The sequence below is a fragment of the Lignipirellula cremea genome, from assembly GCF_056501455.1.
On sequence record NZ_CM151415.1, the window covers coordinates 465,001 to 522,671 of the forward strand.

Genomic DNA, 57,671 nt, shown 5'->3' on the forward strand with positions numbered 1-57,671 from the left:
GTCGAGCCGCTGAAGGATCTCGTCGGTCTGCAGTACCTGGAACTTTCCGGCAACCAGGTCGAGAACGTCGAACCGCTCGCGGGCCTCGTCAACCTGCGGTCGCTCTACCTGTCGAAGAACGCGATCGCGGACGTGAAGCCGCTCGCCGGTCTGACCAAGCTCTGGTCGCTCTATCTCGACGGCAACCGCGTCACCGACATCGCTCCGCTGGCCCCGCTGACCAAACTGTCGACGCTGGCCCTGCGGGAGAACGAAGTCAGCGACCTTTCGGCGCTGAAGGACTTCACCGAGCTGCGGTTCCTGTTCCTGGAAAAGTCGAAGGTCTCGAACCTCGCCCCGCTGGTCGAAGCGTGCGAGAAGGACGCCGCCGGGCCGAAGCGATTCGCCCCCTACCTGAAGGTCTACCTCGCCGGCGCTCCGCTGTCGGACGAAGCCAAGACCCAGCAGATCGAGAAGCTCAAGGCCGCCGGCGTTCGGGTGTTCGTCGAATAGGCGAAGCGCCGATTCGTAGGTCAGGCCGTGCCTGACCTACTGGTTCGTCTAGCGTCCGACGTCGCTCATGTGTGCCATGCCCACGTCGCGCAGCAGCGTGGGCATGTTAGGTTCGGGCGGCCCTTTGCATGCCCACCGTGCCTTCGGCGATGTGGGCATGGCACACAGAAGAGTCGAAACCTGACGTCGAACGAGACCGTCCACTACAGGTCTCGAACTCGCCGGCGGGTCGAGATGGCGTTCGAAGGACCGTTTGCCGCGCGGTCAGATCGACCGCGTCCGCCAATCGCGTTCTCCGACGCTGCGGGTTTTCTTGCTGTCGACGAGCCAGCGTCCGGACTTTTTCGCAAGCACGTAGAGATACTCGTTCCCGTTCACGCTGAAGTTCCGCGTCGTCACTTCGGCCCGGGCAGGTCTGGGAACCTTCGATTCGATCAGGCGCTCCTGATCCGGATCGTATTCGGGCGGCGCCTGGTAGCTGCCGTTTCTTCCGTAGGCTCGTTCCTTGACGGTGCAGAAGCGGGCGTAAGCGTCGGACATCAACTTCAGTCGGGTCGGGTGATCGGCGACGCGATGCGCTTCGGTCTCGAAGCGATGCATGGCGATGATCAGTCCCCGAACGACGGACTCGGGACTGCCGAAGTCGACGTCGTCCCCGGTCTCGCCGACGTTCGGCCAGGGCAGGACGTCCACGGCAGGCAAAGCGTTGTCCGACGACACGGCCAGGGCTTCGAGAGCCTCGACGATCTCCATGCGGCGCGCGGATCTCGCCAGGGCGACGGCCGTTCGACCGTCATTCATGGCGGCAAGCGGATCGGCGCCCGCAGCGATCAACCGTTGCACGATCGGCAGGGAGACTCGTGCCGCACACAACAGCGGCGTCCAGCCGAACAGGTCGGATCGAACGCCGACATCGGCGCCGGCTCCGTGCAAGCGCTCGACCAGTTCGAGATTGCCCCCGGAGCAGGCCCACATCAGGGCCGAATAACCCGTCGCGGAGTCGCAGTGGTTTACATGTGCCCCCGCCGCGATGAGCGCCTCGGCGGCCTCGACTTGTCCGTTGACGACCGCTTCGATCAGCGGATGCCGCCCCGTCGCTTTGTGGACGTAGTTGACGTCGTCGCCGGCAGCCAGTCGCTCTGCGATCTTCGTCAGATTGCCGCGAGCGGCGGCGTCCATGAGTTGTCGCGACAAGGAACCGGCCCCTCGATGAGTTCGCTCCCCCGATCCGCCTCCGTTTACGGAGCCAGCGCTGAGGTTAGCGTTCTCTCATGCGTCCGGCCACCGGATCAATCAGTCGCCGGCGCTCGTCGAGATCGATCGGCGGGCAGGTCGCCGATTCTATGAATTAGGCCGCTGGCCGGCGGGCGCCGCTCCCACGCCGGGCGGTCGCGTGGGCGTGTACAGGCAGCAGTCGACGGGGCAGACGTCGTGGCTGGCGGGGAAGCGACCGAGCGCGGGGCGCTCCGCGGACTCGGCCATCCGCTCCTGGACGAGTTCCGTGATCATCCGCACGAAGCGGGGATGCGTGCCGACGGTCGGCGTGCGGAACATGGCGATGCCGGCCGCGTCGCAGAAGTCCTTCGCCTCGCAGTCGAGGTCGTACAGCACCTCCATATGATCAGAGATGAAGCCGACGGGGCAGACGATCGTCTCCTTCGCGCCCGAGTCGCGGACTTCTTCCAGCGCCTTGAGAATGTCCGGTTCGAGCCAGGGCTGCGTCGGCGGGCCGGAGCGGCTCTGGTAGACCAGCCGCCAGTTCGCCAGGCCCAAGCGCTCGGCCAGGATGCGACACGTTTCGAGCAACTGGTCTTCGTACCGGCAGCCCGTCGCCATCGACAGCGGAATGCTGTGGGCCGTGAACAGGACCGGCACGTCCGCGGGCGACGTCTGACGGAGCTGCGACAGCGATTCGTGCAGGCGAGACTCCATCGCTTCGATGAAGCCCGGGTGGTTGAAGAACGCCCTCAGCTTGAAGACGGCGGGAGCGCTCTCCCCCACTTCATCCCGCGCGGCGATCAGGTTCTCGCGATACTGCCGGCATCCGGAGTACGAACTGTACGCGGACGTGAAGAAGGCCATCGCCCGGCGAACGCCGTCAGCCCGCATCTGGGTCAGCGTTTCGGCGAAATAAGGCGACCAGTTGCGGTTGCCCCAGTAGACCGGCAGATCGATGCCGTTCTGCCGCAGATCCTGTTCGACGGCAGCCAGCAGCGCCCGGTTTTGGGCGTTGATGGGGCTCACGCCGTCGAAGTGGTAATAGTGCTCCGCCACAGCGAGCATCCGCTCGCGGGGGACGTTCTTGCCGCGGAGGACGTTTTCGAGGAACGGGAGGACGTCCTCGCGCTTCTCGGGACCGCCGAACGAAACGAGCAGGAAGGCGTCGTACTTTTCCACGGCAGCCAGTTCCAAAGCGGCGTCGGCAGGAGCAGAGCCGACGAGCGAGCGAAGAAAACGTCTGCCGCGGAGTGAGCCGCTGACAGCATCGGCGATCAGAAACGCCGGCGCCGCGTCGATCGACGTCGGCGACTTGCTCGACCGGAAAGAGATTCGCGGAATTAACCGCGAAGTGACCCCAGCGGGATTCGAACCCGCGTCGCCGCCGTGAAAGGGCGGTGTCCTAGGCCTCTAGACGATGGGGCCGCAAGGCAAGTATTTAAGGTCGAGAACGGTTCGCGGTCAACCCCGTCGAACCGCTCTTCGGGCAAAGACCGCATCGCGAACGCGGAGGTTCACGCCCTGAGGCGACGATCGGGGCGGGCGAGAGCCCGTGGAATGCGACGACGCCCCTCGTCCCGCGAATGGATCACGAACCTGAGGCGCGGCAGGAGAGAACGCCGAGACAGGCCGGGCGGGGATCCCGGCCGACAAATTGCCGAGCCTCCGTTCGCCGAGGCTCTGGCGGTCGTCGAACGCTGACGCTCTAGCGGTCGAACGACGGGGCCGAAGTCGACCCGTCCGCGGATTCGGGATCCGATTCGGAGCGCTTGATCGCTTCGTAGACTTCCCGCCGGTGGACAGGGACTTCCTTCGGCGCTTCCACGCCGAGGCGGACCTTGTCTCCGCGGATCTCGACAACGACGATCGTGATGTCGTTGTTGATGACGATGCTTTCGTTCTTCTTCCTCGACAGCACCAGCATGTCCTAGTTCCTTTCCTAGTCCGCCGTTTCCGCCCGATTTCGTAATCCGGGTTCGCTTGAATCAGGTCGCTTTTTCAGGCTGATCTCGAAAACCCTGGTCGCGAAAGCAGGGGAGGCGCATCCTATCGTCGCGGATCGGACGCTTGCAGGACTACCGCGTCATGCAGGCGCCGGCGCCACATTTTTCGTCCCGGCGCTTTACACGCACCGGGAGGTTGTCTACAAAGTATTCACATGTTGGGGTGGGTGCGCACGGGGTCCGCGAAGGACCGAGTCGCTCCGCTTACTCTACGCCGTAATTCTCGCTAGTCAAGCGAGTTTCGGATTCTGCCCCCCCGCTTGGCGGTGTTCGTTCGACTTCTCGTCCGGTAGACGACGAATCGCGACGACAGCTCTTCCCGCCGCCTGACTGTCCGCCTGACGCCAGGGACAGTTTCTCCGCAGAACGATCCGTCTTTCTGCCTGCGCCAGCGCTCGGGCGCTGCCGTCGGTTAAACCGGCAGCCGTTCGACCTCCGACGGCGGCGAACGCCGTCGACCGCGAAGCCCTGCCGAGCGCTTGCGTTGCATCGCCCCGGACCTGCTGGCATTCAGCATCGCGGGAGGTCGGATTAGGAAGAGTTCCGATGGGGGGCGGTCGCGCACGGACCGGTAGCGCGGTCGAAAAATGTTCGGCTAGAGCGAGCGACGCTCGTCGGTATAATCGGCGTCGACGGTCCGGGGAGAGCGGTGATGGGCGAATGGTTGCGGAACATCTACGTCGCGGCGACGACCGTCGCCGACGGTCTGTACCGCACGCTGGCGCTCTGGTTCGCCACGTATCGCAGGGGTCGCCGGACCTTCGCCGAAACGTTCGCCTACCCCGAAAAGCCGGCAGAAGTCGCGGTCCGCTACCGCGGGTTCCATCGCTTCGATCTCTCGACCTGCATCGGGTGCGATCAGTGTGCGAGAGCCTGCCCGGTCGATTGCATCTACATCGACAAGCAGAAGGGCGTCCAGGGAAAGGGCTTCGCGGTCACCTCGTTCGCGATCGATTACTCGAAGTGCATGTTCTGCGCTTTATGCGTCGAGCCCTGCCCGGTCGATTGCATTTTTATGGGCTCGACCCTCGACATCAGTTCCTACAGCCGGGACGGGTCGATCGTCGATTTCGCGAAGCTGCCGGTGGAGGCGGCGTGGGGTCAGGCGACGCTGAACCCGACGCTGATCGACCGGTCCAAGGGGGTCACGCGGCCCGCCCATCCCGGTCCGTACGGGCTTCCGCTTCCCGTCCAGGCGAAGGTCGACGGCGCTACGCCCTCGCCGCCCGCGTAATTCGAACTTCTCGCTGATTCATCTCCCTGACGCGCTCCGCTCGATTCCATCCGATTTCGCCCTCGACAGCCGAAGCCGATGACTGAACGACTCGAAAAGCCGGTCCGGAATTTCTCGCCCGCCGAGGCCAACGCGCTCCTGCCGCTGGTCCGACCGATCGCGGAAGCGTGGCAGCGACTGGCATGTTCGGCGGCCTACCGGGCGGAGCTTCTCCGCTCGCTGCCGACTTGCGAAGGCGAGAACGGGCCCCAAACCGTCCATGGCGCCGAGCGCGCCGCGGCGATGGAGGCGGTCGACGCGGCGATCAGCCAGGTCGACGAGCTGCGGCTGGAACTCGTCGGAATGGGCCTCGCTCCGCAGGATCCGCTGTGCGGACACCTGCTCTTCCCAAGCGCCGATCGCGTCAGCGGCGCCTACCTGAGCTGGATGCCCGCGGACAAGTTCGTGGCGAACGTCATGGACAAGTTCGAAGGTCCGGCGGCGCGTCGTCCGCTCGCCGATTCGGTCGTGAAGTCGCTCGATCGGGCCTCGCTTTCGCCGCCGCCCGCGTCCTCCCGGCGGGCCGAAGGCGCCTGCTGATCGCGTCGGCGAGTCGACAGAGGGAGGCAGGTCGCGGCATAATCGTCGTCGCAGCCCTGTCCGTCGGCGGCGCTGCCGTTCCGAATCGCGCGGCGATCGGGCGTCGCCCCTGCCCTGCTGACCGATGCTCCAGATCGCCGCCTACTTCGCCCTGTTCCTCTCCGTCGGGGCGATCTTCGTCTTCGCCAACCTGCTGATCGGCAGGCTGGTGCGGCCCCACAATCCGCACCGGGAGAAGACCGAGGTCTACGAGTGCGGCGAGCCGACGATCGGATCGAGCTATCTGCAGTTCGATCTGCGGTTCTACGTCGTCGCGCTGCTGTTCATCATCTTCGACGTCGAAGTCGCCTTCTTCTTTCCCTGGGCCGTCGTCGCAGGCAAGGCGAACCTGCTTCGCGACGAGAGCGTGCCGATCGCCGTCGTCGCTCGCGATCCGTCGCAAGTCGCCGATCAGGGCGAGATCTCGCTGACGCCGCCGGCTGCCGGGTTGCTGCGGGAGATCGGACTGCGCGACCTCTCCCTCCCTACTTCGGATCCGTCGGCGGAGAGCGCCGCTCAGGTCGCGGCTGTCGAATCGCAGGTGCGCGAAGGCGCCGCATCGCTCGCCTGGATCGCCGCAGCGGACATCGCCATTTTCTTCGCCGTGCTCGCGGTCGGATTCGCGTACGTCTGGAAGCGGGGCGATCTGGATTGGGTTCGCGCCGCGCCGCGGCGAATCGGAGCGTCGACGTCGGACGTTCTCGGAAAGCGAGCGCTCGACGCGGACGAACCTCAGCCGATCGCAGCACGCGTCGGCGACTTCGCGGGCAAGATGTGACGCGTTCGCTGCGAACGGCCCGGCGGCGTTCGATGTAGGGTGGGTCATTGACCCACCATGGTCCGGCCATTTTCCAGCGGCCTGTCCCTTCGGCCGGGACTGTCGCTAGGATTGCCTGAGTCGAACGAAGGTGGGTCAATGACCCACCCTACGAAGGACCTTCCTGAACGCCGCGTAGCCGCCATGACTCCCCTCCCCTTCCCCGCGATCGCCTCGCACGTCGCCGGTCGCTTCGGCGAGACGGTTCGACCCGTCGCCGAGGGAGCCGTCGATCCCTGGCTGGAGTTCGACGCGGACAGGCTGCACGAGGTCTGCCGGTTTCTGCGGGACGAGCCGGCGCTCCGGTTCGACTTCCTCAACTGCATCACGGTCGTCGATAACCTTCCCTCGGCGGCGAAGGCCTTCAAGCCGAAGTTCGAGCCCCACCTGCGGCTCGTCTATCACCTGTCGAGCGTCGGCCACAAACATCGCCTGACGCTTAAGACGACGATCCCGCGGTGGGCGGACGACGTCCCGGGCGACGCGAACGAAGGTCCCCTGCCCCGGATCGATTCAGTCGCCGATCTCTGGCCGACGGCGAACTGGCACGAGCGCGAACTGTACGATCTCTGCGGCGTGGAGTTCGTCGGCCACCCCGACCTCCGCCGGATCCTCTGCCCCGAAGACTGGCTCGGCCACCCGCTCAGGAAAGACTATGAAATGCCGCTGGAGTATCACGGCATGCGAGGTCGGTGACGCATGTCCGACCTGACCGATCGACGTCTCGACCGCCCCTCGGACGATCAGCGGATCGTCGAGTTCGACGTCCGCACGGACGAGATGCTCGTCAACATGGGGCCGCAGCATCCCAGCACGCACGGCGTGCTCCGACTGGTCCTGCGCACCGACGGCGAGGTCGTCTCCGCCGTCGAGCCGCACATCGGCTACCTCCATCGCTGCGCGGAGAAGATCGGCGAGAACCTGACCCCCCGGCAGTACATCCCCTACACCGATCGGATGGACTACCTCGCCGGGATGAACATGAATCTCGGCTGGTCGCTCTGCGTGGAGAAGCTGCTCGGCTTGCAGCTTTCCGAGAAGGCGAAGCATCTCCGCGTCGCGATCGTCGAACTGGGCCGCATCGCCAGCCACCTGCTGGGCATGGGCGCCTACGGCATGGACCTGGGGTCGTTCAGCCCCTTCTTCTGGGCGTTTCGCGAACGCGAGAAGATCCTGACCCTGTTCGAGGAGGCCTGCGGCGCGCGACTGACCTACAGCTATCTCACCCCGGGCGGAGCGACGGCGGATCTTCCCCGCGGCTGGACCGACCGGGCGCTCGCCTTCCTCGACCAGTTCGAGCCGCAGATCCCCGACTACCACTCGCTGCTCACGACGAATCACATCTTCGTGAAGCGAACGTGCGGGATCGGCGTGCTGCCCGCGGCGACGGCGATCGGCTACGGATGCTCGGGACCCGTCCTGCGCGGCAGCGGCGTCGACCTCGATCTGCGTCGCGACGGCGACCCGCTCTACGTCGGTTACTACCAGGACTACGAGTGGGAAGTGATCGTCCAGAAAGGGGGCAGCTACCCCCGCGATCAGGCCTATCCCGCGGTGCCGCCCGAGGCCGTGCTGGGCGACTGCTGGCATCGTTTCTACGTGCGGATGCTGGAGGTCGTGCAGTCGGTCAAGCTAGTCCGTCAGGCGCTCGCGAAGTACCGCGTCGCGTCAGGCGACTGGGGCATCCCGATCAAGCTCAGCCAGCGCCTGCCCGTCGGCGACTGCTACCTCGAGACCGAAGCTCCCCGGGGCCAGATGGGCTTCTACGTCGTCAGCGAAGGGGGCACCATTCCCTGGAAAGTCCGTGCCCGCAGCGGCTGCTTCTCGAACCTCTCCGCGTTTCACGAGATGGTTTCGCACACCCTGCTCGCGGATATCCCGGCGGTGGTGGGGAGTCTGGACTTCATGATGGGGGAGATCGATCGATAGTGTGCTCCTATCAGGGCGGACGGTAAGGAGTATCTGCTAACTGCATGACTCCCCGGCCAGCCGCTCTAGAAGTCGATCAAACTTTGAAGGAAATAGAGCTCGTAGCCGGATCGCCGAAGCCGGCTAGGAGACCCAAACCACGCATCACCGAATGACCGCCGGCGATCGCTCGTCAGATCGACTTAGGAGGGAGGGCATCTGTCAGCGACCTATACTCCGATAAATGTTCCTGAGCTGCGTTGTCAATGCGAATCATGCATCTGTGCAACTTTCCGGCCGGATCGGTGTAGTCGAAGCCTTTGCTGAACGACACGACCGCCATGTCTGTCTGTAAGTACCGGTCATGCGTGATCTCGCTGGAGTCTTGTTTGAAGTAGAGCGTCACTTTCAGTCGGGATGCAGCAGCCAGCTTGCCAACGAGGCCGGTTACGATTCGCTGATGAACAACGCTCAGCGGATCATGGGTCCGGGAGGCGCATGTGTATAACTCGACGGCGAGCTTGTTACGAGGAAGACTAGACGAAGATGTCCAGAGGTTTAGAATCCTCCCTATGCCGTCCTTAAACCCGCCCAGCGAAGACCCTTTTCCTATCTGTTTGTCGTAGAATCGCAGGCGAGTCGAGTGTCTTACTGCGCGACGAATGTGCTGATCGAATTCATCCGCAGCCATCTTATCGATCGGCGGCAGCCTGTCATTGAGCTGATGTCGTCGGTCTTCAAACGCACTGCTGGTATATGTGTCTAATGCAACTGCCTGGGGCGCAACGTCTGCATTCGACTGCACCATAGCGAACGATGCGGCGTCGACGATAAGGGCATCAGATTGCGAGCTAGCTAGGACTTTAACGGATGTGTCGAGTAGAGAGAGGTGAGCCGGGCATGTGCAGGCCGACCCTTCGAGGGAAACCACGCGACGCCTCCCTGCCTTTTGAAGCTCGGCGAGCCGAACCTGCAATTGCTGTCCCTGTTTCGTGCTGAGCCTGCTAATCCGATCATTTAGCTCTCGGAGAAGTCGTAGGTTAGGATCAACGACCAGTAGTCCGTTGACATCGAGGCCACGGAGGAGCATCTCGGCCTGCTCTCTATAGCCTCCTTTTGCGAAGTGAACTGCATCAAAGGCCTCTGGCTGGACAACAACCGACATTAGCACCGCAGTTACCTTCTGAGTTCACGGAGTCGTTCGGGAAAGAAGCCGCCGGGGAAATCTTCGACGAAGTCGCCTTCATCGTCCAAAGGCAGAGGCTTCAATATGGCTCCACCCTCGCCCCTTCGGACGTGAAGAATCGAGATTTCGTGTGGGTGAAGTCGCTTTTCTCTTACGTGTTTTTGCAGGCGTAGTATTAAGTGTTCGCTGTGCGTTTCAATGATGAATTGATTATTGTACGGTGCGCGTATCGCCTCGAGGAAAAGATCGCCGATGTCGGCCTGGAGGCGTGGGTGTATGTGGACCTCGGGCTGTTCGATCGAAATGATCTGAGATGTTGCAGCCAGGCTTTGTACGACGAGCGGCAGCAGTTGGCTAATGCCAAAGCCGACGTCTGAGAGGCCTACTTCAACCGGAGGCTTGCGTTTGCGGTCCTCGAGGCGAAATTCAAAGAGATCCGCCGACTCATTGCCCAGCGGTCGAATCTTGATTCCGTAGCCTATGTCGAGTCGCTCGAGCCACTTGTTGGCATTACTCAGGAGGTCGGGCTGCCTGAAGAGGAGGTCTGGAAGCAGGTGGCCTTGGTATCCCACGTCCTGCGGCGCAGTCCCGGTATACAAATACCACCGAGAGGGCGGCTTTCGGAATGGACCAAGGGGAAACAGCGACCTCAATGCCTGCTCCAGCATCCGTCCGACAATGACGGACACCTGACCTACGTCCGCCGTCCACTCCCGCCGGCTGCTCGGGCGCTCTAGAGAGCGGTTGAGGAGCACATCGAGTCCAGGCTCGTCATCTCCGTATGCAGACAAAACCGGAATGAACCCGTCCAATGCGACGGTGCTGCCGATCTGATTCTGCGCCATCCATTCCACAAACATTTCGTATGAAAAGTCGTTCGACAAGAAGCCGATTGAGTCGTCGATCTTCTTGAAAAGCCGGTCTCTGCTGGTAGCGGGTTCCTCTTCGTCGAACAACCCGCGCGGATGGCTTTCGCTGCCGCGGAAGACGGTTTGCCTCGCTTCGTTTAGTTTAGCAACGAACAGACGGCGTTGGTCGTGAGTCCACGTAAAGGCTTCTAGCCAAAAATCCGGTTCGTTGTGAATTGCGACACATTTCGCGCTTCGAAGATTAGCGTTCCGGCGTCGCTCTGCGCGAAGACCAACCGGGGCGAACCGCCGAAACTCGGCCCGCATGTCGCACTTCTCGAATTCTGCGATGCAACTGTGCGAGTCCTCACCACATAATTTGAATCCATCGAGCGAAATCGGCGCCTTCGGAGATCGCCGTGAGAATGAGAATTCTAGCCCTAGTACCGTCGATGATCGTAGGAAACGACCGCCATAATACGCCTCCCGGCGGCTATTAGCGGCATCCATGTCAACGCGGATCGATAAGGTCCTGTCGTGGTCGTGATCGAAGACCATGTCTTGGTAGCCGCCCAGGTCCGCGAATCCGTTCTCGGTGCGAGGTAGTAGCAATGCTTCAACGTCTCGGCTCTCTCGGGTCTGCTTGAGAAGACTGAGAGACTGAAGGATGGTGCTCTTGCCCGCGGAGTTCTGTCCGAATATTAATGTGATGGGCGCTAACGGAACGATTGTGCGATGTCCGAATGCTTTGAAGTTCTCGATCTGCATTGAGCGGAGCATGATGATTGCCTTCGATGTCTGCTTCGGCCACCGCCGTGGAGTAGGTCGCCTTCGCCATGAGTGTACTTGAGTGACTGGGTGGCAGAAAGATTAGGACCTGATGGCCAACTCGACGGAGCGAATTCGCGTGAGCAAGGGGATGGAGAACGTCGTCGAACCGGGGCCGATGCGAAATACGGTCAGGACGCAGGGCGGCAAGGTTCTGAAGATGCCGGAGGACTGGGCGTTGCTGCCGCCCGGCGACGCGACGTTCACGCGCCGGGTGAAGGCGGGGGGCGCCCATTACGTCGTGCAGGTGAAGAAGGGTCGCCGGGTGCTCGCCCGCGGCGTCTGGGCGCCGAAGGCGATCATCGAAGGCGTCCAGGCCGAACTCGAAGCCGAGCGCTCGACCGAGGCCTACGCCAAACGCAAGGCCGCCGACGCGAACCGCCGGGAGAAGGTTCAGACGGCGTACGTCGAGGACTTCGCCGCCGCGGTCAAGTCGTACCTGCGGTTTCACCCGTCGCATGAAGCGCTCGCCGAGCGTATGGCTCATGCGGTCTCCGTGCACGCGACGCCGATCGGCAGCGGAACCGTGGCGCGGACGAAGCGGATCCCGATCAAGCGACGGGCCGAGGCCGCCGTGCTCGCCTGGATGCGGCATCGGACGACCGACTACGACACGATCCGCGTTCCCCGCGTGAAGGGAAAGCGGCGGGAGATCCGGCAGATCCTCGCCCAGCGATCGAAAGCGCTTCTGGCGCTCTATCGCAGCGGCGAAGACCCGGGCGACGATTGCCCCCTCGCCGCGGCTCTCGATCCGGCATCCTTGGCGCTCGCTGCGGCGTCCGCCGTGCCGGATCCGGCGCCGGCAGCAGCGTCGCCGAGGAAGCGCAGGACGGCCGCGTCGCCGAAGAAGCCTGCAGGCCGCGCTCAATCGCCGGCGGAATCGGCTTCGGCGCCGCCTGCTTCCTCGCCGTCGGGCCGCGCCGCAGCGCCCGACACGAAGCGGCAGCCGGAGACGTAGACCCCCGATTCCAGGGAGCGGCACCAGACGATTCGCAGCGGCAGGCGGGCGCCGGTAGCGAACTGGACCGACCCGCGGTCACCGGGGAGAAGCTTCTCGCCGTGCACGAAGCGAAGTCCGCCGCGCGAAAGATCGCGGAGCAGGATCGTCTGCGAAGGAACTTCCTCGTCGAGCGCGTCGGGACGCCGTTCGATTTGCAGATGGCCCTCCGCCGCGGCTGCGAAACGGGGATGACGACGCGAATCATCCCATGAGGGTCCGCCGCCTCGCGTTCGCCGGAGCAGTTCCTCGCTCAGCGGAGGCAAGGGAATGTGTCGGGCTGGCGGCGTCAGCATCTCGGTCGTCGCGGGCGGGGCCGGCGCTTCGGTCGTCACGTGAGGTCCGTCCCTTTTCTCGCGACAGCTCCCCCGAAAGATAGCCCGCTACTTAGATCGTCCACAGCGGATTCACTTACAGGGTTTTTCCCGGCGTCGTCGGTCTGTCCGTTCTATAGCGGTCGATCGGGCGGCGTGGCCAATCAAGAACGGGCTGGGATAACGGCGTTCAGGGCCGACTCGACCGCTCTGGGCGCTGCCCCAGTGATCGCCTGAGAGCGTTATCTGACTCCGAAAAAACGACGCATTCTTGCCGAATACGGCTTCGGAAGAACGAATTCGGCAATTTGTACGCAGAATCGTGATCCGCTGAGTACGCCCGCCTTCGCTCGCGCATTTTCCTTGAAGCGAGTGATTTCCCTCGGCATAATTAGCGGGCGAACGATCGGCGACTTGCCGCCTCGCCCGTGGGAGGCGGGCATTGTCGATCCGTTACGACTTCGAAGAGAGCGTCGGGTACTGGACGGGACTGGCGTCGCAAGCGTTTCAGCGAGCGATCAATGAGGAACTGGCGCCCCACGGCGTGACGTTTCGCCAGGCCCAGGTGCTGGCCTGGCTCCAACTTCACCCGCAACTCTCCCAGACGGATCTCGCCGCGCGAATGATGATCGAGCCGCCGACGCTGGTCGGCATCCTCGATCGGATGGAGCGCGACGGGTGGATCGCACGGATCGGCTGTGCGGGCGACCGCCGGAAGAAGCTGGTCCGGGCGCTTCCCGCCGCGGACACGGTGTGGGGAACGGTGGCCGGGATCAGTCGTCGCGTTCGTGCGCGGGCGACGGCGGGCATGTCTCCGGCAGAGGTCGACCAGTTCAAGGCGCTCCTCCGGAAGATGCAAAGCAACCTGGGAGACGCCCCGTTGTTCCAGATGGATGCAGGAACGATCGATACGGAAAAGAGCGACACGGATAACGTCGCGGACGACGACGTCTGCAGCGGCGGCGTTCGGACGATTCAGACCGCAGAGAGCGCGGCTCCATGACGATTGAAGGAAATCTTCTGCCACGGACCGGACGACGCGCATCGAGGCGCTCGACCTGGGCGTGGACCCTCCTTTCGGCGGCAGCAGGTCTCGCCTGCGTGTCTGCCGAGCTGCCCGCCCAGCCCCCCTCGCCCGGAAGGGTTGCGACTCCCGCGGCTCCGCCTCCCGCCCTGGTCGACGTCGAGCAGATCGTCTCCCGGGAACTCGCCGAGGGGCAGACGTTCGTCGGGACGGCGACTCCGTTCAAGAAGGCCACCGTCGGCAGCGCCGTCGCGGGTCGCGTAAACGAGGTCTTCGTCGAGGTCGGCGATCGCGTGGAGGAGATGCAGCCGCTGGCCCAGCTTCTTATCGAGACGATCTCTCTGGAACGCGATTCGGCGAAGGCGGAATTGCAACTTCGTCAGCAACTGCTGGCCGAACTTCAGAACGGGTCGCTTCCCGAAGAGATCGAGCAGGCGCGTTCCGCCATGGAAGCCGCTCAGGCGCGGGTCGATTTCGTGCAGGCCCGTCAGACTCGCTTTCAACAACTGCAGGGGACGCGGTCGGTTACGGCAGGCGAGCTGGAAGAGACGCTCACGACGCTTCAGGAGGCGCAGGCGGCGTTCCGGCAGGCCAAGGCGACGTTCGACCTGGTCGAGCAGGGTCCGCGTCAGGAGAAGATCGCCCAGGCTCAGGCATCCGTCGCGGTGCAGCAGGCCCTGGTCGATCGCCTGGGGGACATGCTCAAGAAGCACACGATGATTTCGCGGTTCAGCGGCTACGTCACGGCCAAGCACACCGAGATCGGCCAGTGGGTCAATCAGGGCGATCCGATCGCGGATGTCGTCGCTCTCGACCTGGTCGAGATCCAGGCGTTCGTGCTCGAAACCTACGTCCCCCACGTGCGGATCGGACAGACGGCCCGCGTCGAGGTTCCCGCGCTTCCCGGCAAGACGTTCCTGGGCGAAGTGGTCGCCGTCTCCGCCCAGGCGGATCCGCAGTCCCGCACGTTCGAAGTCCGCGTGCGAGTGCCGAACGAGTTCGACCGCGAACTGCCGATGATCAAGGCCGGCATGATGGCCCGCGTGGTGTTGCCGACCGGCCCGACGACGGACGCCCTGCTCGTGCCGAAGGATGCCGTCACCCTGGGCGGCTCTCAGCCGATCGTCTGGACCGTCGATCCGTCGACGGTGGAAACCTACGAACAAGACGGGATCAGTTTCCGCCGCGGAACGGCCCTCCCGACGCCGGTTCGTCTCGGCGCCGCCGACGGCGACTGGATCCAGGCCCTGGGGCCCGTCGAGCCCGGACATTACGTCGTCTCCCGAGGGAACGAGCGGATCGTCAATCGCGGCGGTCAAGGCGCCGCGGTGACCTGGCCGGTCGCTTCGGAAGCCCCGGTCGCGACGCCCGCCGTCAATATCGCCCCGGAACCGGCCGCCGCGAAGCTTCCTCGAGTTGAAGGCGAGCGGGGGACGTAAGTCGCCCGCGTTCCGATCGCGGCGACGAGCCGCTTTCGCCATGGCGCGACGGGTCGATATCGCTCGATTCTTCGCGGCGCTCGATCGACAGACTCGGAGGGGCCCATGTCCTCCGCTCGCCCGAACCACGGGGCTTCCGCCCTTCGCTCCCTGGTTCGCGATCTACTGCCTCCCCCCCGCCCGCCTGACTCATGAACCTCATCCGCGCTTTCGTCGAAAGCCCCATCAAGGTCGCGGTCGGCGTGCTGCTGGTCTCGTTGTTCGGCATCGTGGCGCTGCTGCGGATGCCGATGCAGTTGACCCCGGAGGTCGAGCGGCCGACCCTGACGATCGAAACCCGCTGGCCGGGCGCGAGCCCGCAGGAGATCGAGCAGGAGATCGTCCTCGAGCAGGAAGAGCAGCTCAAGAGCGTCGAGGGCATCGTGAAGATGTCCTCCGAGAGCAACGACTCGATGAGCCGCATCATCCTGGAGTTCCTCGTCGGAACGAACATGGAGGAGGCGCTGCTGAAGGTCAACAGCCGACTCGCCCAGGTGCGGGAGTATCCCGAAGACGCCGATCAGCCGATCATCAGCACGTCCAACGCGAACGACCGCCCGATCGCCCGGTTCATGCTCGCGGCGCGACGCCCGGACGACGACCGGCTGGTCGAACTGCAGCGGGCCCACGCGAGCGACGCCCCGTTCGTCGCGAGTCTGCAGCAGATTCGCGAAACGGAGAATCCGGGCCTGGCGATGCTGCGGCTCAAGGAACTGACGTCGACCCGCCCCGAAGCGGCAGCGCTCCTGCCGCCCGAGGATCTGGACGTCACGAAGATGCGACGCTTCGTGGAAGACGAGATCGAAGCCCGCTTCGAGCGCGTCTCGGGCGTGTCGCAGGCCGAAGTGAACGGCGGCCTGGAGGACGAACTGCAGGTCGTCGTCGATCCCGAACGGCTCGCCGCGCGAAGTCTCACCGTCGATGACGTCGCGATGGTGCTGCGCGGTCAGAACCAGGATACGTCCGCGGGCGACTATTACGAAGGAAAGCGGCGCTACGTCGTCCGGACGCTGGGGCAGTTCCGCTCGATCGAGCAGGTCGAGTCGCAGTTGCTCGCCGTCCAGGGGGGAGCGCCGGTCTACGTTCGCGACGTGGCCGAGGTGCGACTGGGCTACAAGAAGCCCGAAGGGGTCGTGCGGCGCTACGGCACGGCCAGCGTCGGCGTCAACGCGCTTCGCGAGACGGGCGCGAACGTGCTCGACGTCATGCAGGGTCTGAAACAGACGCAGGCGGAATTGAACGCGGGCATTCTCGCCGATCGCGGGCTGGAACTCGTCCAGACGTACGACGAGACGGAATACATCGAATCGTCGATCGATCTGGTGCAGGAGAACATCGTCATCGGCGGAGCGCTGACGATGATCGTGCTGCTGCTGTTTCTGCATCTCGGCATCCGCACGATGCTGGCGATTCCGCTGATCCTGGGCACTGCGCTCGCCGCGTCGTACGTTTCGCCCTGGTTCTTCGCCGTGACGCTCGCGATCGTCGTGGGCGTCGGGTTCTGGTACGCCCGCGGCGCCCTCGTCGTGGGGCTGGCCATTCCGATCTCGATCGTCGGTACGTTTCTGGTCATGCAGGCGCTCGGGCGTTCGCTGAACGTGATCAGTCTCGCCGGGCTGGCGTTCGCAGTCGGCATGCTGGTCGACAATGCGGTCGTCGTGCTGGAGAACATCTATCGCCGCTACGACGAACTGGGCGAAGACCCGCTCACCGCCTCGATTCGCGGGACGGGCGAGGTCTGGGGCGCCGTGCTTTCGTCCACCCTCACGACGGTCGCCGTCTTCCTGCCGATCGTCTTCATCCAAGAGGAGGCGGGACAGCTCTTCCGCGATATCGCGATCGCCATCTCGGCGGCGGTGACGCTCTCGATGATCGTGGCGATCGTCGTCATCCCCCCCGCCGCCGCCAGGCTCTTCAAAGAGACCGAAGCGCCGGGCGAAGGAGCGACGAACGGCTCCGCGGCGCGATCCAGCGCGCGGGCGCCGAAGTCGATGCTCAACCTGCAATCGTTCGTCGAACGAATTGCCGGAGCGATGGTCGGCGCGGTCGTCAGCTTCACCGGCTGGGTGCAGCAGGGCGTCATCCGCCGGATTGCGACCGCCGCCGCGCTCGTCGCCGCCTGCGTCGCGATCACGTTCGCGCTCTGGCCGAAGGTGGAGTATCTTCCGACCGGCAATCGCAACCTGATCATCGGCATCCTGATGCCGCCGCCGGGCTACAACGTCGACCAGCTCATGGCCATGGGCGAACAGGTCGAAAGCGATCTCAAGCCCTACTGGGACGTCGATCCGGGCAGCCCCGAGGCCGAGGCGCTCGATTACCCGACGATCTCGGACTTCTTCTTCATCGCCCGCGGTCGGCAGGTCTTCATGGGTCTGAAGACCCACGATCCGATGGAGGCCGCGAAGCTCATTCCGCTGGTCAGGAAGGTCGGCTCCCGTTTCCCCGGAACGTTCGTCGTCGCGAAGCAGACGAGTCTCTTCGAGCAGGGGCTCTCTGCGGGTCGTACCGTCGAGATCGAAATCGTCGGTCCCGATCTGGAGCGGCTCGTCGGAATGGGGAGCAAGATCATGGGCGAAGGGAAACGCCTTCTGCCCGAGGGGACGCAGATGCGCCCCGTACCGAGCCTCGACCTGTCGAGTCCCGAACTGCACATCGAACCGAAGCTGATTCAGAGCGCCGAGATGGGCGTCTCGAGCACGAGCCTCGGCTACGCCGCGAACGCCCTGATCGACGGAGCGTACGCGGGCGACTACTTCCTGGAAGGGGACAAGATCGACCTGACGATCATCGGCGAATCGCGCCTGGCGGACAGCTCCCAGGCGATTCGCAGTCTTCCGGTAGCGACCCCGACCGGGCAGCTCGTTCCGCTGGAGGCCCTCGCCCACGTGCGGCTCGCCAGCGGGCCGGAACAGGTCAATCACCGCGAGCGGATGCGCGCGATCTCGATCGAAGTCTCCCCGCCTCCCGAGATGCCGCTGCAGGACGCGATGGAGATCATTCAGTCGCAGATCGTCGGCCCCCTGCAGGAGAGCGACGACTTTCCGTCCGGCTACCGCATCAATCTGGCTGGCACGGCGGACAAGCTGCGCGAGGCGTGGACGTCGCTGCAATTCAATCTGCTGCTCGCGCTGCTGATCACCTACCTGCTGATGGCCGCGCTGTTCGAGTCGTGGCTCTATCCGCTGGTGATCATTCTTTCCGTCCCGGCGGGCGCCGTCGGAGGCGTGCTCGGGCTCTGGTTCTTGAACTTCTTCTACCTGCAATCGCTCGACGTGCTCACGATGCTCGGCTTTGTGATCCTGATCGGGACGGTCGTGAACAACCCGATTCTGATCGTCCATCAGGCGCTCAACCTGATGCGGGAAGGGATGGGAACCCGCGAAGCCGTGCTCGAGAGCGTTCGCACCCGCGTTCGTCCGATCTTCATGACGACGACGACGACCGTGCTGGGTCTCGCGCCGCTCGTGATGTTCCCCGGCTCCGGCGCGGAGCTTTACCGGGGTCTCGGCGCCGTCGTGCTGGGGGGGCTCATCGTCTCCACGGTCGTCGCGCTGGTTCTCGTGCCGACGCTGTTCACCCTCACCGTCGACGCGAAGGCCTGGTTGAACCGGATGTTCGGCAGGAAGTCTCGCGAACAGCGATCCGCAGCGGCGCCTCCCGTCGCGACCCCTTCCGCGGCTCGTCCTCGTCAGGAAGAAGAACGGGACGAGGAGCCTGCCCCGCGCGAGTACGTCGTCGCCGAATCGACGGCGGGGAATTGAAGGCGATTTCCGCTACCGCACTGCCTGGTCTTCGAGCGCGGAACGACAACGCCTAATTCCGACTCGCCGGGACCGTGGCATCTGCCGTCCGGCTGGCCTTCTGGCCCGCCTGTCCAATGAGCGTCAGGCTGAAATGGGTCTATCTCGCGGCCATTCGCGTGACGATCGAATAAGCGATCGTTAAATTGGGACTTGCGGCGACTTACTGCGTGATTCGAAGACCGTAGACGGACTCTGGCGATACTTCGGATGCCGAGGTGGTGATCTATGCGGAAGATCGAAGAAATTGAACAGCAGATTCAGGAGCTTTCCCGCGAGGAGTTCGCGGAACTCCGTGAGTGGTTCCTGGAGCAGGACTGGAAAGCATGGGATGCGCAGATCGAAGCCGATGTCGAAGCTGGGAAGCTCGATGAGTTCGTATCTGAAGCGAGGGCGGAATACGAATCCGGCCGGGCTCGGAAGCTTTGAAACACTACGCATCGAACAGGTTCTGGTCTTTGTATGACGTCCTGCCTCACGAAGTGCGCGAAGTGGCCGATAAGAACTATCAACTTTTAAAGGAGAACCCGCGCCACCCGTCGCTGCATTTCAAGCGAATAGGCAAACTCTGGTCAGTGCGTGCTGGACTACATCACCGGGCGCTTGGAGTCGAAGTCGCTGACGGGATCCTGTGGAATTGGATCGGCACGCATGCCGAGTACGACAAGATCATCGGGTGACATGTACATGGCGTACGAGGACGGACGCGCGTGAGGCGCAGCGTTCGGCCGCGTCCTCCTCCCGGCCCTTGTCGCCTCTGAAGTCCCGCCTGTCGGACGGTCTTCGGCCTCGCTAAAATCGCCCTCAGATCGAAGACCGGTTTCGGGGATAGTTCCAGGGGCGATTCATGGCGGAGCGAATGGCTCGGCACTTACAGGTCAGCCGCGACCAGGTCGAGCGGACGGCCCTGCTCGCGCGGCTGCGTCTGGCGGACGACGAACTGGACTCTGCGGCAGTCGATCTGGACCGGATCCTGCAATACGTCGAGATGCTGGGCGAAGTCGACACTACCGGCGTCGAGCCGATGACGCACGGCGTCGCCTGGACCAGCGTCTTCGTCGATGACACGGTCGGCGACGAACTTCCCCGCAAAGCCGCTCTCGCCAACGCTCCCAAGCACGACGGCGAACGCTATCTCGTTCCTGCAGTGCTGGAGTAGGTCCGGCCGGTCCTTCGCATTGTCTGAGCGGGGGACGTGAGTCCCCCGAGTTCTCGGCACGATCGATCGGTTCAGACTCGGGGGATTAACATCCCCCGCTCAGGAATCTGTTCGCTTAGCGTTTCCGCATGACTAACGACCCCACGCAACTCTCCCTCGTCCAGCAGCGACACGGCAAAGCCGGCTCGTCGCAACTCGTCTCCGCAGCGCTCGAGCGGATCGGACGACTGGATAAAGCGCTCGGCGCGTTCGTGTCCGTGGATCAGGACGCGTACGAGCGGGCTTGCGCCGTGGAGGATCGTCGAGGAGGAACTCCCGGCCCGCTTACCGGCGTGCCGGTCGCGGTGAAAGACAACATCTGCCGGAAGGATCGCCTGACGACCTGCGCTTCGCGGATGCTGTCGAACTTCCGCCCGCCGTACGACGCGACGGTGGTTCAGAAGCTCGAAGCCCAGCACGCGGTCATCGTCGGCGCGACGAATCTCGACGAGTTCGCGATGGGGAGTTCGACGGAGAACTCCGCCGTACGCGTCACGCGCAATCCGTGGGATCCGACGCGCATTCCCGGCGGATCGAGCGGCGGATCGGCTGCCGCCGTGGCGGCTCGGTTCGTTCCGCTCGCGCTCGGCAGCGACACGGGCGGATCGATTCGTCAGCCCGCGGCTCACTGCGGCGTGGTCGGTCTCAAGCCGACGTACGGGCGCGTCAGTCGCTACGGCCTGGTCGCGTTCGCGAGCAGCCTGGACCAGATCGGCGTCTTCACGCGAACGGTGACCGACGCTGCCGTCGGCCTGCAGGCGATCGCGGGCTCCGACTCGCACGACGCGACGTGTTCTCCGGACTCGCCGCCCGACTACCTGGCGGACCTCGACAAGCCGCTCGATGGCCTGCGGATCGGCGTCGTCGAAGAGCGTCTGGGCGAAGGGCTCGACGAAGAACTGCGTGCGAGCTTCGACGAGTCGATCGCCGCGCTGAAGGATCGAGGAGCGAAGATCGTTCGCGTCTCGCTTCCCCGGCAGAAGTACGGGATCGCGGCCTATTACGTCATCGCCTCGAGCGAAGCCTCGAGCAATCTGGGGCGTTACGACGGCATTCGCTACGGCTTCCGCGCCGACGAGCGCGAGACGCTGGAGCGCCTGGCCGAGGAACGCAAGGCGCTCGAAGCGACGGGCGACGCGAAGAAGCTCGATGCGCTCGATTCGGCGCTCGTGCGGATGTATCGCGAGACCCGCTCGCAGGGCTTCGGCACGGAGGTCAAGCGGCGGATCATGCTCGGCACGTTCGCCCTCAGCGCCGGGTACTTCGACCAGTACTACATGCAGGCCGCGAAGGTCCGCCGGCTGATCCGCCAGGACTACGAACAGGCGTTCGCGAACTGCGACGTATTGGCGGGTCCCGTGACGCCGACCGCCGCGTTCAAGATCGGCGAACGAGTCGACGATCCGCTCGCCATGTACCTCAGCGATCTCTACACCGTCGGGGCCAATCTCTCCGGCGTGCCGGCCCTCTCGGTTCCTGCCGGATTCACGAAGAGCGGCCTGCCCGTCGGTCTGCACCTGGAAGCGCCCTGGTTCGCCGAGGCGAGGTTGCTGCAAGCCGCCCGGGCCTTCGAAACGACGACCGACGCGGGAACGAAGTCGCCGAACGACGAAGCCCTGGCGGCGCTCGCGACGTCGTAGTCTTCGTAGGTCAGGCATTGCCTGACGGCTATCGGTTGAGGGCGTGGACGGCTCTGTTGCGGATCCTGTCAGGCAATGCCTGACCTACAAAAGCCTGAGCGAGATGACCGACCTTCCTTACGAAATCGTGATCGGGCTGGAAGTCCACGTGCAGCTCGCGACGCGGGGGAAGCTCTTCTCGCGCGTCTCGACGAAGTTCGGCGCCGAGCCGAACACGCAGACCAGCCCCGTCTGCATCGGCATGCCAGGCACGCTCCCCGTGATGAACCGGGAGGCGTTTCGGCTGGCGACGATCGTCGGCCTCGCGCTGAACTGCGAGATGCCGCCGGTGACGCGTTGGGATCGCAAGCACTACTACTATCCTGATCTTCCCAAGGCGTATCAGATCAGCCAGTTCGATCTGCCGCTGAACGGCGAAGGCTGGCTCGACATCGTCGATCCCGACGGCGCCTTCGAGCCGAAGCGGGTCCGCATCCGCCGGGCGCACCTTGAAGAGGATGCCGGCAAGAGCTCGCACGACGAGAAGCGCCGCACCGCCGACAGCCGGATCGATCTCAACCGCGCGGGCACTCCGCTGCTGGAGATCGTGACCGAGCCCGATATGCGCTCCCCTGCCGAGGCGGCGGTTTTTCTGGACGAACTGAAGCTGCTGCTGTCGTATCTCGCGGTCTCCGACTGCAACATGCAGGAGGGGAGCCTTCGCGTCGACGCGAACGTCAACCTGCACATTCACCAAGGTGGCGAGCCGGCGATCGGTACGCCGATCGTAGAGATCAAAAATCTGAATTCGTTTCGCGGCGTCGAGCGAGCGATCGCTTACGAGGCGACAAGGCAGTTTGAAGCCTGGCTAGAAGACGGAAAAACGATTCACGACGCTCCGAAGCAGACCCGCGGCTGGGACGACGGCGCTCAGGTGACGCGACTGCAAAGGGCGAAGGAAGAGTCGAGCGACTACCGTTACTTCCCCGATCCCGATCTTCCGCCGGCGGTCGTCTCGCCCGCCGATCTCGACCGGCTGCGTTGCAACCTCGGCGAGCTGCCGCAGGCGCTGCGCGACCGCCTGCAGTCGCAGTACGCCCTGCCCCGCTACGACGCGAGCGTGATGGTGAATCAGGGGCGGGCGTTCGTCGCCTACTTCGAGGACGTCGCCGCCCAGTCGGGCGATCCCCGTCGGGCAGCGAACTGGATGCAGCAGGAAATCCTGAAGACGCTGAACGAGACCGGCGCCTCGTTCGAATCGCTCGCGATCCCGGCGAAGGAACTGGCCGCGCTGATCGGGAAGCAGACCGTCGGCGAACTCGATTCGTCGAAGGCGAAGGAGGTCTTCGCGTTCCTCCTGGAGAAGGGGGGCACGATCGAGCAGGCGATCGACGCGCTCGGCTTCGTCGCCGTCGACCGGAGCGAGTTGCAGGCGCTCTGCGAGGAACTGGTCGCCGCCAATCCGAAGGTCATCGAGGAATACTCGAAGGGCAAACTGCAGTCGGTCGGCGCTCTCGTCGGTCAGGCGAAGAAGCGGAATCCCAACGTCTCCCCCGGCGACGTGAAGGATATCTGCCTCGCCATCGTGCAGAGAATCCTCTCTGAGCGGGGGGCGTGAACCCCCCGAGTCTGGATCTTTCGTCGCGCTGAAGCCTCGGGGGACTTTCGTCCCCCGCTCAGGGATTGTTCCTGCCGATGCCCTCGCCCGCGATCGTCACGCTGACCACCGATTTCGGCGCCGGGAGTTCCTACGTCGGCGAGTTGAAGGGGAGCCTTCTCTGCGGCGCCCCGCACGCGAACATCGTCGACCTGTTCCACGGCATCGCTCCCCAGAACGTCAGGGAAGGAGCGATCCGCCTGGAGTCGTGCTTCGTCTTTCCGCCCGGGACGATTCACGTCGCGGTCGTCGATCCCGGCGTCGGCGCCGGTCGGGCCGTCTTGTTCGCCCGCATCCGCGAACACCTCTTCATCGCGCCCGATAACGGGCTGCTTTCCTGGATCGGTCCGCCCGACGCGATTCAGGAACTGCGGCGGATCGAGAATCGTTCGCTCTTTCGATCGACCGTTTGCAGGACCTTCGAAGGTCGCGACGTGATGGCGCCGGTCGCCGCGGCGCTGGCACGAGGCTTTTCGTCGAAGGATCTCGGCCCCGCGACGACGGAGATGGTTCGCCTCGACTTTCCTCATCCGGTACGCGACGGAGACGAACTGTTCGGAGAGGTTCTGTTCGTCGATCACTACGGCAACGCCGTGACCGATATCCGTCGGTCGCACGTCAGCCCGGGCCGTCGCGTCGCGCTCGGTCAGGTCGCCGGCGTCGTCTGCCATCGCTTCGTCGAGACCTACGCCCAAGCGCCGGCGGGCGAATTCGTCATGCTCTTCGGCTCCGGCGATCGCCTCGAATTCGCGGTCGTCAACGGCTCCGCCGCCTCCGTCAACGGTCTGCGTGCCGGAGACCGCGTACGCGTGCGAGTCGCCGCCTCGTCGTAGCGTGTCCTTCTTCGCAGGGTGCGGATCGCAGCGCTTTGCAGTCGCACTGACTTGCGAAAAACCATCGCCCAGAAGATTCGTTACCGAACTGCTTCGCGGCTTCGCTAGCCGCGCCATCGCTTTTGGAGGTTGCGAGAACGGCAATCATCGAGCCGTCGCAATTCTTTATGGCAGAGCCGGCTTTTCGGTCGGTAAGCCCATGTCGATGTTGTAGCCAGGGTCGAGCAACGTCTCGCCTTGAAAGCCCAAGTAGTCGACCTGGGATTTCAGCCACTCGCTGGGTTTCTGCTCCTGCGCGTAGCGGAGCAATCGGACTTCGAGGTCCTTTACGACCTCCGGGTTTTCCTCGGCGACGTTCTCCTGTTCGCCAGGATCCCTCGACAGATCGAAAAGCTCAGTCTTCCCGGGCAGAAGAGCGATTTTGATCAGCTTCCACTTCCCCTTTCGGATGGCCCCGCGAAACGCCTCCACGTTGATCAGGATATCTTCGTGCGGCGATTCGCCTCCTCGGGAAATGGCAGCCGTCGCGTCCTTGCCGTCGAACGGATGAGCGGGATCGCCCTGACCGCCCGCGATCGCGAGGATCGTGGGCATGAGATCGACATGATGCAGCGGTTCGTGCACGACTGCCGGCTTCAGCTTCGCCGGCCAGTTGACGATCGCCGGTAACCGAACGCCTCCCTCGTGAAGTCCTCCCTTTCCGCCGGAAAACGGAGCGTTCGAGCAGGGCGGCGGCGCTCCGACTTCCTCGGCCCGCTCCTCCGGCGAGCGGGCGCCGGTCGCGAAGAGCGAACTCGTAGCCCCGCCGTTGTCGGTCGTAAAGAAGATAAGCGTGTCGTCTCGCATCCCTTCGTTCTCGAGCGTCGCGACGATTCGGCCGACCTGAGCGTCAAGGCCGGTGATCATCGCTGCGTAGGTCCGCTGGCCAGCGTCGTCGAATACGTCACCGTAGGCGTCGATCTGCTCCTGCGGAGCCTGGTAAGGGGCGTGCGGAGCCAGTGACGCGAAGTAGAGAAACATCGGCTTCGCTGGATCGTGCCTTTCGATCAGTCGAACGGCCTCGTCTCCGATGAGTTCGGTGAAGTAACCGTCCTCCCGCAGAAACTCGCCGTTCCGTTGCCAATCGACGACTCCGCCGCGTTCCTTCTTGAAGTAATCCACCTCCCCGATGAGATTGCCGTAGAAATGGTCGAACCCTCGGCTGAGCGGCCAGAACTTCTTGTCGGCGTGTCCCAGGTGCCACTTGCCCACCATGTACGTGGCGTAGCCTACTTCCTTCAATGACTGAGGAAGCGTCATCTCTTCGGTCGGCAGGCCGTACTTGTGACTCGGAAAGATCACGAGGGTCTGCAAGCCGTGTCGCATGGGATAACGTCCGGTCATCAGCGCCGCACGGGCAGGCGTACAGACCGGCAATCCGTAGTACGATTCGAGCCGTACGCCTGTCTTCGCCAGGGCATCGAGGTTCGGCGTTCGGATCTTGCTGCCGCGGTATCCCAGATCCGCATTACCCAGATCGTCCGCCAAGATCACGATGACATGGGGTTGCTTCGCCGACAGCGACGGAACGACGGCGAGCCCGATCCATGCGAGCGCGAACCACAGAATGCGAAACTGGCTGCTGTTCGACATGGGTCTTCAGGAAGAGAAAGTCGGCAACGTGTCCGAGTCGCGCGGAACGCATGTCCGCGCGGAAGAATGCGCGCCAATCTAGCTCGTCGAACTCATCGACGCCATTTTTTCGAGCATCTTCCCGCTAACTTCGACGCTTCCTCGCATTCGATAATCGAGAGAACGACCGACGCTTCGACGCCGTAACCCTCCGAAAAAGTCCGTGCGTATGAACCGTGTCTCGTCCCTCTCCCCTTCCGCCCTCCGTGACTGGGATCGCCGGCATGTCTGGCATGCGTTCACCCAGATGCAGGAGTACGAACCCTTCATCGTCGAACGGGCGGAGGGTTGCCGCCTGACCGACGTCGGCGGGAACGTCTACCTCGACGGCGTAAGCAGCCTGTGGTGCAACATTCACGGGCACCGGCATCCGAAGCTTGACGCCGCCGTCATTGATCAGCTCGGGAAGATCGCCCACTTCACCAACCTGGGGGGCAGCAATCCCACGACGATCGCCTTCGCCAGGCGACTGGTCGAGATCGCTCCGCCCGGCCTGGAGCACGTTTTCTTCTCCGACAGCGGCGCCTCGGCGGTCGAGGTCGCGCTGAAGATGGCGTTCCAGTACTGGCAGCAGACGCCCACGCCGCAGCCGCAGAAGACGAAGTTCCTCGCCCTCGACGAGGCCTACCACGGCGACACCATCGGCAGCGTCTCGGTCGGCGCCGTCGATCAGTTCCATGCGACGTTCCGCCCCCTGCTCTTCGAGACCTACCGCGCTCCCGCTCCCGATACCTATCGCCTGCCGCCGGGCGTGACGCAGGAGTCGGCAGCCGGGCATTACCTGGCCGCGGCGGAGCGGGTTCTGGCGGAGCATGCCGACACGATCGCCGGCGTCATCGTCGAACCGCTGGTCCAGGGCGCCGCGGGGATGATCATGCACCCGCCCGGCTACCTGGCTGGCCTTCGCGCGCTGACGAAGAAGTACGGCACGCTGCTGATCGCCGACGAGGTCGCCGTCGGCTTCGGTCGCACGGGGACCATGTTCGCCTGCGAGCAGGAGCAGGTGACGCCCGATATTCTGTGCCTCGGCAAAGGGATCACCGCGGGCTACCTGCCGGTCGCGGCGACGCTGGCGACGGACGAGGTCTATTCCACGTTCCTCGGCACGTACGCCAGCTCGCGGACCTTCTTTCACGGCCACACCTACGGAGGCAACCCGCTCGGCTGCGCGGTCGGTCTCGCGTCGCTCGACGTCTTCGAGGAGGAACGGACGCTCGAACGCCTCGGTCCGAAGATCGACCTGATGCGGGAGCGTCTGCTGGAGATCGCTGGCCTGCCGCATGTCGGCCATGTTCGCCAGTGCGGCTTCATCGGGGCGATCGAACTGGTTCGCGACGTCGAGACGCGCGAGCCCTTCCCCTGGCAGGAACGCCGTGGCTACCGCGTCTGCGAGGAGGCGCTGCGGCACGGCGTCTGGATTCGCCCGCTGGGGAACGTCATTATCGTGATGCCTCCCCTGGCGATCGAGGCCGACGATCTCGATCAGATCTTCGACGCCGTCGAATACGGCATCGCGGCCGCGACGAAGAACGGGTGACGCCTCTAAGTCTCAGGCCAGCGGGGGACGGAAGTCCCCCGAGTCCGTCGACGGGACCGACAGGTTCCGACGAGCCCCGATCTATGCGGCACGACTCAGGGCCGTCTCATCCCATGGCGAACTCCCGCGAACTCGAAGACCTGCTCCGCCGATCGTTCGACGATCGCAAGCTGACGCGGGACGAACGGAGCGAGTTCGAACGTCTCTATCACGATTCCGCTCCCGATCCGAACCTCCGCGACCGACTCATCGCGCTGGCATTCACGCTCTTTCGCGCAGAGCTTTCGGACGCGGCGGACCTCGAAGCGAGCGAATGGCTCAAACGCGTCGTCCGCGCGATGCTCCCGAAACAGGAGCCTGACGGTTCATCGCGCGAAGCGGACGTCGCCGAGGCTTGTTTCAGCGAGCGGCACGACTGCGCGAAGCGACTGGTGCGGTTGCTCGACGGCGCTCGCGGCTCGATCGACGTCTGCGTCTTCACGATCACGCACGACGACCTCTCCGACGCGATCCTGCGGGCGGTCGCGCGCGGCGTCGCGGTGCGACTGATCACCGACGACGTCAAGGCGACCGATACGGGCTCTGACATCGAACGCCTGAGACACGGCGGCGTCGACGTGCGGATGGACCGCTCGCGGTACCACATGCACCACAAGTTCGCGATCTTCGACCGCCGGGCGCTCCTCACGGGCAGCTTCAACTGGACCCGCGGCGCCGCGATGAACAATGCCGAGAACTTCGTTCTGCTCAGCGACCGGCGCCTGCTCGATCAGTTTCAGGGTGAATTCGAATTGCTGTGGAAGGCGCTGAAGTAGGCCGCCCCCGCGGGTGAGGCGCCTCAGCTCTCCGTCAGGTTCGCTTCCTCCGCCGTCTCGACCACGAAGGGCTGCGGCGCGACGATCGGGTCGTACATCTCGGGGCGACGGTCGGCGACGCGATCGATCACGTGCAGGCCGGGGACGCGGACGATCCGCTTGTTCCGTGCGAGCGCCAGGTCGACCTCGTACGTGAAGCTCTCTTCGCCGATCCCCTCGGTCTTCGCCAGGACCGTGCCGTCCAGTCCGCAGAGCTGGCTCCTGCCGATGAAGCCGAAGCCCCGCTCTTCGCCCGCCCGGTTCACCGCCAGGTAGAAGACGTTGTTCTCCAGCGCTCGCGTGGGGATCGCATGCTCGGCCAGCGTCTCGGCGCCCCGCGGCCAGTTCGTCGGCAGCACGATCAGGTCGGCCCCGGCGAGCGCCAGGATCCGCGACGACTCCGGGAAGCCCGAGTCGTAACAGATGTTGAGGCCCACCCGCACGCCCCGCCAGTCATGCACGACGAAGGGACGGTTTCCGGGCGTCGCGAAGCGGTCGATGCCCAGGTACGGCAGGTGGATCTTGCGATAGGCGCCCAGCAAGCCCGCGGGCGAAACCAGAACGCAGGCGTTGTAGATCGCGCCCCCCTCGCGCTCGAGCAGGCCGAAGACGATCGCGGCTCCGGTTTCTCGCGCGACCTCGATCATTCGACCCGTCGCGCTGTCCGGAGCGGGCGCTTCGCCATGGGCGGGAATGGGCTCGGCGTAGGGAAGCGCCTCTTCGAGCGAGTCGAAGCAGTAGCCGGTCGCGGCGCACTCGGGAAACACGACCAGGTCGGAGCCCTCTGCCGCGGCCTTGCGCGTCCACTCGGCCATCCGCTGCAGATTGCGCTCGACGTCCATCAGCGTCACGTCGAACTGCACCGCCGTCAGCTTGCGCGTAGTTCCCATAGCGAATCGCTCTCTCGTCTCTGCTGAGCGGAGGGTGGAAACCCTCCGAGCCTTCAAGCCGTGTCGTGCGTCGGAAAGAGATTTCGTTTGGCGCCCCGGCCCTCCGGTTCTAACGTATCAGGAGGTCGGTTCGTAGCGACCGTAGCGGTTCTGCTGCAGTGCCGGGCGCGCGACGGGCCTCGTGCTTCACGCAACATCGATGTGCACCCTGGAGGGACCTCGCCATGCTCCACTCTGCTCGCTCCCGTCTCGGAAGCGTCCTTCTTCGACCCGCCGTCATGGCGCTGTCTCTCGCTTTCGCCGGGCTGATGACTTGCGAAGTCCAGGCCCAGGTGACGTCCGCGTATCCGGGAGGACCGTTCCTCTACGTCGCGCCGGGCCAGCCGAGCGCTGACCCGGGGCCGCCGATCGCGGCAGGCTGGGAGAAGCTGGGCGACGGCATCGTCGGCAACGAACCTGCCGGACGCACGGGCGTTCGAGCGTTTGAAGCGAAGAACCGTCGTGAAGCGGGCGGCAGCGCGGCGGAGCAGGCTTCGAATCTCGATGTTCGCTTCGTCGCCCATGGCTGGGTCATCGTGTGGGATCGACTCGTCCCGCTGACCGACCTTTCCCGCGACGGTTCGCTCTACACCCTGCATCCGCAGCCGAACGGACGCGTCCGGATCACACTCGACGGGCGCGAGTTGTTCCGCGACGTCTTGTTCGCGGACAAGTATGAACCGGCCCGAACGATCCTCGGAGGAAGGTGAAGAAGCCCTCTTTGATGGGTCGAAAATCGTGGTGAGGCAGGCTCGGCGTGAAGGCGCTAAGCATGCGTAAGTTGTTTGTAGAAAGATGCTTAGCGGCTCGCCTTCCAATGCCGGATCTTTCTTCTCGAAATCTTCGCCGGGCCCCTTGTTCAGGTTTTCGAGATCGATATATTTACCAGTCCCAAGTCGGGGCTGGGAGCCGAGCCGCTCCCCGCGATCTTTGACAATTCAGCAGCGGTGATCGTTGGTATCGAGCGGGTCGCGGAAGCGCGGCGTGCGAGGTCGGCGGTCTCTGGTCATGTCGACGGAATCGTCGAAGCCGTAAGGCTTCGGTGGTGACGGAGTCGGGCTGGGGGTGGTTGATTTCGGCGTCGGGTGGATGCGATCCGCACACGACAAAAAGCGAGCGCCTTGTTTGATTTAAGCGCTGTCCGATTGCAAAAGCCGGACGGCAGTCGATCGGTTCGAAAGGGCCGGGAGGCAGCTTGAATCACTCGAAGGTCTTGCGAAGCCGAGGGTGGCGTCGTCGGTCGTGTTCTTCCGTGAGGAACGGCGGGATCGGTCGGTCGGGTGAAGGAAGGGTCGAAGGACCTGGGCGTCATGCGGTCGAAAACGGCGTGCGAAACGGTTTCGCAGAAATGGCGAGACCCGCCGGGGCTGGTTTCTTCTTGCAGAGGAGAGCTGGTCGCTGGCGTTTTCTGGCGATTCCTTGCGAAGGTCGACTGCGGTCGGTTCTGGTATCGGGGGCGGGTTCTTCGGGGCCTGGTTCTGATATGAGGGTCGAGAGCGGTTCGATTCGGATGCGGGAGCGTGGGAAAATTGCGGTCAAGTTACTAAGGGCGCATGGGGGATGTCTTGGCGTCAGAAGAAGAGGCGTGGAAGTCTGCGAAAAGCCCGGGGGAGCCGACAAACAGGCGCCGATCCCGGGATTCCTCGGATAACCCAGGGAACTGAAACATCTAAGTACCTGGAGGAAGAGAAAGAAAAATCGATTCCGTCAGTAGCGGCGAGCGAAAGCGGAAGAGCCCAAACCGGAAGGGTTTCCCTTCTGGGGTTGTAGGGCCGCACTTTTAGAAGCAGGCGGATAGCGGAACGGTTTGGAAAGGCCGGCCATAGCGGGTGACAGCCCCGTACGCGAAATCCAAGAGCTTCGTGAGCGGTACCTGAGTAGGTCTGGTCACGTGAAACCCAGACTGAATCTACGGGGACCATCCCGTAAGGCTAAATACTCTCTGACGACCGATAGCGAAGAGTAGCGCGAGCGAACGATGAGAAGAACCCCGGCGAGGGGAGGAACGTGAACCTGAAACCATGCGCCTACAAGCGGTCGGAGCCCGATTCTACGGGTGACGGCGTGCCTTTTGCATAATGATCCGGCGAGTTAGCTTCTGCGGCAGGTTAAGACCTTACGGGTCGGAGCCATAGGGAAACCGAGTCTGAATAGGGCGTTAGTCGTAGGGGCTAGACACGAAACTGCGTGAACTACCCATGAGCAGGTTGAAGCGCGGGTTAAACCGCGTGGAGGACCGAACCCACTTGGGTTGAAAACCGAGGGGATGACTTGTGGGGAGGACTGAAAGTGTAATCAAACGCAGAGATAGCTTGTTCTCTCCGAAATATCTTGAGGGGTAGCCTCGAGCCACTACGTGTCGGGGGTAGAGAGACTGAATTGGATGGGGGCTCTTCCCAGGGTACCCCACCGAACCAAACTCCGAATACCGATACGACTATCTCGGGAGTCAGTCCGCGAGGGATAAGCTTCGCGGTCGAGAGGGAAACAACCCAGACCGTCGACTAAGGTCCCCAAGTCCGTCTCAGTCACTAAGGAAGTGGAATTGCAGTGACAGCCAGGATGTTGGCTTAGAAGCAGCCATCATTTAAAAAGTGCGTAACAGCTTACTGGTCGAGCAATTCCGCGCCGATAATGAACGGGAGTAAGTCGGACACCGAAGTCGCGGGCTTGAATCTTCTTCGGAAGAATCAAGCGGTAGGAGAGCGCCGCACGTCAGATACGAGCCGTACCGTAAGGAGCGGTGTTGGGGCGTGCGGGCGATTATGCCGGAATGAGTAACGATAAAGCAGGTGAGAATCCTGCTCGCCGAAAGCCTAAGGTTTCCTGGGGAAGGTAAATCCGCCCAGGGTTAGCCGGTACCTAAGTCGAGGCCGAAAGGCGTAGACGATGGATAGCGGGTTAATATTCCCGCGCCGCCACTGCTTAATACCGATGGGGGGACGGCGTCCAGAAGACGAGCGGTACGACTAGAAATGTCCGTGTACCGAACTGAGCCGGGAGGTAGGTAAATCCGCTTCCGTAAAGCAAGGTTCGGGACCGACCGCGTTGACGATCGGGAAGTCGTCGGAAGGACGTCCAAGAAAAGCCTCTAGGTGAGCATGCGACCGTACTAAAACTGACACAGGTAGGTGAGTCGAGTAGACTAAGGCGCTCGGGAGAATGGTGGTTAAGGAACTCTGCAAAATGACCCCGTAAGTTCGCGATAAGGGGTGCCCTCTGGGGTGAATAGCTCTGGGGGGCCACAGTAAATCGGCTCTAGCGACTGTTTATCAAAAACACAGGACTCTGCCAACTCGCAAGAGGATGTATAGAGTCTGACGCCTGCCCGGTGCCGGTAGGTTAAGGAAGAGGGTTAGCGTAAGCGAAGCTCGCGACCGAAGCCCCGGTAAACGGCGGCCGTAACTATGACGGTCCTAAGGTAGCGAAGTTCCTTGTCGGGTAAGTTCCGACCTGCATGAATGGCGTAACGACTGGAGCACTGTCTCAACCACCAACCCGGTGAAATTGTAGTCGTGGTGAAGATGCCACGTACCCGCGGTCAGACGGAAAGACCCCATGAACCTTTACTGTAGGCTGATATTGGGCTGAGGCATGTTCTGTGTAGGATAGGCGGGAGGCTACGAAGTTCGTGCGCCAGCACGGGCGGAGCCGACGTTGAAATACCGCCCTGAAGATGTCTTAGTTCTAACCCCGCACCGGAAAACCCGACGGGGAACAGTGTCAGTTGGGCAGTTTGACTGGGGCGGTCTCCTCCCAAAGAGTAACGGAGGAGCGCAATGGTACCCTCAGCCCGGTCGGCAATCGGGCAAAGAGCGTAAAGGTAGAAGGGTGCTTGACTGCGAGACTCCTAAGTCGAGCAGATACGAAAGTAGGTCTTAGTGATCCGGTGGTCCCGAATGGAAGGGCCATCGCTCATCAGATAAAAGGTACTCTGGGGATAACAGGCTTATCGCTCCCGAGCGCCCACAGCGGCGGAGCGGTTTGGCACCTCGATGTCGGCTCATCGCATCCTGGGGGTGAAGAAGCTCCCAAGGGTTTGGCTGTTCGCCAATGAAAGCGGTACGTGAGCTGGGTTCAGACCGTCGTGAGACAGGTCGGTCCCTATCTGCCGTGGGCGTACGAAACTTGCGAAGGTTCTTCCCTAGTACGAGAGGACTTGGAAGGACGAACCTCTGGTATCCCAGTTGTCACGCTCGTGGCATGGCTGGATAGCTATGTTCGGAAAGGATAAACGCTGAAAGCATCTAAGCGTGAAGCCCGCTTCAAGATCAGGTTTCGTAAGGACAATGTCCGAAACTCCCCTGGAAGACTACCAGGTCGATAGGCCGGAAGTGCAAACGCAGCAATGCGTGCAGCGAACCGGTACTAACGGAGAAACGCTTGACCGCAATTTTCGAGCGCTCCCGATGACGGCATAGGAATATGCCCAGGGAATCGAGAGAAGGTCGTCTAACGACGACTCGGATCTCGCCTCGCTCGCTGATTGAAGTAATCCGTACTGACGATCCCGCTGCTGAGAATACAAGTCGACGAGAGTCGACATGAGGGCCGACAGGGCTTAACCCCCTGTCGGTCCTTTTCCGGCGATCATATCGAAAAGGAAACACCTGTTCCCGTCCCGAACACAGCAGTTAAGCTTTTCGAGCCGATGATAGCTCCAAAAGAGTGAAAGCAGGTCTCGCCGGATCTTATACAACGAAAGCCTCGCCTGGCTTAAACGCCAGGCGAGGCTTTTTTCGTTGCGCGATGCTCTTGATTATTGTTCGTCCGTCACGCGATCGCTGTGTGGACGGCGAGCGCTTTAACAGAGTGGTTGAGGGCTGTCGAGTTCCACTCGCCTGGGGCGTCGGCAGCTGACTCCGTTGACGGTTGACTCGCGACGCTTACGATGGACCGCTTCGTTTTTCACTTCGGCCCCGCACGTTAGCGCTTCCATGTCTTCTTCCCTGGCGAGCGGCGGGTTTTTGAGCGACGCGATCCGCAAGGCGGACACGCTGATCGAGGCTCTGGGCTGGATCCGCGAGTTCCGCGACAAGACCGCCGTCATCAAGCTGGGCGGCAGCGTTCTGGAGAACGAAGACGCGCTGCGGCATGTCCTGATGGACATCCTCTTCATGGAAACGGTCGGCCTGAACGTCGTCGTCGTCCATGGCGGGGGCGCTGCGATCAGCCGGGCGATGCACGACGCGGGGATCGTTCCGCGGTTCGTGAAGGGGCGCCGGTATACTGATCAGCCTTCGCTCGAGATCGTCGAGCGGATTCTGGCGACGGAGCTGAACGAATTCCTGGCCGCGGAGTTCGAGCATCTCGGCGGTCGGGCGATGAGCTTCAACTTTCGCTCGACGAACGTCCTTTACGGTCAGCGGCTCACGCTGCCCGGCGACGACGGCGAAGCGATCGACCTGGGCTTCGTCGGCGAGGTGAGTCGGGTCGACCGCGCTCCGATCGATGCCATCTGCTACGCGAAGCAGGTTCCCTTCATTCCGTCGATGTGCATCGACGAGTCGGGGCAGAAGTACAACGTCAACGCGGATACCGCAGCGAGCGCGGTCGCCGAAGCGCTGGGCGCCGACAAACTCATCTATTTGAGTGACGTGGCCGGGGTGCTTCGCGACAAGAACGACCCGGAAACGCTGATCAACAGCCTGAACGAAGGCGAGGCTCGGCAACTGATTCGGGACGGGGTCATCGAATCGGGCATGATTCCGAAGGTGGAAGGCTGTCTGCAGACTCTGCATCGGGGCGTCGGCAAGATCCATATCATCGACGGACGGCTGCGGCACTCGCTGTTGCTGGAGATCTTCACCACCCGCGGCGTAGGGACGCAGATCCTGAAGGGTTAGCGACGCTCGTTATCCCGCATCCGCCGAGACTGCGGAAAGTCCGCGCGGCAGGCTCTGTCCGCATTGCGGCGGGAGCCGCTCTGTCGGAAAATAATCCGTTTCCCTGAGCGGCTCGAACCCGCGCTCTTCGGCGCGCGTCTGAGCCGGATCGCGAGCGCTCAGCGACGGAGTCGTTCCCACGGGGGCGGCGGTCCGTCGCGACTTTCGCGTTCGCTGCCGGGAAACACTTCGCCTAGGAATCAGCATGTCGGTCGCCGAAGACGCCGCGACGCAGTCCACGATTCAGCTTTTCAAGGACTACGTCGTTCCCAACTACGTCCGCTACCCGGTCGAACTCGTTCGGGGCGAGGGATCGTACGTCTGGGATCGCGCGGGCGACCGCTATCTCGATTTCTTCCCCGGCTGGGGCTGCAACATCCTGGGCCACTGTCCGCCTAAGGTCGTGCGGGCGGTGCAGGAGCAGGTCGCGACCCTGATCCACGTCCCGAACACGTGGTACACCGAGGTGCAGGGTCGCTGGGCGAAGCTGCTATCGGAGCGGAGCTTCGGCGGGCAGGCCTTCTTCTGCAATTCCGGCGCGGAAGCGAACGAGGCAGCGATCAAGCTCGCCCGGCTGCATACGCCGCCCGACAAGTACAAGATCGTCACGTTTCAGGGGGGCTTTCACGGTCGCACCCTGGGCGCCACCGCTGCGACGGCCCAGCCGAAGTATCACCAGGGCCTCGGCCCGCTGATGGCCGGGTTCAATTACGCCCCCTTCGGCGATCTGGAGGCGGCGAGGAAGCTGGTCGACGACGAGACCTGCGGCATTCTGGTCGAACCGATCCAGGGCGAGGGGGGTATCAAGATCCCGCCCCAGGAGTTCCTGCAGGGACTTCGCGATCTGGCGACCGAGCGGGGCTGCCTGCTGATGTTCGACGAGGTCCAGGCCGGCTTCGGACGGACGGGCGAGTGGTTCGCCTACCAGCATTTCGGCGTCGTGCCCGACGTGATGACGCTGGCGAAGGGGCTCTGCGCGGGGATCGCCGGCGCCGCGTTGCTGACGACCAAAGAGATCGCCCCCAGCCTGCGGCCCGGGATGCATGCCGCGACGTTCGGCGGCAACCCGATCGCCGCTGCCGCCGGCATCGCCGCGATCGAGACGATCGACGAGCAGAATCTGCTGCCCCAGGCCGTTCGTATCGGCGACCTGTTCAAAGAGCGGATGGAAGACCTGAAGAAGCGCTGCTCCCTGATCAAGGACGTCCGCGGCCAGGGCGTGATGATCGGGATCGAACTGTTTTCCGACGGCGTCCCCGTGGTACAGGCCTGCCTCGAAAAGAAGCTGCTGATCAACTGCACGCAGGGTACGGTGATCCGACTGCTGCCCGCGATGACGCTGGAGGACGAGCAGGTCCACGCGGGTTGCGACATCCTGGAGCACGTGCTGCTCGAACGCTCGAAGTAGGGGGAGTTAATAAAAAGGGCGGGATTTCGCAGGTCAGGCATCGCCTGGCGACGACACGTTAACGGATCGCCCTGAATTCACGTTCGCTACGAAGTAGCCCAGGCGTGCCTGACCGACGGAACAGGGACACGGGGGGCTGACACCCTCCGCTCCCCAAGAGCTTTCACTTCACGCGAGCGAAGACGCTCCAGATTCCGGCGCAGGCAAGCGTCGGAATCTTCGCTTTTCCGGCCACCTCATCTCGCTCGAAGGTTTTGGTTAAGTCCGTTCGAGCGAGTCTCGTTTACTTCCGTATTCGCCGCGACTGGCGGCAGGCTTTGCGATGCGACATCTACTCACGCTGACGGACCTCTCGGCGACGGAGCTGCGAACGGTTCTGGACCTCGCGCTGCGTCTGAAGCGAGCCTATCGGGGCGGGGCCCGCCCTCCCCTGCTCGCCCGGCGGACGCTGGCGTTGCTGTTCGAGAAGCAGTCGCTGCGCACGCGAGTCAGCTTCGAGACGGGCATGACCCATCTCGGCGGAGCGACGCTCTACCTGGGCGAGGACGTCGGCTGGGGGAAGCGAGAGGCGCCGCAGGATTTCTCGCGCGTGCTGTCGCGGTACGTCGATGCGGTCGTGATCCGCTCGAAGAAGCACGAGACGGTGACCGAGTTCGCGAAGTATTCCGACTGCCCGGTCATCAACGGCCTGACCGACTGGTCGCACCCCTGCCAGGCGATCGCCGACGTGCTGACGATGATGGAACATCGGGGTTCGCTCGAGGGGGCGAAGCTCGCGTACGTCGGCGATTCGAACAACGTCTGTCGCAGCCTGGCGTTCGCGTGCGGCATGCTCGGCGTGGAACTGGCGGTCGGATCGCCCGAAGGCTATCGCTACGACGAAGCGGATCGCAAGCACTTCGTCGCGAAAGCGCCGAAGGGCAAGTTCGTTTTCGACGCGACGGCCGAAGAGGCGGCGAGGGACGCCGACTTCGTCTATACCGACGTCTGGGCCAGCATGGGCCAGGAGAAGGAACGCGAAGTCCGGCAGAAAGCCTTCGCCGCGTACCAGGTCGACGGCAAGCTGATGAAGCTGGCCAAGCCGAACGCGGGCTTCCTGCATTGCCTGCCGGCTCGCCGGGGCGAAGAGGTGACCGACGAGGTCATGGACAGCCCCACCAGCCTGATCGTCGATCAGGCCGAGAACCGCATGCATGCCCAGAAAGCCGTCCTCATCTGGCTGCTCGGCCAGAAGGATTCCGGCATTCTGCAGTCTGCCGAGAAGGAACTGCCGAAGACGGGGAAGTGACGACGCGGTTTCCTGAGCGGGGGGTGTAAACCCCCCGAGGTATCCGACGCGACGCTATCCGAACTCGGAAGGCTTACGCCCCCCGCTCAGGAAGAACTTCACGCATGACGCAACGTCCCGCGGACCAGCTTCGCCCGATCTCGATCGAGCGGCATTACCTTCGCACGTGCCCCGGCAGCGTACTGTACCGCTCGGGCGGAACGACCGTGCTCTGCACCGCGAGCGTGCTGAACGAGGTGCCGCCGTTCCTCGTCGGCAAGGGGAAGGGCTGGATCACGGCGGAGTACGAAATGCTTCCCGCCGCGACCACGCCGAGGCGACGCCGCGACCGCTCGGGCAAGGTCGACGGTCGCACGACCGAGATCCAGCGCCTGATCGGACGCAGTCTGCGAGCGGTCGCCGACCTGACGACGCTGGGCGAGCGAACGCTGGCGATCGACTGCGACGTGCTGGAAGCGGACGGCGGCACGCGCACCGCGGCGATCAGCGGCGCGCTCGTCGCGCTCGTCGACGCGATCGCCGCGGTGAAGGATCAGCTTCCCGACCCGACGAAGTATCCCCTGCGCGATTCGGTCGCCGCCGTCAGCGTCGGCATCGTGAAGGGCGTCGCGACGCTCGACCTGGACTATCCGCTCGACGTCGCGGCGGAGGTCGATATGAACGTCGTGATGACGGGCGCGGGCCGCTTCGTCGAAGTCCAGGGGACGGGCGAGGAGGCGACGTTCGGCGACGACGAACTGGCCGCCCTGCTCTCCCTGGCCAAGAAGGGCATCCGCGAGATTCGCGAGAAGCAGAAAGCGGCGCTCGGCGACGTCTGGCCGTTCGCCTAGCCGACTGCGGACGAACGCGCGTCGCATACGAAGAAGGCCCGCGCGTCGCACGAGGGCCCAGGCGCCTGGGTCGCCTATCTTTCGCCGAACGCAGCGGCTACTCGTCCTCGGACTGGCTGACGAGGACGTCGACGGTCTCCTCGGAGGCGAGATCGCGGCGCGCGGACGCGGCGGCGTAAGACGCGTACAGACTGGCGACGAGGGCGTCCTCGTCCGCGCCGGACAAGTACGATTCGTACGCTTGCGACGCGGCCAGACTGGCGAGCTCCGCTTGTCGAAGTCGCAGCGAGGAATACGCGAGCCGTTCTTCGACCGAAGCGAGAGATTCGACGCCGATATCGTCGCCGGCCATGGCGCCGAGCAGGCAGGCCCCCGCCGTCGCCTCGAGCCCGGACGCACCGCTGGAGAAGGCGTTGGCGTAGGCCGTCCGGAGCGCCTGGTCGGCTTCGTTCGCGGACTTGCGCGCGGTGCGAACCTTGCGGACGCGGACGGTCATCGTGTCGGACGATTTCGCGCCTGCTGCGTCGGTGACGGTCAGCGTCACGCGAGTCGTGCCCCGCTTGAACAGGCCGCTCGTCCTGGCGGCGGTCGGGTTCGCGAACTTCACGCCCGGAGCGTGCCACCGGTAGGTCAGCGCGTGGCCGTCGACGTCGCCCGAGCGCGTCCCGTTCAGGCGGACCTTGGCCCGCACGTTCTTCGTCCTGACGACGCGGTTCGGTCCGGCTTCGGCGGAAGGATTGACGTTGACGACGGTCACCTGCTGCACCGACTTCACGACGTTTCCGCTGGCATCCCTCACGGTCCAGACGACTTTCGTGGTGCCGATCGGAAATCGTCCGTTCGACGGTGCATCGTTCGTGACTCGCGGAGCGGGATCGCAGGCGTCGCTCACGTTCGGCTGCCGGAGATCGACGGTCGCGAAGAGCTTGCCGCGATCGACTCGGCTCTTCATGTCGGTCGCGACGACGACGATCGGATCGGTCGTGTCGGCGACGGTGACTCGCGTCCGGACGCGGTCCGAAGCCGTTCCGTCGCTCGCTTCTATATGCACGTCGGTCTCTCCGTGCGGGAAGTCGTACCGCAGCGTGGAGGTTTGTCCGGGGATGAGATCGCGTTCCGTCCGGACCGGGACGCCGGCGACGAACCAGACGACGGTCAGCCGATCGGTCGGATTGGAATCCTCCACCCTCGCCGTGAGCGTGACGAAATTTCGAGCGCCGCTGCATTCCACGCGTTGCGGCTCGGGACGGTCGATCGTGGGTGGAAAGTTCGCCGGTCGAGGAGCGTTCGCGACGCGAAATCCGGCCGGCGAACCGTCGGCGAGAACGCCGTCTCCGACGAGCACGCGACCGTCGGCGGAGACGTCGTTGACGACGTCGAGACGGTTCCAGGCAGAAAGGTCGACGCCCGAACTGAGGAGCAGTTCGAAGAGCTGTCGAGGATGGCGTTCCAGCCAGACGGCGGCGAGTCCGCCTGGTCGATTCGCGTTGTCGGACGAGCCGACGATGATTTTGCCGTCGTCGGAGATGCCGGAGGCGGAACTGTATCCCGTCGCTCCGTCGACGGTCCCGAGATCGAGCATCGCCTCTCTTCGGTTCCAGAGGAAGGCATGTCCATGGCCGCTCTCCGTAAGCGAACTGCCGACGATCTGCGTGCCGTCTCCGGAGACTCCGTTCGCGTCGGCGCCCTGTTCTCCGCCGTCCAGCGAACCCAGGTATTCGGGGGGAGCCTGTTCGCGAAAGATGCAGGCGCTGTTTCCGACTTGGCCGACGATCGTCGAACCGTCGCCCGAGATCGCGCGCGGAACGCCGGTAGAACCTTCTGCAGAGCGGAGGCTCTTCGTTTCGCCGTTCCGCCACACGATCGGAAGGCCGCGAAGTCCCCCGAGTCTCACGCCGACGGCCGTCGCTCCGTCGTCGGAGACGTCGAACGCGAAGTCGTCGAACCTCGAGAACGTCCCTGAGCGATTGCGACGAAAGGCGTTCGGAGATCCTCCGCCGTACCCTACGACGACATCGCCGTCGGCGGATAATCCTGTCCCGCGCATCGAACCGGGATTCGTCGTGGATGCGTCCGCGAACCCGGCGATGCCGGAAGCCGCGGTCCAGAGGTACGCCCCTTCGACGATCGGATCGTCTTCGGCGATGTTCGACCAGCCGGTGACGACCCGGCCGTCGGCGGAGACGGCGAGCGCCGAGGTCGCGGGATTCTCTTCGCTCAGGAAGCCGAGGGAAGCGATGGTCGGCGACTGCCCGACGGCGACCGCTCCCCAGCAGCAGATGCCGAGCGCGGCGAACGCGTGGACGATCGAACGTAGCATCGGACGGTCCCTCGACTTAGCAAGCAACGATGTAGGGAGTCGAAACGACGGCGAGCTGAGCGGAAATTATGAAAGAGAAGGCCCCGCGCGGGGAGCGCGGGGCCTTCGATCGGTTTCGCGGGAACGAGACGGCTATTCGTCCGACTCCACGGAAGCGGACAGAATCTCGGTCACGTCGCTCGACGACAGATCGTCATGGGCGTGGCCGCTGGCGCAGTACGCCGCGAGGCCAGCCGCCAACGCGTTCTCGTCGCCGCTCGCGAGGAAGGCTTGCAGCAACTGATCGCCAGCCTGACGGGCGACGTTCGACTGCTGCTGGCGCAGCGCGAGGTACGCCGTGAGGTCGTCCGAGTCGGCGTCGCCGTTCACGTTAACGTCCGAACCGGCGAGCGTGCCGAGCGCGTACGCCGACCGGGTCAGGGCGAGGCCCGCCGCCGCTGACGCTCCGCCTCCGTTGGCGAGGCTGGCCGCCGCGCCGTCGTGGGCGTCGCGCACGGCCGCGTCCGCATGCGTCGCGCCGGCTCGTGCGGAGCTGGTCACGGTCACGCGGATCCGGACCACGTCAGTCGACTTGGCGCCTGCTTCGTCGGTGACCGTCAGCCGGATCACGTTGTTGCCCTTCTTGCACACGGCGGTCGGGCGGGCGTTCTTCTTGCCGATGATCCTGGCCTTGCCCGAAGTCCAGAGGTAGGTCAGGTCGTGCTTGTCGGTATCGCGCGACCTCAGACCGCTCAGCTTCACTCGCAGAGTTTTTCCCTTCATGGTTCGCGTCTTGTCCGGACCCGCGTTCGCGATGGGCTTCGCGTTGGTGACGGTCACCTTCTGCTTCGCCTGAGCGAAGTTGCCGTCATCGTCGGTCACCGTCCAGACCACGTTCGTCGTTCCGATGGGGAACTGACTCGGGGCGTTGTTGGTGACGGTCGGAGTAGGGTCGCACGCGTCGGTGACGCTCGGCAGAGGCAAGCTCGGCGTCGCGAAGATTTCGCCCTTGTCGACTTTGACGCTCAGGTCGGCTGCGACGATCACGATCGGGGCCGTGGTGTCGACCACCGTCACCGTCGTCGCGGCGTTGCCGACGTCCGTCCCGTCGCTGACCTGGATGGCGACGTTGCTGACGCCGTCCGGGAAGTTGAAGGTGAACGAGGAGTTCGACCCCGGAACGACGTTGTTCGTCGTCTGCTGAGGAGTTCCGTTGACGCTCCACTGCACCGTCAGCAGTTCGCCGGGGTCAGGATCGTTAACGGTCGCGTTCAGCGTGACCGAATTCACGGCCCCGTTGCACTCGACGGAGACCGGCGCGGGCGTCGTCACCGTCGGCGGGGTGTTCGGCGTGATGGTGACGCGGAAGGCCGTTTGAGCTCCGTTGAAGGTTCCCTGCCCGACGATGTACCTGCCGTTATCGGAAACGTCGAAACAAACGTCGAGCGTGGTCCAGCCCGTGATGTTCGCGCCGAGGCTTTGCAGGTAGCTCAGCAGCGACTCGCCCGACCCGGGTCCGTTTCGCCAGATCGCAGCCTGTCCGCCGAAGCCCGGATTGATCGAGGCGCCGACGACCATGGACCCGTCGTTTGAGACGGCGGTGGCGGCGCTCGCGTTGGCGGCCACGTTGCCGATCGCTCCCAGATCGATCATGCCCCCCGCCTGGGTCCAGAACATCGCACGTTGCGCGACGCCGGGAATCGAGCTGTCGCCGACGACGATCGTTCCCGCGGCGTTGACGTCGCGGGCCAGCGAATTGCCGCTTGCCTGGCCGCCGATCAGGCCCAGGTCCGTCGCGTTTCCGCCGACCGTGAACGTGCAGGCTCGAGTGAACGCGCCGAAGCTGGATTGTCCCACGATCACGGCGCCGCTCGCGGACACTGCGTTCGCCGCGCTGTTGCCCGTATTGGGAACGATCGTTCCCAAAGGCAGCGTCTGGTTCGTCCCCGCGTTGAAGATGAATCCGCGGGTCTGTGCTGCGACCGCGGTATTGGACTGTCCGACGACGATGTTTCCATCCGCGGAGACGCCGTTCGCTACCGACGTACCTGCGGCGGGAATGCCGGGGAGCGTCGGGAGCAACACGATCGCACCCGCTCCGACCTTGCGGAACGCCCGTTGCGGCGGACCGGCGACCTGCGATTCGGAACTGCCGACGATCACGCCGTTGGCGGAGATGTCATTGCCGACCGCATCGATGTTCACGAACGGCTGGCCGATGAACGCGCCCAGGTCCTGCATCGGACCGGGCGGCGTCCAGAGGAAGACGTGGTTGCGATTGTTGGTCGTCCGGGACTGGCCCGTGACAGACTGCCCGTCGGGCGAGACTCCGAAGGCGTTGGAGATCGGAGTTCCCGGCAGAAGGTGCCCGAGACTCTCGATCTGCCCCGTCTGGGCGAAGGCCGAGGCGCCAGCGCACCCCAGCATCAACACCGCCGCCGCATGCCATCGTTTCATGGAGCCGCTCCGTCAAAGGAGGACGCGCGACGATGAGATTCCGAGAAGGGCGCCGAGGAAGGCTAAGTTGCCTGGCTCGGGGCATCGCGCATCCCGTGGGGCGGCGATTCTACTCCCGCAAAGAAAAAATCCAGCGGATGTATAGGCAAGTTTTAATGAAAATAGGGATTTGGATGGGCGGGTGTTAATTTGGTGAAAATGCGGAGCGGGTTCGGAACTTTTGCGAGCCTGATCGGGACATCTACATGGTGTCAGCATCGCCGAGGCACGAGCCGCGGTGACTTCATCTCCGAGCGCTCCATCCCGAGTTGCAGGAGTAAGGAAGTAGAGCTTGATCCTGGTAAGCATCAACCATTCGCTGACCGACTATCGGCGAATTCGCATGAAAAAAGGCCCCCGCGTCGGACGCAGGGGCCTTCTCTTGAAGCAGATCCTCGAAAAGAGGACTGGCTGGCTACTCCTTGACGATCTCGCTCACGAGGACGTCGATGGTCTCTTCCGAAGCGAGGTCGCACTGCGCGGCCGCGGCGGCGTAGGAAGCGTACAGGCTGGCGACGAGAGCGTTCTCGTCAGCGCCGGCGAGATACGACTCGTAAGCCTGTGACGCCGCGAGAGCCGACAGATTTGACTGCTGAATCCGCAGAGCCGCGTAATCGAGTTGGTCGCTGGTCGAAGCGTCGCCGTTCACGTTGACGTCGTCGCCGGCGAGCGCGCCGAGGAAGTAAGCCGCGGTCGCCGCCTGTGCGCCTGCCCCGCCGCTGGAGGCAGCGTTTGCGTAGGCGGTGCGGATCGCGCTGTCCGCCTGCGAGGCGCTCGTTCGCGCCGTGCGCGCCTTCTTGATGCGGACGATCATCGTGTCGCTCGACTTGGCGCCCCCTTCGTCGGTGACCGTCAGCGTGACGCGGGTGACGCCGAGCTTGAATCTGCCGCTGGTGCGGACCGACGTCGGATCGGCGATCTTCGTCTTCGCAGCGCTCCATTGGTAAGTCAGGTTGTGCTTGTCCGGATCTCGCGAACGGCTTCCGTTCAGTTGGACGGTCGTTCGCTTCTTCTTCGATGCGCGGACGATGTTCGCCCCCGCGTTCGCCGACGGAGCGCGATTTTCGACGATGATCTTCTGCGTCGCGGTTGCGACGTTGCCTGCCTTGTCCTTGACGGTCCAGACGACGTTCGTCGTTCCGATCGGGTAGCGATTGTTGGCGGGAGCGTTGTTAGTGACGACCGGGCTCGGATCGCAGACGTCGGTAACGCTCGGCGTATTCAGGGCAATGGTCGCGAAGATTTCGCCACGGTCGACTCGACGCGTCAGTTCCGCGGCGACGATGACGATGGGGCTCTTCGTATCGACGACGGTGACGGTCGTCGACGAAGTGACGGGCGCCGACTTGTTGTCGGTGACCGAGACGGTGACCGTACTGGCCCCGTCCGGGTAGTTGAACGTGAAGGGCACCGTCGAGCCGGGAGCGGCCGTGGACGTCTGTTGATTCGTCCCGTTGACGAACCAGGAGACCTGCAGCGAATCGCCTGCGTTCGGATCGCTCACGGTCGTCTGAAGCGTGACGAGGTTCTGCGTTCCGTTGCACTCGACGGTCGTCGCCGTCAGCGGCGAAACCGTCGGCGGAGTGTTCGGCGTGAGGACGATGCGGAAGCTGCCCTCCAGGCCGCCGGTCAAGGTGCCGCGGCCCACCAGAACGCTCCCATTGGCGGAGACGTCGGTAATCTCGTCGAAGTCATTCCAACCCGTGGGGGTGACTCCGTAGTCCGCCGTCAGCAAATGCCACAACTGGCGGGGCTGGTTATTGATCCAGAGCGCCGCGTTCCCGCCGGGACGGGCGTTGTTCACCGACAAACCCCCGATGACGGTGCCGTCGCTATTGACGCAGTTCGCGGAACTCGCTCCGACGACGTTGTCTACCGTTCCGAGATCGGTCGCCGGACCTCCCGGTCCCGGGAAAATGGCGGCGTGCGTCAAGGCCCCCAACGAGATCGAATTGCCGACGATGATCGCGCCGTTCGGCGTCACGTCATTCGCCTGGCTGGCTCCGTTGATGTTCTGGATCGTGCCGAGGTCCGCAACCGGTTGGCCGACGATAAATCGACAGGCGTGGTTTTGAGCCCCGTTGAAGGAGCGTCCGACGATGACCGAGCCGTCTTGCGAGACCGCAGTCGCGAAACTCAAGCCCAGGACGTTCGAGATCGTCCCCAGATTGACCGGAGTTCCGTTTTGCCAGCGGGTGGCACGGGACGCCGCGCTGTACCCGTCCATGAAGGTCACCCCCGCGCCGGCGCCGCTGACGCCGACGACCGTGAATCCGTCGTCGCTTACGGCGTTCGCCCAACTGTCGGCGCCGACAACAGGCGTCAGCGGCGTGAGCACGCCGCTCGAGTCCCGTCGGAACCCGCGCTGGTTGAAGGCGGCATTGATCTCCGAGTAGCCGACGAGAATCGACCCATCCGCCGAAAGTCCGCGTCCCGAGGCCCAAACGAAAGCCGACACCGTATCGATCGCGCCCAGGTTCTGGATCGGGCCGGGCGGCGTATATCGAAAGATATGACGACGACTCGCTGCTGGCGTGTTGGTGTGCGACTCACCGGAGACGACCAGGCCGTTATCGGAGACGGTACGTGCGCTCGTCGTCTGATTCGTAGGATCGATGAACCCGAGGTTTTCGATCGTCGCGGTCTGGGCGAAGGCAGAGCCTCCCCAGCATCCGAGGAAAAGAAGACTCCCCGCTAACAAACGCTTCATGTTGCACCTTGGTGGGGTGCAGGAGGGCGCGGCGACGGTCCGACGCGGTATCCCAATCCGTCCGCCCATACCTGCGGCACGGATTCTAACGATTTTATGGGTTATTCAAGGGGTGCCGGTCGGAGTTTTATGCAAGGATTTGGATTGTTCAGGCAGCTCTGGAGGGACTCAGGTTACCCAAAGATCGCATGTTCACAGATTTCGCTGCAAAAGACCGCGCACCTACGCCCGCGGATGAAACTTCGCGTGGACCTTCTGCAGGCGGGTCTGGTCGACGTGGGTGTAGATCTGCGTGGTGCGGATGTTGGAATGGCCGAGAAGCTCCTGCACCTGCCGCAAGTCGGCGCCGCCGGCCAGGAGATGCGTCGCGAAACTGTGCCGCATCGTGTGGGGGCTGATGTTGGTCGGGACGCCCGAGCGCACGGCGTACTTCTTGATCAGCTCCCAGATCGCCTCGCGACGCAGCTCGGCGCCGCTCTTCGACAGAAAGACCCACGGTGGATCGACGTTCCGCCGGGCGAGGACGGGCCGCTCCTCGTCGAGATACTTCGTCAGAGCCTCGACCGCCCGGCGGCCGAGCGGAACGATCCGTTCCTTGTTCCCCTTCCCGCGGCACTTGCAGTAGCCCTCCGCCAGCCGGACGTCCGCCAGGCGAAGCGACTGCGTCTCCGACGCGCGGCAGCCCGTCGCGTACATCAGTTCGAGCAGCGCCTTGTCGCGCAGCGGAAAGCTGTCGTACGGGGCGGGCGCCGCGAGCAGGGCTTCCACCTTCTGCGGCGAAAGAACCTTCGGGATCCGCTCCCACAGCCGCTGGCTGCCGATCAGTTCGGCGACGTTCTCCTTCAGAACGCCTTCCAGTTGCAGGTAGCGGAAGAACCCGCGGAGCGCTACGACATGCCGCGCCACGCTCGGCGGAGCGAGCCCCAGTTCCCCCAGCCAGACGACATAATCGGTCAGGTCGGCCAGAACCAAATGCGCAGGCGACCTGCCAGAGAGCCAGCCGTCGAAACGTCGCACGTCCCGCTCGTACGCAGCCAGCGAGTGGACCGATAGCTGGCGCTCGTTCCGCAGGTAATTCAGGTAGGAGGAGACCCACTCGCCCAGCGCGAAGGACTGCTTCGGCGCCGTCTTGAGCATCCGATCGCGCAGGCGTGACACGGCAGATCCGATGCGAAGAAGAAGCGGGATTCCAGCTTCTTCGTCATCGGATCGCGGAGCGCCGCGAGTCGTCGACAGCGGAGGAAGAAAGGGTCGTAGCGAACGGTCCGCGTAGGTCAGGCGCTGCCTGACGGCTATTGGTTAGCGGACTCGGTCTTGCTCGATTGGTGGCCCATCTCCGGCGCACACGAGCGGCGACGCGTGCCGAAGTAGCCGTCAGGCAATGCCTGACCTACAAAAGTCGCTCTGCTGGCGAACCTCGAAATTCACGTCCTCGGCGCGGACGCTTCGAGCAGTTCGCGGGGGGCTTCGGTCTCTTCGACCTCGAACAGGCGCTTGTCCTCGGCCGATTGCGAATCGTCCTTCGCGTTCAGGTCGAGTTCGTACAGTTCCTGACCGCACGAGGTGGGATAGCGTCCCGTGATGCAGGCCTGGCAGAGCGAATGGCCGGGAAGCCCGATCGCCCGCGCGATCGATTCGACCGGCAGATACCGCAGCGAATCGGCGTTCAGCTTGCGAGCCATTTCCGCCTCGATCTCGGGCGTCATCTCGTTCCCCTCCATAAATCGGGGGGCGAACAGTTCCCGGATCCGCGACATGTCGATGCCGTAATAACACGGCGCCACGATGGGGGGACACGCCACGCGGACATGCACTTCCCGCGCGCGGCCGATCTCCTTGATGCGATCGACCAGGACCGACAGCGTCGTCGAGCGAACGATCGAATCCTCGACCAGCAGGACGACCTTGTCCTCCAACACCTCCCGCAGGGGCGTGTACTTGCTTTTGACCTTCTTGATCCGCCCCTCGGGCCCCTCGATGAAGGTCCGCCCGGAGTAGCGATTCCGCATCAAACCTTCGCGGCAGGGCACGCCGAGCTTGAACGCCATCGCGTCCGCCGCCGCCTTGCTGGTATCCGGGACGGGGCAGACGATCACGTCCTCGTCGATCGGCACCGAGTCCGGGCGTTCCAGTTCCAGCCGAGCCAGTTCCAGGCCCAGGGCGTACCGCGACTGGTAGACGCTGCGGTTGTCGAGCGAACTGGCGACGTTGGCGAAGTAGACCCACTCGAAGAAGCAGTGGGCCGTGCGGGCTGCCGGGGCGAAACGCTCGATCGTCTTCCCCTTCTCGGTCACGACGATCGCTTCGCCTGCGCCGAGAAAGCGGATGTCGTCCTTCGAGAAGCCCAGATTCAACAGCGCGACGCTTTCGCTGGCCGCGGCGAACAGCTTTCCGTCGTCGGCATAACAGAGCGGCTTCATCCCCAGCGGGTCGCGGGCGACGAGCATCTCCCCGTTCGCGTTCAGGAAGACGATCGAGTAGGCGCCGTCGAACCGCTGGGCCGCGCCGGCCATCGCCTCGAACAGCGTCGGGCGACGGTCGCCGGAGAACTGCTGGCTCAGGTAGTGCATCACCAGCTCGGTGTCGGACTCGAGCGCGAGATGATGTTCCGCCGTGGACAGGACTTCCTGTCGGAGATCGATGTAGTTCGCCAGCTGCCCGTTGAAGGCGAAACTGAACCACTTCCGTTTTTCGAGATGCGGGCGGACGAACGGCTGGGCGTAGTTGATGTCGTCCTTGCCGCACGTCGCGTAGCGAACGTGTCCGATCGCAGCGGGGCCGACGACGGACGACATGATCGCGTCGTACTTGGCCTGGTGCGACATGCGAAACGCTTCGCTGACCGGGCCCAGATCCTTATGCGTCGCCAGCAGGTTCGTCTGCGTCGGGCGATAGGCCGTCATCCCCGCGGCGAGCTGGCCGCGGTTCTGGATATCGAGCAGCATCCGCGGGATCAGGCGACTGGCCTCGCCCGGCGGCAGCTCTTCGCCGAGGATCTGACTCGGCGAGGCGGTGTTGTAGTGATAGACCGCGACGATTCCGCACTCGTGAAAAAGTTCGCTCATGAGGCGTTCTGGACGATCTGCCGGCGGGGCGGATACGGGGCGAACTTGGCGGAATTCTTGGAGCGTCGTGCAATGCGTCCCGAGAGGATGACGAGACCCTCCCCTCGCGCATCGACTCCGCGTCGGTATTCTAGCGGCGATTGTTAAGAAGCGACAAGCGACAGGTTTCCCTTCGTACGTCAGCATGGATCGCCTCGATGGGCGCCGCATCGGAAGACTTTCGCGGCCGCGAACTATCCAAAGTTGATTTTATGCGTTATTCGGCATAAGGTGAAGCGGTGGCGAAGGACGAAAACCGTACTCTGCCGATCGTCTATGCGACACGTGACGAGTTTTCCGTTCCGCCGTTCTCGGAAGCGGGTCGAGCGAAGGCTCTGGAATACCTGCGGCAACTGTCGCTCGGAGTCAGCTTCGCGCCGCCGATCGCGAAGCCGATGCGGTCGATAGGATCCGGAGTCGCCGAGTTGCGGTTCAGCGACGGAGCGGTTCGTCAGTCTTTCCGGATCATCTACTACCGGGACACTTCGGCAGTCGTCGTGCTGGCGATCTTCGAGAAGAAGTCGCAGAAGACGCCCCGTCGCGTTCTCGAAGCGTGCGAGGCGAGGTTGAAAACTTATCTGCGCAGTCGAAAGGGATAGCGAGATGGATCGCGAAATGAAGAAGCGACTGGTAGCCGCGGGCTTCACTGTGGGAACGCCTCAGACCCTCCTGGACGCGACCGACGAGCAATACGAATTGGCCAAAGCGAGAGCCGACGTCGGGAACGCGGTGCGCGAGCGCAGGGCGGCAAGCGGAGAGACGCAGGCGGAGTTCGCGGATCGCACCGGCTTTTCCCAATCTCGCATGAGCCGCATCGAGCGCGGGGTCGCGGGCATCAGCCTCGACGTCCTGCTGAAGGCGTACTTCGCGACCGGCGGAAGGTGGGAGGAGATCGGGTCTATCGTGCGTCGCGAACCGAAGCGAGCGGAAGCGAAACGATCTTAGTCTGGCCCTTCTCCGAGACTATGGAAAGTTTCGATGTCTTCCTCCCCGCTGCTTCTCGTCACCGGAGCGACCGGAAAGGTCGGCCGTCATTTCCTCAGTCGACTGCTGGCCGATCGCCGCTTCAGCCACTGGCGCATTCGTGCGACCGGTCATCGCCGGGCGCCGGAGTTCGCCGATCGGGTCGAGTCGCTGCAGGGATCGCTGGCCGACCGGGATTTCGTTCGCCGGATCGCGAGCGGCGCGACGCACGTCGTCCACCTGGCGACCTGCAAGGAGACGCCGGACGAGGTGATCGACGTCACGGTGAAGGGCCTGTTCTGGCTGCTGGAGGAACTGCGCGTCTCGCCGCTGTTCGCGCGATTCGTCCTCGTCGGCGGCGACGCGGCGGTCGGACACTTTCACTATGCCCATCCGATCCCGGTCACCGAGACCCAGGGCCACACCGCCTATCCCGGCTGCTACGCCCTGTCGAAGGTTCTGGAAGAGGTCACGCTGGAGCAGTACCGCATCCAGTACGGGTTCGACGGCGTCTGCCTGAGGGCGCCCTGGATCATGGAGAAGGACGACTTCCGCTACCAGCTATCGTTCGGGGAGGACGTCTTCGGCGCGCCTCGGTGGCGGGATCTGGTCGGCCCGGCGATCGCCGACCGGTACGTACAGGAGCGGGCGGTTCCGCTGCCATTCGACGCGGAGGGGAAACCGCTGCTGCGAAACTTCGTTCACGTCGACGATCTGGCGAGCGCCCTGGTGCTCGCGCTCGAACATCCCGCGGCCCGCGGTCAGACGATGAACGTCTGCCTGGACGAACCGGTCGACTACGGAGCGCTGGCGGAGCATCTGCGTGTGACGCGGGGCATGACGCCGGTCGAGATTCGTACGCCGCACCGTTCGACGTGGCTCGATAACGCCAAGGCGAAGTTCCTGCTCGGCTGGCGCCCGGCGTACGACTATCGTCGAATGGCGGACGAGGCGTTCGACTACGTTCGCTCGCCCGACGATCCCCGCACGATCTGGTACCCCGGATGAAGAACGGAGCGGGAACCCGGTTCGATCGACTGATCGACCAGTGTGCCATGGCTGGCTTGCCCAGCCGTGTGGGCGCCGCGGGATGAGCCGTCCATCGAGTCATGGCGTAAGCGCTTCAGGAGCGTTCGTAAGGGAACGTTCGAAGAGGTAAGGCCGTTCTCGAGGGTCTGCACGGCTGGGCAAGCCAGCCATGGCACACATCGTTCGCTCGCCGGCGAATCTTCCACGATTGACGAACGGATGATGGAATCTGAACGAACTAGGACGGGCGTCGGGACGCATCCGACTGCAACTCGTCATCGCGGCTGGCTGCAGGCCCTGCTGCTGCCGGCGATCATCGCGGCGGCGATCGCCGCCTACTGGGCGGCGGTCGACCGGGACGAGCAGCCGATCGATCCGCTGACGGGCGAGGCCAGGACGTCGGATCTTCGCCCCCGTCTTGGCGTCCAGGAAGAGGCCGTGCGCCGCGGATCGCTCGACCGCATCGCCGTCGTGGGCGAACCGGTCACGGCGGAGGACTTGGCGCGCATCGCCGCGCTACCCAATCTCAAGACGATCACGATCGGCACGTTCGAGGGAACCGAAGCCGATCTCGCCCTGCTGGAACAGCTCCCTTCGCTGGAGACTCTGCACCTGCATGATCTGGCCGTCACCGATGCAGGCGCGGAGACGCTCGCGCGAATCGACACGCTGCGGAATTTGAACCTCGACGCCGCGACGCTGGGCGACGAAGGACTCGCCTCGCTGGCGACGCTGCCGAAGCTGGAACTGCTGCGACTCCGTTCGCCGAACGTGACCGACGCCGGGATCGCGGCGCTGGCGAAGTCCCCTGCCCTGGCCCATCTGCACGTCATCGACGCGAAGCTGACGGACGCTTCGCTGGAGACGATCGCCGCCATGCCGCGGGTGGAATCGTTCTACGTCGACGGCGCCGATTTCTCGGCCGATGCCTGGCGGACGTTTCTCGCCGCGAGGCCCGACGTGCATGTCCACGTCGATTCGCTTCACCTGCCCGACGACCCGCAGAGCCGGGTGAAGCACGATTAGGTTCTCTTCCCTGGCGAGCGGAGGGTGTAAGCCCTCCGTGTTTTCGTCACGACGAGAGACTCCGAATCGCCGATCGAACTTGTCGGGTTCGACACGGAGGGCTTACACCCTCCGCTCGCCTTTTCGATTCAGCGCTATTCGTCGTCGCGGTCTTCCTCAGTCGCCTGATCTCCGCTCTCGCCGGCCTGGACTTCCCGGGCGGAGATGAAGCCGTCGGAGTTCTTGTCCAGCTTCTGGAACTTCTGGACTTCCTCTTCGCTCCACTCGCTCGCGAACTCGTACATTCCGACCTGGGCGTCCGCGTTCTTATCCTTCTCGAGGAACCAGTCGGGCAGGCCCGACGGTAGTCGTTCGACCGGCTTCAGAAACCGGTAAGCGGGGCGTGTTCCCTGCTCGCCGTACGTCCGCGACGCGGCGTAGGCATCCTTGCTGGAGACGCCGCTGCGGTTGCTGTTGAGCGACGAGGTCGTCGACCGGGAGGGCGTAGACGCGGTCGAGCCGGAAGCTCCGCCGCCGTATCGCTCCGCCAGACGCTGGACCAGTTCGTCCTTGGTGAGCTTCCCGTCGCGGTTGTAGTCCGCCGCGGCCGGATCGCCGGTCATGGTCGCCCACTCGGCTCGTTCGATCGTGCCGTTCTTGTCCTTGTCGAAGTTGCGGACCATCGTGTCCGCGAACCGGACGTACCGTTCGCGGTTGGCGTCGGCTTCCGAGCGGTCCTCTTCGTCTTCGTCGTCGTAATCCTCGTCTTCGTCGTCCTGATTCCGACTGCCCGGTGCAGCGGGTCCGCCCGGAGGTCCGATGCGGGGAGGAATGGCGCCGGCGGGGCCTCCCCCGACGATCGCTCCTCCCCCGACCATCACGCCGCCGGGCGTCGCTCCGCCGACGATGGGGCCTCGCGGCGGTCCGCCCTGTTCCTGTTCGTCCCCACGGCCGCGACGGCGCCGGTCGCCGCCGTCGTATTCACCGTCGTTCGGATCGCGACGGGGGGTTGGCTGCGCCCCGGGCGCTGCGCCTGCCTGAATGTTGGTCAGCACCGCCGGCGTCGGCGTCTGAGCGGTCGCCGGGGCGGCGCCGTTCGGGTTCTGGTTACCGCCGTTACCTTCTTCCTCGTTGCCGCTGTAGCGATCCTTCAGCCGCATGTAGAGTTCCGACTGCGTCAGGATGCCGTCCTTGTTCAGGTCCGACTGCTCCGGCGGGGAACTCCAGCGGGCGTCAGCCCACTCCCGCTGCTCCAAGGCGCCGCTCTTGTCGCGGTCGTAGCGTTCCATCATCTGGTCGACCATGCTCACCAGACGCGTGCCGTACTGGGCCTGCGCCTGTTCCTTGGTCAGGAAGACCGATCCGTCGCCGAAGGAGAGCGGCGCGGGAAGATCCGTCGTTTCTCCGAACCCCGGCACGAGCGGCTCCGCCTCCGGAGTTTCATTCCGGTCGCGATCCCGATCGCGGTCCCTGTCGTTATCGTCGCCTCGTCCGCGATCGCCTTCTCGCTCGCGACGCGCGCGATCCATGGCCTCGACCATGCGGTTCACGTCGTAGGGGAATCCGCCGCGGATGCCGGCGTCGTTCGCGGCCCGTTCGAGGAATCCTTTGAAGCGATCGTCGACTTCTCCCTCCTCGAGACGTCCGTCGCCGTTTTTGTCGGCCCGACGGAGCATGTCCGCCGGATTCCAGCCCTGAGCGAACGTATCGGCGGGGAGGGTCAGAAACGCCGCCATCAAGAGGGCCGCCGAAACGCCTGCCCGCGCGACGAAGCGCCCCGTCCGTCGTTCGTCAGCCGATTCATCGCGCATGGCTTCGCCCCGCAGAAAATAGTCGAATCGGGGTTCCGTCATAGGTTAGACTTCCGAAAGCGGACGACTCAGCCGCGACTCTGCGTTTCCGGCACGCGGAAAACATTCTAAGCGTACGCCGGAGAAGCCCTTGCGGCAGCCGTTTTTCTCGCGAACGCCGGCCACCGATCCGGGTAACTGCCACGGGCGGCGCTGATTTCTCTCTTCTTGGAAACCGCCGCAACCTTCGCAGGTTCCGGGCGTTAAACGCACAGCGAGTTCGCGAACGACGGAATCGGCGGACGGAACCCCAAGAGCGTTCGGCGTTTAGCGACGGTTTCCTCCGATCCCCCGCGATCGAACTTTTCCCGCTTTCTGACCGAAAGATTCGAGAGAGGCTGGCTCCCATGAAGCGAATTCTGATTGCATCGACCGCCGCGACGTCCCTGTTCTGGGCCGGAATGGCTCTCGCTCAGCCGGGCGGAGGTTTCGGAGGCGGCCCCGGCGGAGCTCCCGGCGGCAACATCGGCTTCCTACTGCAGAACGAGCAGATCAAGGAAGAGCTGAAGATCGACGACGCCCAAGCGGACGAAGTCGAGGAACTCGTCGACGGCCAGCGCGACGCCATGCGGGAAATGTTCCGCGGCGGCGACTTCGACTTCCGCAGCGAAGAAGGTCGCACCAAGATCCGCGAAATGGTCGAAGAGCAGACGGCTAAGCTCGAAAAGGATCTCGGCACGGTCCTGAAGCCCGAGCAGCTCACCCGGCTGAAGCAGATCGGTCGCCAGATGCAGACCAATCGCCCCGGCCAGACGGGCGGCCTGATGCAGAACGAGCAACTGACCGAGGAACTCGGCCTGACCGAGCAGCAGCTCACCCAGATGAAGGAAATGGCCCCCAAAGTCCAGGAAGAACTCCGCGCCGAGGTCCAGAAGGCCACGAAGGCGGCTGAGGAGAAGCTCCTGAGCGTGCTGACCCCGACGCAGAAGGCGAAGTACGCCGAACTGATGGGCGACCCGTTCCAGTTCGACCCCGCTCGCGCCGGCTTCGGCGGTCGCGGCCAGGGCGGTCCCGGCGGCGGACGAGGTCCGGGCGGCGGCGATCGCGGCCCGCAGCGCAGCACGGAGCCCCTGCCGGAACTCTAGACCACGGAATCGTCGAGCTTCGCTGAAGCGTCCTGCCCGTTCGGCGGGTAGTGCTTCTGCGGATCGTAACGGTTAACCGTGCGAGCGATCAGGGACCGGCCGGTCGGAAGCGATCGCGTCCGGTCCTGTTTCGTCGAAGGACTTGTCCGGCGACCTAAACTATTGCGCCCGTCGGGTTGCGTGTCCGGCGAGCGGGGATGTAAATCCCCCGAGTCCGGTTCTCGGTCGCAGATCGCGATCGCAGTTACGCTCGTCGCTGAACGCCGTTCGACCGAAGCTTCGCTCGGTCGACGAACTCGGGGGACTCACGTCCCCCGCTCGCCAAGAAATAGATCGCCGAACTCGCTCGCCCATAGCCCCCGCCCATGCGACTCGAAGAAATCCTCAGGCGACGCGAACTGCTCGACGAGAGCCAGATCGCCAAGTGTCGCAACGGCAGTCGCAATCCGACCGCGCTCTTTCAGAACGCGATCCGGGAAGGCTTCCTCGACGAAGAGTGCGCCCTGCGCGCGCTGGCCGAGGAAACGGGGATGGAGTTCATCGACCTGACCGAGGTCGAGGTCGATCCCAGGCTGCTGAAGACCTTCCCGCAGCGAATCGTCCACAAGAGCCTGCTTCTGCCGATCCGTCAGGAAGGGCAGACGGTCTACGTCGCGACCGCCGATCCGTTCGATCTCTACCCGCTCGACGAAGCGAGCGCGGCGACCGGCCTGCAGGTGATTCCGGTCCTGGCCGTCCGTTCGGAGATCGCGAAGGTCATCCGGCGCCACCTCGGCGTCGGCAGCGACACGATCGACTCCCTGATGGAGCAGGCGGCCAAGGAAGAAGGGGTCGAGCTTCTCAGCGAGATCGAATCCGACGGTTCCGAACTGGCCGCCGAGGCGCAGGAAGCCTCCGTCATCAAGCTGGTCAACGAGATCCTGCTGGAAGCGATCGAGGCCCGGGCGAGCGACGTTCACATCGAATCGCAGGCCGCCGGCATCGTCGTGCGGTACCGCATCGACGGCATGCTGCACCTTCAGCCGACGCCGCCCGAGATCCATCGCTTTCAGGCCGCGATCATCAGTCGCCTGAAGATCATGGCCCGGCTCAACATCGCGGAAAAGCGTCTGCCCCAGGACGGGCGCATGCAGCTCAAGGTGAAGGGTCGGGAGATCGACGTCCGCGTGTCGGTCATCCCCATGATCCACGGCGAAAGCCTGGTCATGCGTATTCTCGACAAGGGGGCGCTGGAGTTCGACCTGAAGAAGCTCGGCATGAGCCCCGAACTGTTCGGCGCCTTCGAACAGCTCATCAACCTGCCGCACGGGATCATCCTCGTCACGGGGCCGACCGGTTCCGGCAAGACGACCACCCTGTACAGCGCGCTCAAAGAGATCAACAACGAAGACGTCAAGATCATCACGACCGAAGACCCGGTCGAGTACCAGCTCGAAGGGATCAACCAGATCCAGGTTCATCCCCGGATCGGTTTGACGTTCGCCGCGTCGCTGCGCAGCATCCTGCGTCATGACCCCGACGTCGTGCTGGTCGGCGAAATCCGCGATCTGGAGACCGCGGAGAACGCCATCCAGGCGTCGCTCACCGGTCACCTCGTATTCAGCACGCTTCACACCAACGACGCGGCCGGCGCCTACACCCGTATGATCGACATGGGCGTGGAGCCCTTCCTCGTCGGCAGTACGGTCGAAGCCGTCATGGCCCAGCGACTGGTGCGGCGCTTGTGTCCAGCATGCAAGGCGCCCTACACGCTGACGCGGGACGAACTGGCCGCGGACTTCCCCTGGCCGGCGGACGGTTCGACCCCGACGCTCTACAAGCCGGTCGGCTGCCGGATCTGTCGCAACGTCGGCTACAAGGGCCGGATGGGTATCTACGAACTGCTGATCACGACCGACGAGATGCGGGAACTGGTTCACAACCGCGTCAGCACCTTCGAGGTCAAGCGGCTGGGGTTGAAGAACGGGATGCGGACGCTTCGGATGGACGGCTGGGCCCGCGTGCTCGCGGGGACGACGTCCGTCGACGAAGTGATGCGCATCACGAAGAGCGACGTCGGCATTCGTGCCGCGGCAGCGACGTAGTTAATAAACGGCACGTTCTGAGCGGGGGGTGTAAACCCCCCGAGGTTTCGACGCGTCATTCGATCGACGCTGGCGATTTCCGCCGAACGTTCACGGGGACTCGGGGGGTTCACACCCCCCGCTCAGAACAGAATTCCTATTTCGCGTTGGTCTATGCCCGAGTTCGCTTACATCGCTCGCGACCTGAAGGGTCAGAAGATCGCCGGCACGATCGACGCGCCGTCGCAGCGCGAGGCGGTCGGCGTTCTGACGGGTCGCGCGCTCTTCCCGATCACGGTCACTCCCAAGGCCGGCTCGACGCAGGTTCAACTCTCCAGCCTGTTCGGCAAACGGGTCGGCGGGCAACTGGTCGCGACCACGCTGGGTCAGCTTTCGTCGCTCCTGCGCAGCGGCGTGCCGGTGCTCCGCGCGCTCTCGGTCATGCGGGAGCAGACGTCGAATCCGGGACTCAAGGAGACCCTCACCGACATCCATAAGCGGGTCGAGGAGGGCGAAGGGATCGCCGACGCGTTCGCGCGGCATCCCCGGGTCTTCAACAACATGACCGTCAACATGATCCGCGCTGGCGC

The 57,671-nt window shown here is 64.0% G+C and carries 44 protein-coding genes, 1 tRNA gene and 2 rRNA genes (2 of these 47 only partly in view); 32 read left to right on the top strand and 15 right to left on the bottom strand.

Features of this window, described 5'->3' with window-relative positions; all coding sequences use genetic code 11:
• A protein-coding gene (locus tag SH602x_RS01885) for a leucine-rich repeat domain-containing protein (RefSeq protein WP_479475193.1) crosses the window boundary here: on the top strand, positions 1–492 show its 3' portion. Its footprint begins 351 nt before the window's first position; only the last 492 of its 843 coding nucleotides appear in the window; its start codon lies beyond the left edge, outside the window; it ends in the stop codon at positions 490–492.
• A 264-nt stretch (positions 493–756) separates the two neighbouring features.
• Here the strand turns inward: SH602x_RS01885 and SH602x_RS01890 are convergent, their stop codons facing one another.
• The 4 genes from SH602x_RS01890 to csrA form a co-directional block, all read right to left on the bottom strand.
• Positions 757–1,686 carry an ankyrin repeat domain-containing protein gene (locus tag SH602x_RS01890; RefSeq protein ID WP_479475194.1) on the bottom strand — a complete coding sequence of 310 codons (930 nt, stop codon included), beginning with the start codon at positions 1,684–1,686 and terminating at the stop codon, positions 757–759.
• Positions 1,687–1,833: 147 nt separating this feature from the next.
• Positions 1,834–2,898, bottom strand: a complete 1,065-nt coding sequence (locus tag SH602x_RS01895) for a ferrochelatase (RefSeq protein WP_479477085.1) — start codon at positions 2,896–2,898, stop codon at positions 1,834–1,836.
• 164 nt (positions 2,899–3,062) lie between these two features.
• Positions 3,063–3,135 (bottom strand) — tRNA-Glu (locus SH602x_RS01900).
• A 280-nt stretch (positions 3,136–3,415) separates the two neighbouring features.
• Entirely contained in the window at positions 3,416–3,634 is a 219-nt protein-coding gene (gene csrA, locus SH602x_RS01905; RefSeq protein WP_479475195.1) for a carbon storage regulator CsrA, read from the bottom strand.
• Between the two features lie 731 nt (positions 3,635–4,365).
• On the opposite strand from csrA, the gene SH602x_RS01910 reads away from it, so the two are divergent.
• The 5 genes from SH602x_RS01910 (at position 4,366) to SH602x_RS01930 (ending at position 8,311) form a co-directional block, all read left to right on the top strand.
• On the top strand, positions 4,366–4,947 hold the full coding sequence (locus SH602x_RS01910) for a 4Fe-4S binding protein (protein WP_479475196.1): 582 nt from the start codon (positions 4,366–4,368) through the stop codon (positions 4,945–4,947).
• 78 nt (positions 4,948–5,025) lie between these two features.
• Entirely contained in the window at positions 5,026–5,526 is a 501-nt protein-coding gene (locus SH602x_RS01915) for a DUF2203 family protein (protein ID WP_479475197.1), read from the top strand.
• A 124-nt stretch (positions 5,527–5,650) separates the two neighbouring features.
• Positions 5,651–6,343, top strand: coding sequence for an NADH-quinone oxidoreductase subunit A (locus tag SH602x_RS01920; RefSeq protein ID WP_479475198.1), 693 nt, complete (start codon positions 5,651–5,653; stop codon positions 6,341–6,343).
• A gap of 183 nt (positions 6,344–6,526) precedes the next feature.
• Entirely contained in the window at positions 6,527–7,078 is a 552-nt protein-coding gene (locus tag SH602x_RS01925; protein WP_479475199.1) for an NADH-quinone oxidoreductase subunit C, read from the top strand.
• Between the two features lie 3 nt (positions 7,079–7,081).
• A complete protein-coding gene (locus tag SH602x_RS01930; protein WP_479475200.1) occupies positions 7,082–8,311 on the top strand; it encodes an NADH-quinone oxidoreductase subunit D in 1,230 nt (409 codons plus the stop codon).
• Between the two features lie 172 nt (positions 8,312–8,483).
• Here SH602x_RS01930 and SH602x_RS01935 read toward each other — a convergent pair whose 3' ends face one another.
• Positions 8,484–9,455, bottom strand: coding sequence for a hypothetical protein (locus SH602x_RS01935; RefSeq protein WP_479475201.1), 972 nt, complete (start codon positions 9,453–9,455; stop codon positions 8,484–8,486).
• Between the two features lie 11 nt (positions 9,456–9,466).
• Entirely contained in the window at positions 9,467–11,104 is a 1,638-nt protein-coding gene (locus SH602x_RS01940; RefSeq protein WP_479475202.1) for an AAA family ATPase, read from the bottom strand.
• Between the two features lie 100 nt (positions 11,105–11,204).
• Here SH602x_RS01940 and SH602x_RS01945 point away from each other — a divergent pair, with 100 nt between their 5' ends.
• Positions 11,205–12,110 carry a DUF2293 domain-containing protein gene (locus SH602x_RS01945; RefSeq protein WP_479475203.1) on the top strand — a complete coding sequence of 302 codons (906 nt, stop codon included), beginning with the start codon at positions 11,205–11,207 and terminating at the stop codon, positions 12,108–12,110.
• Here SH602x_RS01945 and SH602x_RS01950 read toward each other — a convergent pair.
• A complete protein-coding gene (locus tag SH602x_RS01950) occupies positions 12,017–12,484 on the bottom strand; it encodes a PilZ domain-containing protein (protein ID WP_479475204.1) in 468 nt (155 codons plus the stop codon). The genes SH602x_RS01945 and SH602x_RS01950 overlap by 94 nt on opposite strands.
• A 421-nt stretch (positions 12,485–12,905) precedes the next feature.
• Between SH602x_RS01950 and SH602x_RS01955 the strand changes: the two genes are divergently transcribed.
• The 9 genes from SH602x_RS01955 (at position 12,906) to SH602x_RS01995 (ending at position 24,075) form a co-directional block, all read left to right on the top strand.
• Positions 12,906–13,466: a MarR family winged helix-turn-helix transcriptional regulator gene (locus SH602x_RS01955; RefSeq protein ID WP_479475205.1), complete on the top strand. Its 561-nt coding sequence runs from the start codon at positions 12,906–12,908 to the stop codon at positions 13,464–13,466.
• 98 nt (positions 13,467–13,564) lie between these two features.
• A complete protein-coding gene (locus SH602x_RS01960) occupies positions 13,565–14,926 on the top strand; it encodes an efflux RND transporter periplasmic adaptor subunit (RefSeq protein ID WP_479475206.1) in 1,362 nt (453 codons plus the stop codon).
• A 191-nt stretch (positions 14,927–15,117) separates the two neighbouring features.
• On the top strand, positions 15,118–18,729 hold the full coding sequence (locus SH602x_RS01965) for an efflux RND transporter permease subunit (RefSeq protein WP_479475207.1): 3,612 nt from the start codon (positions 15,118–15,120) through the stop codon (positions 18,727–18,729).
• Between the two features lie 267 nt (positions 18,730–18,996).
• A complete protein-coding gene (locus tag SH602x_RS01970) occupies positions 18,997–19,197 on the top strand; it encodes a hypothetical protein (protein WP_479475208.1) in 201 nt (66 codons plus the stop codon).
• A gap of 29 nt (positions 19,198–19,226) precedes the next feature.
• A complete protein-coding gene (locus tag SH602x_RS01975; protein WP_479475209.1) occupies positions 19,227–19,448 on the top strand; it encodes a hypothetical protein in 222 nt (73 codons plus the stop codon).
• 179 nt (positions 19,449–19,627) lie between these two features.
• A complete protein-coding gene (gatC, locus tag SH602x_RS01980) occupies positions 19,628–19,927 on the top strand; it encodes an Asp-tRNA(Asn)/Glu-tRNA(Gln) amidotransferase subunit GatC (protein ID WP_479475210.1) in 300 nt (99 codons plus the stop codon).
• Positions 19,928–20,055: 128 nt separating this feature from the next.
• Positions 20,056–21,606 carry an Asp-tRNA(Asn)/Glu-tRNA(Gln) amidotransferase subunit GatA gene (gene gatA, locus SH602x_RS01985; protein WP_479475211.1) on the top strand — a complete coding sequence of 517 codons (1,551 nt, stop codon included), beginning with the start codon at positions 20,056–20,058 and terminating at the stop codon, positions 21,604–21,606.
• Positions 21,607–21,685: 79 nt separating this feature from the next.
• Positions 21,686–23,203: an Asp-tRNA(Asn)/Glu-tRNA(Gln) amidotransferase subunit GatB gene (gatB, locus tag SH602x_RS01990; protein WP_479477086.1), complete on the top strand. Its 1,518-nt coding sequence runs from the start codon at positions 21,686–21,688 to the stop codon at positions 23,201–23,203.
• Between the two features lie 77 nt (positions 23,204–23,280).
• Positions 23,281–24,075 carry an SAM hydrolase/SAM-dependent halogenase family protein gene (locus SH602x_RS01995; RefSeq protein ID WP_479475212.1) on the top strand — a complete coding sequence of 265 codons (795 nt, stop codon included), beginning with the start codon at positions 23,281–23,283 and terminating at the stop codon, positions 24,073–24,075.
• A 165-nt stretch (positions 24,076–24,240) separates the two neighbouring features.
• On the opposite strand, the gene SH602x_RS02000 is transcribed toward SH602x_RS01995, so the two are convergent.
• Positions 24,241–25,707 (bottom strand): arylsulfatase B, encoded by a 1,467-nt coding sequence (locus tag SH602x_RS02000; RefSeq protein ID WP_479475213.1) that lies wholly within the window; start codon positions 25,705–25,707, stop codon positions 24,241–24,243.
• A 208-nt stretch (positions 25,708–25,915) separates the two neighbouring features.
• On the opposite strand from SH602x_RS02000, the gene bioA reads away from it, so the two are divergent.
• Both bioA and SH602x_RS02010 read left to right on the top strand, forming a co-directional pair.
• Positions 25,916–27,283 carry an adenosylmethionine--8-amino-7-oxononanoate transaminase gene (gene bioA, locus SH602x_RS02005; protein WP_479475214.1) on the top strand — a complete coding sequence of 456 codons (1,368 nt, stop codon included), beginning with the start codon at positions 25,916–25,918 and terminating at the stop codon, positions 27,281–27,283.
• A gap of 113 nt (positions 27,284–27,396) precedes the next feature.
• Positions 27,397–28,098, top strand: a complete 702-nt coding sequence (locus tag SH602x_RS02010) for a phospholipase D-like domain-containing protein (protein WP_479475215.1) — start codon at positions 27,397–27,399, stop codon at positions 28,096–28,098.
• A 23-nt stretch (positions 28,099–28,121) separates the two neighbouring features.
• Here the strand turns inward: SH602x_RS02010 and SH602x_RS02015 are convergent, their stop codons facing one another.
• Positions 28,122–29,027: a carbon-nitrogen hydrolase family protein gene (locus SH602x_RS02015; RefSeq protein WP_479475216.1), complete on the bottom strand. Its 906-nt coding sequence runs from the start codon at positions 29,025–29,027 to the stop codon at positions 28,122–28,124.
• Between the two features lie 278 nt (positions 29,028–29,305).
• Between SH602x_RS02015 and SH602x_RS02020 the strand changes: the two genes are divergently transcribed.
• From SH602x_RS02020 to rph, 7 genes are all read left to right on the top strand, one after another.
• Positions 29,306–29,776, top strand: coding sequence for a hypothetical protein (locus SH602x_RS02020; protein ID WP_479475217.1), 471 nt, complete (start codon positions 29,306–29,308; stop codon positions 29,774–29,776).
• An 823-nt stretch (positions 29,777–30,599) separates the two neighbouring features.
• Positions 30,600–33,457, top strand: a 23S ribosomal RNA gene (locus SH602x_RS02025).
• A gap of 191 nt (positions 33,458–33,648) precedes the next feature.
• Positions 33,649–33,756: ribosomal RNA gene (gene rrf / locus SH602x_RS02030) — 5S ribosomal RNA — on the top strand.
• Between the two features lie 277 nt (positions 33,757–34,033).
• On the top strand, positions 34,034–34,912 hold the full coding sequence (gene argB / locus SH602x_RS02035; protein ID WP_479477087.1) for an acetylglutamate kinase: 879 nt from the start codon (positions 34,034–34,036) through the stop codon (positions 34,910–34,912).
• A gap of 244 nt (positions 34,913–35,156) precedes the next feature.
• Positions 35,157–36,359, top strand: a complete 1,203-nt coding sequence (locus tag SH602x_RS02040) for an aspartate aminotransferase family protein (RefSeq protein WP_479475218.1) — start codon at positions 35,157–35,159, stop codon at positions 36,357–36,359.
• A gap of 322 nt (positions 36,360–36,681) precedes the next feature.
• Positions 36,682–37,647 carry an ornithine carbamoyltransferase gene (argF, locus tag SH602x_RS02045; RefSeq protein WP_479475219.1) on the top strand — a complete coding sequence of 322 codons (966 nt, stop codon included), beginning with the start codon at positions 36,682–36,684 and terminating at the stop codon, positions 37,645–37,647.
• Between the two features lie 104 nt (positions 37,648–37,751).
• On the top strand, positions 37,752–38,477 hold the full coding sequence (gene rph, locus SH602x_RS02050) for a ribonuclease PH (protein ID WP_479475220.1): 726 nt from the start codon (positions 37,752–37,754) through the stop codon (positions 38,475–38,477).
• A 97-nt stretch (positions 38,478–38,574) separates the two neighbouring features.
• Here rph and SH602x_RS02055 read toward each other — a convergent pair whose 3' ends face one another.
• The 5 genes from SH602x_RS02055 to SH602x_RS02075 all read right to left on the bottom strand — a co-directional run bounded on the left by SH602x_RS02055 (position 38,575) and on the right by SH602x_RS02075 (position 49,047).
• Positions 38,575–40,797, bottom strand: a complete 2,223-nt coding sequence (locus SH602x_RS02055) for an HYR domain-containing protein (protein WP_479475221.1) — start codon at positions 40,795–40,797, stop codon at positions 38,575–38,577.
• A gap of 132 nt (positions 40,798–40,929) precedes the next feature.
• Positions 40,930–43,233, bottom strand: a complete 2,304-nt coding sequence (locus SH602x_RS02060) for a hypothetical protein (protein WP_479475222.1) — start codon at positions 43,231–43,233, stop codon at positions 40,930–40,932.
• 454 nt (positions 43,234–43,687) lie between these two features.
• Positions 43,688–45,982: an HYR domain-containing protein gene (locus SH602x_RS02065; RefSeq protein ID WP_479475223.1), complete on the bottom strand. Its 2,295-nt coding sequence runs from the start codon at positions 45,980–45,982 to the stop codon at positions 43,688–43,690.
• Positions 45,983–46,204: 222 nt separating this feature from the next.
• Positions 46,205–47,140, bottom strand: coding sequence for a site-specific tyrosine recombinase XerD (xerD, locus tag SH602x_RS02070; protein WP_479475224.1), 936 nt, complete (start codon positions 47,138–47,140; stop codon positions 46,205–46,207).
• 266 nt (positions 47,141–47,406) lie between these two features.
• On the bottom strand, positions 47,407–49,047 hold the full coding sequence (locus SH602x_RS02075; protein ID WP_479475225.1) for an amidophosphoribosyltransferase: 1,641 nt from the start codon (positions 49,045–49,047) through the stop codon (positions 47,407–47,409).
• A gap of 278 nt (positions 49,048–49,325) precedes the next feature.
• Here SH602x_RS02075 and SH602x_RS02080 point away from each other — a divergent pair, with 278 nt between their 5' ends.
• The 4 genes from SH602x_RS02080 (at position 49,326) to SH602x_RS02095 (ending at position 52,104) form a co-directional block, all read left to right on the top strand.
• A complete protein-coding gene (locus tag SH602x_RS02080; protein WP_479475226.1) occupies positions 49,326–49,685 on the top strand; it encodes a type II toxin-antitoxin system RelE/ParE family toxin in 360 nt (119 codons plus the stop codon).
• A gap of 4 nt (positions 49,686–49,689) precedes the next feature.
• The gene (locus tag SH602x_RS02085) at positions 49,690–50,031 is read left to right on the top strand and encodes a helix-turn-helix domain-containing protein (RefSeq protein WP_479475227.1); all 342 of its coding nucleotides are present in this window, start codon (positions 49,690–49,692) and stop codon (positions 50,029–50,031) included.
• Between the two features lie 33 nt (positions 50,032–50,064).
• Complete coding sequence (locus SH602x_RS02090; RefSeq protein WP_479475228.1) at positions 50,065–51,057, top strand: NAD-dependent epimerase/dehydratase family protein; 993 nt, start codon at positions 50,065–50,067, stop codon at positions 51,055–51,057.
• 243 nt (positions 51,058–51,300) lie between these two features.
• Positions 51,301–52,104, top strand: coding sequence for a leucine-rich repeat domain-containing protein (locus SH602x_RS02095; protein WP_479475229.1), 804 nt, complete (start codon positions 51,301–51,303; stop codon positions 52,102–52,104).
• Positions 52,105–52,238: 134 nt separating this feature from the next.
• On the opposite strand, the gene SH602x_RS02100 is transcribed toward SH602x_RS02095, so the two are convergent.
• The gene (locus tag SH602x_RS02100) at positions 52,239–53,936 is read right to left on the bottom strand and encodes an EF-hand domain-containing protein (RefSeq protein ID WP_479475230.1); all 1,698 of its coding nucleotides are present in this window, start codon (positions 53,934–53,936) and stop codon (positions 52,239–52,241) included.
• A 344-nt stretch (positions 53,937–54,280) separates the two neighbouring features.
• On the opposite strand from SH602x_RS02100, the gene SH602x_RS02105 reads away from it, so the two are divergent.
• From SH602x_RS02105 to SH602x_RS02115, 3 genes are all read left to right on the top strand, one after another.
• A complete protein-coding gene (locus SH602x_RS02105) occupies positions 54,281–55,018 on the top strand; it encodes a hypothetical protein (RefSeq protein WP_479475231.1) in 738 nt (245 codons plus the stop codon).
• 365 nt (positions 55,019–55,383) lie between these two features.
• The gene (locus SH602x_RS02110) at positions 55,384–57,102 is read left to right on the top strand and encodes a GspE/PulE family protein (protein ID WP_479470118.1); all 1,719 of its coding nucleotides are present in this window, start codon (positions 55,384–55,386) and stop codon (positions 57,100–57,102) included.
• Between the two features lie 153 nt (positions 57,103–57,255).
• Positions 57,256–57,671, top strand: the beginning of a protein-coding gene (locus SH602x_RS02115) for a type II secretion system F family protein (protein ID WP_479475232.1). Its footprint extends 799 nt past the window's final position; the window shows 416 of its 1,215 coding nt (coding positions 1–416); the start codon lies at positions 57,256–57,258; its stop codon lies beyond the right edge, outside the window.

What these genes read in the sequence shown, in the direction of transcription:
- csrA (WP_479475195.1), bottom strand. Translation starts at nt 3,634, where the DNA reads ATGCTGGTGCTGTCGAGGAAGAAGAACGAAAGCATCGTCATCAACAAC.
- SH602x_RS01910 (WP_479475196.1), top strand. Translation starts at nt 4,366, where the DNA reads ATGGGCGAATGGTTGCGGAACATCTACGTCGCGGCGACGACCGTCGCC.
- SH602x_RS01915 (WP_479475197.1), top strand. Translation starts at nt 5,026, where the DNA reads ATGACTGAACGACTCGAAAAGCCGGTCCGGAATTTCTCGCCCGCCGAG.
- SH602x_RS01920 (WP_479475198.1), top strand. Translation starts at nt 5,651, where the DNA reads ATGCTCCAGATCGCCGCCTACTTCGCCCTGTTCCTCTCCGTCGGGGCG.
- SH602x_RS01925 (WP_479475199.1), top strand. Translation starts at nt 6,527, where the DNA reads ATGACTCCCCTCCCCTTCCCCGCGATCGCCTCGCACGTCGCCGGTCGC.
- SH602x_RS01930 (WP_479475200.1), top strand. Translation starts at nt 7,082, where the DNA reads ATGTCCGACCTGACCGATCGACGTCTCGACCGCCCCTCGGACGATCAG.
- SH602x_RS01935 (WP_479475201.1), bottom strand. Translation starts at nt 9,455, where the DNA reads ATGTCGGTTGTTGTCCAGCCAGAGGCCTTTGATGCAGTTCACTTCGCA.
- SH602x_RS01940 (WP_479475202.1), bottom strand. Translation starts at nt 11,104, where the DNA reads ATGCTCCGCTCAATGCAGATCGAGAACTTCAAAGCATTCGGACATCGC.
- SH602x_RS01945 (WP_479475203.1), top strand. Translation starts at nt 11,205, where the DNA reads ATGGCCAACTCGACGGAGCGAATTCGCGTGAGCAAGGGGATGGAGAAC.
- SH602x_RS01965 (WP_479475207.1), top strand. Translation starts at nt 15,118, where the DNA reads ATGAACCTCATCCGCGCTTTCGTCGAAAGCCCCATCAAGGTCGCGGTC.
- SH602x_RS01970 (WP_479475208.1), top strand. Translation starts at nt 18,997, where the DNA reads ATGCGGAAGATCGAAGAAATTGAACAGCAGATTCAGGAGCTTTCCCGC.
- gatC (WP_479475210.1), top strand. Translation starts at nt 19,628, where the DNA reads ATGGCTCGGCACTTACAGGTCAGCCGCGACCAGGTCGAGCGGACGGCC.
- gatA (WP_479475211.1), top strand. Translation starts at nt 20,056, where the DNA reads ATGACTAACGACCCCACGCAACTCTCCCTCGTCCAGCAGCGACACGGC.
- SH602x_RS01995 (WP_479475212.1), top strand. Translation starts at nt 23,281, where the DNA reads ATGCCCTCGCCCGCGATCGTCACGCTGACCACCGATTTCGGCGCCGGG.
- SH602x_RS02000 (WP_479475213.1), bottom strand. Translation starts at nt 25,707, where the DNA reads ATGTCGAACAGCAGCCAGTTTCGCATTCTGTGGTTCGCGCTCGCATGG.
- bioA (WP_479475214.1), top strand. Translation starts at nt 25,916, where the DNA reads ATGAACCGTGTCTCGTCCCTCTCCCCTTCCGCCCTCCGTGACTGGGAT.
- SH602x_RS02010 (WP_479475215.1), top strand. Translation starts at nt 27,397, where the DNA reads ATGGCGAACTCCCGCGAACTCGAAGACCTGCTCCGCCGATCGTTCGAC.
- SH602x_RS02015 (WP_479475216.1), bottom strand. Translation starts at nt 29,027, where the DNA reads ATGGGAACTACGCGCAAGCTGACGGCGGTGCAGTTCGACGTGACGCTG.
- SH602x_RS02020 (WP_479475217.1), top strand. Translation starts at nt 29,306, where the DNA reads ATGGCGCTGTCTCTCGCTTTCGCCGGGCTGATGACTTGCGAAGTCCAG.
- SH602x_RS02040 (WP_479475218.1), top strand. Translation starts at nt 35,157, where the DNA reads ATGTCGGTCGCCGAAGACGCCGCGACGCAGTCCACGATTCAGCTTTTC.
- argF (WP_479475219.1), top strand. Translation starts at nt 36,682, where the DNA reads ATGCGACATCTACTCACGCTGACGGACCTCTCGGCGACGGAGCTGCGA.
- rph (WP_479475220.1), top strand. Translation starts at nt 37,752, where the DNA reads ATGACGCAACGTCCCGCGGACCAGCTTCGCCCGATCTCGATCGAGCGG.
- SH602x_RS02055 (WP_479475221.1), bottom strand. Translation starts at nt 40,797, where the DNA reads ATGCTACGTTCGATCGTCCACGCGTTCGCCGCGCTCGGCATCTGCTGC.
- SH602x_RS02060 (WP_479475222.1), bottom strand. Translation starts at nt 43,233, where the DNA reads ATGAAACGATGGCATGCGGCGGCGGTGTTGATGCTGGGGTGCGCTGGC.
- SH602x_RS02065 (WP_479475223.1), bottom strand. Translation starts at nt 45,982, where the DNA reads ATGAAGCGTTTGTTAGCGGGGAGTCTTCTTTTCCTCGGATGCTGGGGA.
- SH602x_RS02075 (WP_479475225.1), bottom strand. Translation starts at nt 49,047, where the DNA reads ATGAGCGAACTTTTTCACGAGTGCGGAATCGTCGCGGTCTATCACTAC.
- SH602x_RS02085 (WP_479475227.1), top strand. Translation starts at nt 49,690, where the DNA reads ATGGATCGCGAAATGAAGAAGCGACTGGTAGCCGCGGGCTTCACTGTG.
- SH602x_RS02090 (WP_479475228.1), top strand. Translation starts at nt 50,065, where the DNA reads ATGTCTTCCTCCCCGCTGCTTCTCGTCACCGGAGCGACCGGAAAGGTC.
- SH602x_RS02095 (WP_479475229.1), top strand. Translation starts at nt 51,301, where the DNA reads ATGGAATCTGAACGAACTAGGACGGGCGTCGGGACGCATCCGACTGCA.
- SH602x_RS02100 (WP_479475230.1), bottom strand. Translation starts at nt 53,936, where the DNA reads ATGACGGAACCCCGATTCGACTATTTTCTGCGGGGCGAAGCCATGCGC.
- SH602x_RS02105 (WP_479475231.1), top strand. Translation starts at nt 54,281, where the DNA reads ATGAAGCGAATTCTGATTGCATCGACCGCCGCGACGTCCCTGTTCTGG.
- SH602x_RS02110 (WP_479470118.1), top strand. Translation starts at nt 55,384, where the DNA reads ATGCGACTCGAAGAAATCCTCAGGCGACGCGAACTGCTCGACGAGAGC.